Source organism: Streptomyces sp. NPDC006923, assembly GCF_040635655.1.
GTDB lineage: Bacteria > Actinomycetota > Actinomycetes > Streptomycetales > Streptomycetaceae > Streptomyces.
In genome coordinates this window covers 115,344-167,652 of sequence record NZ_JBEYIF010000013.1, presented here as the reverse complement: position 1 = coordinate 167,652, position 52,309 = coordinate 115,344, and the positions used below count along the sequence as shown (strand labels likewise).

Annotated in this window: 49 protein-coding genes and 7 tRNA genes (1 of these 56 running past the window's edge); 39 read left to right on the top strand and 17 right to left on the bottom strand. The window is 70.9% G+C overall.

What is annotated here, in order from left to right; genetic code table 11:
• The 3 genes from cobT to ABZ707_RS25120 form a co-directional block, all read left to right on the top strand.
• Nucleotides 1-2,983: nicotinate-nucleotide--dimethylbenzimidazole phosphoribosyltransferase (gene cobT, locus ABZ707_RS25130; protein ID WP_360179089.1), on the top strand; the 2,983-nt coding region annotated here is incomplete at its 5' end.
• A gap of 245 nt (nucleotides 2,984-3,228) precedes the next feature.
• Nucleotides 3,229-4,452: a uroporphyrinogen-III C-methyltransferase gene (gene cobA / locus ABZ707_RS25125; RefSeq protein WP_360179087.1), complete on the top strand. Its 1,224-nt coding sequence runs from the start codon at nucleotides 3,229-3,231 to the stop codon at nucleotides 4,450-4,452.
• 55 nt (nucleotides 4,453-4,507) lie between these two features.
• Nucleotides 4,508-5,326, top strand: coding sequence for an RNA methyltransferase (locus tag ABZ707_RS25120; RefSeq protein WP_360179085.1), 819 nt, complete (start codon nucleotides 4,508-4,510; stop codon nucleotides 5,324-5,326).
• A 72-nt stretch (nucleotides 5,327-5,398) separates the two neighbouring features.
• Here ABZ707_RS25120 and ABZ707_RS25115 read toward each other — a convergent pair whose 3' ends face one another.
• Nucleotides 5,399-6,673 (bottom strand): serine/threonine-protein kinase, encoded by a 1,275-nt coding sequence (locus ABZ707_RS25115; RefSeq protein ID WP_360179099.1) that lies wholly within the window; start codon nucleotides 6,671-6,673, stop codon nucleotides 5,399-5,401.
• A 199-nt stretch (nucleotides 6,674-6,872) separates the two neighbouring features.
• Between ABZ707_RS25115 and ABZ707_RS25110 the strand changes: the two genes are divergently transcribed.
• The 4 genes from ABZ707_RS25110 (at nucleotide 6,873) to ABZ707_RS25095 (ending at nucleotide 9,197) form a co-directional block, all read left to right on the top strand.
• Entirely contained in the window at nucleotides 6,873-7,142 is a 270-nt protein-coding gene (locus ABZ707_RS25110) for a hypothetical protein (RefSeq protein WP_360179083.1), read from the top strand.
• A gap of 245 nt (nucleotides 7,143-7,387) precedes the next feature.
• Nucleotides 7,388-7,594 carry a hypothetical protein gene (locus ABZ707_RS25105; protein ID WP_360179081.1) on the top strand — a complete coding sequence of 69 codons (207 nt, stop codon included), beginning with the start codon at nucleotides 7,388-7,390 and terminating at the stop codon, nucleotides 7,592-7,594.
• A gap of 269 nt (nucleotides 7,595-7,863) precedes the next feature.
• Entirely contained in the window at nucleotides 7,864-8,826 is a 963-nt protein-coding gene (locus ABZ707_RS25100) for an aminoglycoside phosphotransferase family protein (protein ID WP_360179079.1), read from the top strand.
• A 68-nt stretch (nucleotides 8,827-8,894) separates the two neighbouring features.
• Complete coding sequence (locus tag ABZ707_RS25095) at nucleotides 8,895-9,197, top strand: zf-TFIIB domain-containing protein (RefSeq protein ID WP_360179077.1); 303 nt, start codon at nucleotides 8,895-8,897, stop codon at nucleotides 9,195-9,197.
• 61 nt (nucleotides 9,198-9,258) lie between these two features.
• Here ABZ707_RS25095 and ABZ707_RS25090 read toward each other — a convergent pair.
• The 5 genes from ABZ707_RS25090 to ABZ707_RS25070 form a co-directional block, all read right to left on the bottom strand.
• Nucleotides 9,259-9,330 (bottom strand) — tRNA-Val (locus ABZ707_RS25090).
• A gap of 47 nt (nucleotides 9,331-9,377) precedes the next feature.
• Nucleotides 9,378-9,449, bottom strand: a tRNA-Val gene (locus tag ABZ707_RS25085).
• A gap of 20 nt (nucleotides 9,450-9,469) precedes the next feature.
• Nucleotides 9,470-9,541 (bottom strand) — tRNA-Val (locus tag ABZ707_RS25080).
• A gap of 1 nt (nucleotide 9,542) precedes the next feature.
• Nucleotides 9,543-9,616: transfer RNA gene (locus ABZ707_RS25075), tRNA-Cys, on the bottom strand.
• Nucleotides 9,617-9,652: 36 nt separating this feature from the next.
• Nucleotides 9,653-9,725 (bottom strand) — tRNA-Gly (locus ABZ707_RS25070).
• Between the two features lie 362 nt (nucleotides 9,726-10,087).
• Here ABZ707_RS25070 and ABZ707_RS25065 point away from each other — a divergent pair.
• The 3 genes from ABZ707_RS25065 to ABZ707_RS25055 are packed head-to-tail and all read left to right on the top strand — an operon-like array spanning nucleotide 10,088 to nucleotide 12,847.
• Nucleotides 10,088-11,143 carry a chorismate-binding protein gene (locus ABZ707_RS25065; RefSeq protein ID WP_360179075.1) on the top strand — a complete coding sequence of 352 codons (1,056 nt, stop codon included), beginning with the start codon at nucleotides 10,088-10,090 and terminating at the stop codon, nucleotides 11,141-11,143.
• Entirely contained in the window at nucleotides 11,144-11,965 is an 822-nt protein-coding gene (locus ABZ707_RS25060; protein WP_360179073.1) for an aminodeoxychorismate lyase, read from the top strand.
• A 42-nt stretch (nucleotides 11,966-12,007) separates the two neighbouring features.
• Complete coding sequence (locus tag ABZ707_RS25055; protein WP_360179071.1) at nucleotides 12,008-12,847, top strand: GNAT family N-acetyltransferase; 840 nt, start codon at nucleotides 12,008-12,010, stop codon at nucleotides 12,845-12,847.
• 54 nt (nucleotides 12,848-12,901) lie between these two features.
• Here ABZ707_RS25055 and ABZ707_RS25050 read toward each other — a convergent pair whose 3' ends face one another.
• The gene (locus ABZ707_RS25050; RefSeq protein ID WP_360179069.1) at nucleotides 12,902-13,432 is read right to left on the bottom strand and encodes a DsbA family protein; all 531 of its coding nucleotides are present in this window, start codon (nucleotides 13,430-13,432) and stop codon (nucleotides 12,902-12,904) included.
• Between the two features lie 170 nt (nucleotides 13,433-13,602).
• On the opposite strand from ABZ707_RS25050, the gene ABZ707_RS25045 reads away from it, so the two are divergent.
• A complete protein-coding gene (locus tag ABZ707_RS25045; protein WP_360179067.1) occupies nucleotides 13,603-14,034 on the top strand; it encodes a hypothetical protein in 432 nt (143 codons plus the stop codon).
• Between the two features lie 153 nt (nucleotides 14,035-14,187).
• Nucleotides 14,188-14,340, top strand: a complete 153-nt coding sequence (locus tag ABZ707_RS25040) for a hypothetical protein (RefSeq protein ID WP_360179065.1) — start codon at nucleotides 14,188-14,190, stop codon at nucleotides 14,338-14,340.
• A gap of 3 nt (nucleotides 14,341-14,343) precedes the next feature.
• On the opposite strand, the gene ABZ707_RS25035 is transcribed toward ABZ707_RS25040, so the two are convergent.
• Both ABZ707_RS25035 and ABZ707_RS25030 read right to left on the bottom strand, forming a co-directional pair.
• The gene (locus tag ABZ707_RS25035; protein ID WP_360179063.1) at nucleotides 14,344-14,913 is read right to left on the bottom strand and encodes a CGNR zinc finger domain-containing protein; all 570 of its coding nucleotides are present in this window, start codon (nucleotides 14,911-14,913) and stop codon (nucleotides 14,344-14,346) included.
• Between the two features lie 209 nt (nucleotides 14,914-15,122).
• The gene (locus ABZ707_RS25030; protein ID WP_003959770.1) at nucleotides 15,123-15,536 is read right to left on the bottom strand and encodes an SsgA family sporulation/cell division regulator; all 414 of its coding nucleotides are present in this window, start codon (nucleotides 15,534-15,536) and stop codon (nucleotides 15,123-15,125) included.
• Nucleotides 15,537-15,726: 190 nt separating this feature from the next.
• On the opposite strand from ABZ707_RS25030, the gene ABZ707_RS25025 reads away from it, so the two are divergent.
• The 3 genes from ABZ707_RS25025 to ABZ707_RS25015 all read left to right on the top strand — a co-directional run bounded on the left by ABZ707_RS25025 (nucleotide 15,727) and on the right by ABZ707_RS25015 (nucleotide 16,519).
• Complete coding sequence (locus ABZ707_RS25025) at nucleotides 15,727-16,179, top strand: TIGR02611 family protein (protein ID WP_360179061.1); 453 nt, start codon at nucleotides 15,727-15,729, stop codon at nucleotides 16,177-16,179.
• 54 nt (nucleotides 16,180-16,233) lie between these two features.
• Nucleotides 16,234-16,305, top strand: a tRNA-Val gene (locus ABZ707_RS25020).
• Between the two features lie 142 nt (nucleotides 16,306-16,447).
• Nucleotides 16,448-16,519: transfer RNA gene (locus tag ABZ707_RS25015), tRNA-Val, on the top strand.
• Nucleotides 16,520-16,760: 241 nt separating this feature from the next.
• Here ABZ707_RS25015 and ABZ707_RS25010 read toward each other — a convergent pair.
• Entirely contained in the window at nucleotides 16,761-17,183 is a 423-nt protein-coding gene (locus ABZ707_RS25010) for an ATP-binding protein (RefSeq protein ID WP_360179059.1), read from the bottom strand.
• 191 nt (nucleotides 17,184-17,374) lie between these two features.
• Here ABZ707_RS25010 and ABZ707_RS25005 point away from each other — a divergent pair, with 191 nt between their 5' ends.
• A complete protein-coding gene (locus ABZ707_RS25005) occupies nucleotides 17,375-19,030 on the top strand; it encodes an XRE family transcriptional regulator (protein ID WP_360179057.1) in 1,656 nt (551 codons plus the stop codon).
• On the opposite strand, the gene ABZ707_RS25000 is transcribed toward ABZ707_RS25005, so the two are convergent.
• Together ABZ707_RS25000 and ABZ707_RS24995 are read right to left on the bottom strand one after the other, a co-directional pair.
• On the bottom strand, nucleotides 18,976-19,797 hold the full coding sequence (locus tag ABZ707_RS25000; RefSeq protein WP_360179055.1) for an alpha/beta fold hydrolase: 822 nt from the start codon (nucleotides 19,795-19,797) through the stop codon (nucleotides 18,976-18,978). The genes ABZ707_RS25005 and ABZ707_RS25000 overlap by 55 nt on opposite strands.
• Nucleotides 19,798-20,248: 451 nt before the next feature.
• Complete coding sequence (locus ABZ707_RS24995; RefSeq protein WP_360179053.1) at nucleotides 20,249-20,974, bottom strand: 3'-5' exonuclease; 726 nt, start codon at nucleotides 20,972-20,974, stop codon at nucleotides 20,249-20,251.
• A gap of 185 nt (nucleotides 20,975-21,159) precedes the next feature.
• Here ABZ707_RS24995 and ABZ707_RS24990 point away from each other — a divergent pair, with 185 nt between their 5' ends.
• The 4 genes from ABZ707_RS24990 to ABZ707_RS24975 all read left to right on the top strand — a co-directional run bounded on the left by ABZ707_RS24990 (nucleotide 21,160) and on the right by ABZ707_RS24975 (nucleotide 25,796).
• Nucleotides 21,160-21,726 carry a DUF4365 domain-containing protein gene (locus tag ABZ707_RS24990; RefSeq protein ID WP_360179051.1) on the top strand — a complete coding sequence of 189 codons (567 nt, stop codon included), beginning with the start codon at nucleotides 21,160-21,162 and terminating at the stop codon, nucleotides 21,724-21,726.
• On the top strand, nucleotides 21,726-22,991 hold the full coding sequence (locus tag ABZ707_RS24985) for a hypothetical protein (protein ID WP_360179049.1): 1,266 nt from the start codon (nucleotides 21,726-21,728) through the stop codon (nucleotides 22,989-22,991). The genes ABZ707_RS24990 and ABZ707_RS24985 overlap by 1 nt, the downstream gene beginning before the upstream one ends.
• 115 nt (nucleotides 22,992-23,106) lie before the next feature.
• Complete coding sequence (thrS, locus tag ABZ707_RS24980) at nucleotides 23,107-25,083, top strand: threonine--tRNA ligase (RefSeq protein WP_360179047.1); 1,977 nt, start codon at nucleotides 23,107-23,109, stop codon at nucleotides 25,081-25,083.
• A 140-nt stretch (nucleotides 25,084-25,223) separates the two neighbouring features.
• A complete protein-coding gene (locus ABZ707_RS24975; RefSeq protein ID WP_360179045.1) occupies nucleotides 25,224-25,796 on the top strand; it encodes an HIT domain-containing protein in 573 nt (190 codons plus the stop codon).
• Between the two features lie 57 nt (nucleotides 25,797-25,853).
• Here the strand turns inward: ABZ707_RS24975 and ABZ707_RS24970 are convergent, their stop codons facing one another.
• Together ABZ707_RS24970 and ABZ707_RS24965 are read right to left on the bottom strand one after the other, a co-directional pair.
• Complete coding sequence (locus ABZ707_RS24970) at nucleotides 25,854-27,509, bottom strand: hypothetical protein (protein WP_360179043.1); 1,656 nt, start codon at nucleotides 27,507-27,509, stop codon at nucleotides 25,854-25,856.
• A 199-nt stretch (nucleotides 27,510-27,708) separates the two neighbouring features.
• A complete protein-coding gene (locus ABZ707_RS24965; protein ID WP_360179097.1) occupies nucleotides 27,709-29,916 on the bottom strand; it encodes an elongation factor G-like protein EF-G2 in 2,208 nt (735 codons plus the stop codon).
• Between the two features lie 243 nt (nucleotides 29,917-30,159).
• On the opposite strand from ABZ707_RS24965, the gene pgsA reads away from it, so the two are divergent.
• From pgsA to ABZ707_RS24890, 15 genes are all read left to right on the top strand, one after another.
• Nucleotides 30,160-30,849, top strand: coding sequence for a phosphatidylinositol phosphate synthase (gene pgsA / locus ABZ707_RS24960; protein WP_360179041.1), 690 nt, complete (start codon nucleotides 30,160-30,162; stop codon nucleotides 30,847-30,849).
• Nucleotides 30,846-31,772: a phosphatidylinositol mannoside acyltransferase gene (locus tag ABZ707_RS24955; RefSeq protein ID WP_360179039.1), complete on the top strand. Its 927-nt coding sequence runs from the start codon at nucleotides 30,846-30,848 to the stop codon at nucleotides 31,770-31,772. The genes pgsA and ABZ707_RS24955 overlap by 4 nt, the downstream gene beginning before the upstream one ends.
• On the top strand, nucleotides 31,769-32,929 hold the full coding sequence (locus ABZ707_RS24950) for a glycosyltransferase family 4 protein (protein ID WP_360179037.1): 1,161 nt from the start codon (nucleotides 31,769-31,771) through the stop codon (nucleotides 32,927-32,929). Before ABZ707_RS24955 ends, ABZ707_RS24950 begins: the two co-directional genes overlap by 4 nt.
• A 94-nt stretch (nucleotides 32,930-33,023) precedes the next feature.
• A complete protein-coding gene (locus ABZ707_RS24945; protein WP_360179035.1) occupies nucleotides 33,024-33,569 on the top strand; it encodes a hypothetical protein in 546 nt (181 codons plus the stop codon).
• 131 nt (nucleotides 33,570-33,700) lie between these two features.
• Nucleotides 33,701-34,615: a pyridoxal 5'-phosphate synthase lyase subunit PdxS gene (pdxS, locus tag ABZ707_RS24940; protein WP_360179033.1), complete on the top strand. Its 915-nt coding sequence runs from the start codon at nucleotides 33,701-33,703 to the stop codon at nucleotides 34,613-34,615.
• A gap of 6 nt (nucleotides 34,616-34,621) precedes the next feature.
• Entirely contained in the window at nucleotides 34,622-35,212 is a 591-nt protein-coding gene (gene pdxT / locus ABZ707_RS24935; protein ID WP_360179031.1) for a pyridoxal 5'-phosphate synthase glutaminase subunit PdxT, read from the top strand.
• 62 nt (nucleotides 35,213-35,274) lie between these two features.
• Nucleotides 35,275-36,027 carry a YebC/PmpR family DNA-binding transcriptional regulator gene (locus ABZ707_RS24930; protein ID WP_360179029.1) on the top strand — a complete coding sequence of 251 codons (753 nt, stop codon included), beginning with the start codon at nucleotides 35,275-35,277 and terminating at the stop codon, nucleotides 36,025-36,027.
• Nucleotides 36,028-36,183: 156 nt separating this feature from the next.
• Entirely contained in the window at nucleotides 36,184-36,741 is a 558-nt protein-coding gene (gene ruvC, locus ABZ707_RS24925; protein ID WP_360179095.1) for a crossover junction endodeoxyribonuclease RuvC, read from the top strand.
• Nucleotides 36,738-37,355, top strand: coding sequence for a Holliday junction branch migration protein RuvA (ruvA, locus tag ABZ707_RS24920; protein ID WP_360179027.1), 618 nt, complete (start codon nucleotides 36,738-36,740; stop codon nucleotides 37,353-37,355). Before ruvC ends, ruvA begins: the two co-directional genes overlap by 4 nt.
• A 70-nt stretch (nucleotides 37,356-37,425) precedes the next feature.
• Complete coding sequence (gene ruvB, locus ABZ707_RS24915) at nucleotides 37,426-38,511, top strand: Holliday junction branch migration DNA helicase RuvB (RefSeq protein WP_360179025.1); 1,086 nt, start codon at nucleotides 37,426-37,428, stop codon at nucleotides 38,509-38,511.
• Nucleotides 38,512-38,675: 164 nt separating this feature from the next.
• Nucleotides 38,676-39,131: a preprotein translocase subunit YajC gene (yajC, locus tag ABZ707_RS24910; protein WP_360179023.1), complete on the top strand. Its 456-nt coding sequence runs from the start codon at nucleotides 38,676-38,678 to the stop codon at nucleotides 39,129-39,131.
• 142 nt (nucleotides 39,132-39,273) lie between these two features.
• Nucleotides 39,274-41,043: a protein translocase subunit SecD gene (gene secD / locus ABZ707_RS24905; protein WP_360179021.1), complete on the top strand. Its 1,770-nt coding sequence runs from the start codon at nucleotides 39,274-39,276 to the stop codon at nucleotides 41,041-41,043.
• Between the two features lies 1 nt (nucleotide 41,044).
• Complete coding sequence (gene secF, locus ABZ707_RS24900; RefSeq protein ID WP_360179019.1) at nucleotides 41,045-42,172, top strand: protein translocase subunit SecF; 1,128 nt, start codon at nucleotides 41,045-41,047, stop codon at nucleotides 42,170-42,172.
• A complete protein-coding gene (locus ABZ707_RS24895; protein WP_360179017.1) occupies nucleotides 42,169-42,714 on the top strand; it encodes an adenine phosphoribosyltransferase in 546 nt (181 codons plus the stop codon). The genes secF and ABZ707_RS24895 overlap by 4 nt, the downstream gene beginning before the upstream one ends.
• A gap of 159 nt (nucleotides 42,715-42,873) precedes the next feature.
• Complete coding sequence (locus ABZ707_RS24890; RefSeq protein ID WP_360179015.1) at nucleotides 42,874-45,423, top strand: RelA/SpoT family protein; 2,550 nt, start codon at nucleotides 42,874-42,876, stop codon at nucleotides 45,421-45,423.
• A 142-nt stretch (nucleotides 45,424-45,565) separates the two neighbouring features.
• On the opposite strand, the gene ABZ707_RS24885 is transcribed toward ABZ707_RS24890, so the two are convergent.
• Both ABZ707_RS24885 and ABZ707_RS24880 read right to left on the bottom strand, forming a co-directional pair.
• Nucleotides 45,566-46,795, bottom strand: coding sequence for a DUF349 domain-containing protein (locus ABZ707_RS24885; protein ID WP_360179013.1), 1,230 nt, complete (start codon nucleotides 46,793-46,795; stop codon nucleotides 45,566-45,568).
• Between the two features lie 149 nt (nucleotides 46,796-46,944).
• Entirely contained in the window at nucleotides 46,945-47,745 is an 801-nt protein-coding gene (locus ABZ707_RS24880; RefSeq protein ID WP_360179011.1) for a peptidylprolyl isomerase, read from the bottom strand.
• A gap of 180 nt (nucleotides 47,746-47,925) precedes the next feature.
• Here ABZ707_RS24880 and ABZ707_RS24875 point away from each other — a divergent pair, with 180 nt between their 5' ends.
• From ABZ707_RS24875 to ABZ707_RS24860, 4 genes are all read left to right on the top strand, one after another.
• Entirely contained in the window at nucleotides 47,926-48,678 is a 753-nt protein-coding gene (locus ABZ707_RS24875; protein ID WP_360179009.1) for an MBL fold metallo-hydrolase, read from the top strand.
• Between the two features lie 13 nt (nucleotides 48,679-48,691).
• Nucleotides 48,692-49,954 (top strand): histidine--tRNA ligase, encoded by a 1,263-nt coding sequence (gene hisS / locus ABZ707_RS24870; protein ID WP_360179007.1) that lies wholly within the window; start codon nucleotides 48,692-48,694, stop codon nucleotides 49,952-49,954.
• Between the two features lie 138 nt (nucleotides 49,955-50,092).
• A complete protein-coding gene (locus tag ABZ707_RS24865) occupies nucleotides 50,093-50,728 on the top strand; it encodes a vitamin K epoxide reductase family protein (protein ID WP_360179005.1) in 636 nt (211 codons plus the stop codon).
• A gap of 97 nt (nucleotides 50,729-50,825) precedes the next feature.
• On the top strand, nucleotides 50,826-52,181 hold the full coding sequence (locus tag ABZ707_RS24860; protein WP_360179003.1) for a replication-associated recombination protein A: 1,356 nt from the start codon (nucleotides 50,826-50,828) through the stop codon (nucleotides 52,179-52,181).
• An 18-nt stretch (nucleotides 52,182-52,199) separates the two neighbouring features.
• On the opposite strand, the gene ABZ707_RS24855 is transcribed toward ABZ707_RS24860, so the two are convergent.
• A protein-coding gene (locus ABZ707_RS24855) for a DUF2470 domain-containing protein (protein ID WP_360179001.1) crosses the window boundary here: on the bottom strand, nucleotides 52,200-52,309 show its final stretch. It continues 583 nt past the right edge of the window; 110 of the gene's 693 nt are visible here — the last part of the coding sequence; its start codon lies off the right edge, out of view — the gene reads right to left on this strand; the stop codon is at nucleotides 52,200-52,202.

The window sequence follows — 52,309 nt, the reverse complement described above, 5'->3', positions numbered from 1 at the left end:
CTCCATGGCGTCGGATGCCATGGTCTCGGATGCCACGCCGCTGGATTCCAACGGTCAGGAGGCCGGCGGTCAGGAGACGGCGGGCCCCGGCTCCACCGGTCAGGGTCCCACGGGCCGGAGTTCCACCGGCCAGGGCTCCATCGGGCGGGGGCAGAATCTGCACCGGCCGGGTGCCCATGAGGCCGGTGGCCGGAATTCCGGTTCGGTGGACCTCAATGGCGTACGTATCCCGCCACCCGCCGCCGCCCCGACGCCGCCGCGCCGGCCGCTGCACCTGGGCCCGCCGGTGCCCGACCCGACGGGCGGGGTGGTGCGCTCGCTCGCCGACCGCGGACCGGCGGGCGCGCCGACCCAGGCCGTCCGGGTCCGGGCGCGCGCCCAGGCCCAGACCCAGGTGCAGGACCGGAGCCAGATGGCCACGGTCGCGGGCCCGGAGTATCTGGACGTCCCGCGTGAGGAGCCGTCCGCCCAGCCGGCGTCGCCCGCCTCGGCGTTCACCGAGACTCCGCCGGGGGCCGGAGCCCCCTGGTCGTCCGAGCCGGCGGCGCCGGCGGCGCCGGCGGAACCGGTGGCGGCGGCAGAAACGGTCGTCCCGGAGCAGGCGCCGGCGGTACCGGCCCCCGAGATCCCGGAAGCGGCCGAGCTCGCGCCCGCTGCCACTCAGGCCCCGGCCGCCGCCGAGTTCGTACCGGCGGAGCCGCCGCCGGCGCCGCTGGACGATCCGGCGCAGGAGGCCGCCGCTGTTCCGCCTGTCGAGCCCGTCGAGGCTGTTCCGGCCGCCGAGCCCGTCGAGGCTGTTGTCGCCGAGGCGTCCCCGGTGCGGGCCGGGGAGCCCGAGCCCGTCCTGCCCGACGCGGTCGCCACCGGGTTCCCGCAGCCGGAGCCCATGCCGCAACCGGTGCCGGTGGCCGAGGTCCCGGTCCCGGCGGAACCGGTGGTCACGGAGGAGACACTCGCTCCCGCCGGGGAGCCGCTCGTGGCCGAGGAGCCTTTCGCCCCCCAGGAGTCGCACCCGGACCCGGTGGCGGCGGAGCCGACCGCGCCCGAGGCGGAGTTCGTCCCCGAGGCGGAGTTCGTCCCTGAGCCGGAGTTTGTTGCTGAACCGGAGGTCCCCGCCCAGGAGGTCCCCGGGCCGGAGGTCCTTGAGCGGGAGCCCGTGCTCGTACCGGAGCCCGCGCCCGCGGCGGAACCCGACACCGCGCCGGAGGCCGGGTCCGAGCCCGGGACCGGTCCCGTCCCCCAGGAGGGCACCGCCGCGGCGTCCGGTTACGACGACGCCGAGCGCGAGGCCGTACTCCGGGTGATGCGCGAGCGCCGCGACATCCGCAACGGCTTCCGCTCCGACCCCATCCCGCACGAGGTGCTGCTGCGCGTGCTGGAAGCCGCGCACACCGCGCCCAGCGTCGGTCACTCGCAGCCCTGGGACTTCGTCGTCATCCGCTCCGCCGAGACCCGGCGGTCCATGCACGAGCTGGCGCAGCGTCAGCGTGACGCGTACGCCAAGTCGCTGCCCAAGGGCCGGGCGAAGCAGTTCAAGGAACTCAAGATCGAGGCCATCCTCGAAACGCCGGTGAATATCGTCGTCACCGCGGATCCGACGCGCGGCGGCCGGCACACCCTCGGCCGTCACACACAGCCGCAGATGGCCCCGTACTCCTCGGCGCTCGCCGTTGAGAACCTCTGGCTCGCCGCTCGCGCCGAGGGCCTCGGGGTCGGCTGGGTCAGCTTCTTCGACGAGCGCGAGATGGTCCGCGCGCTGGGCCTGCCCGAACACCTCGAAGTCGTGGCCTACCTGTGTGTCGGATACGTCGACGAGTTCCCGGAGGAGCCCGAGCTGATGCAGGCGGGCTGGTCCAAGCGCCGGCCGCTGTCCTGGGTGGTCCACGAGGAGACGTACGGCCGCCGGGCCCTGCCGGGCGAGGAGCCGCACGATCTGCTTCAGGAGACCATCGCCGGTATCCGCCCGCTCGACGCCAAGGCGCTGGGCGAGGCGTGGGAGCGGCAGAAGCGGATGACGAAGCCGGCGGGCGCCCTCGGCATGCTGGAGATCATCTCCGCGCAGCTCAGCGGGTTGTCGCGGCAGTGCCCGCCGCCGATTCCGGAGCCGGCGGCGGTGGCGATCTTCGCGGGGGACCACGGGGTGCACGCCCAGGGTGTGACGCCCTGGCCCCAGGAGGTCACCGGTCAGATGGTCGCCAACTTCCTGGGCGGTGGCGCGGTCTGCAACGCCTTCGCCACCCAGGTGGGAGCGGAGGTCTGTGTCGTCGATGTGGGCGTCGCGAGCGAACTCCCGGCCACATCGGGTCTGCTGCCCCGCAAGGTCCGGGCCGGCACGGCCGATTTCACAACGGGCCCCGCGCTGAGCCGCGAGGAGGTGCTCTCGGCGATCGAGGTGGGCATCGAGACGGCGCGTGATCTGGTGGCGGCGGGCAACAAGGCGCTGCTCACCGGTGAGATGGGTATCGCCAATACGACGGTCTCGGCGGCCCTGATCTGCGTCTACACCGGGCAGGACCCGGCGGAGGTCACCGGACGCGGCACGGGCATCAACGACGAGATGCACGCCCGCAAGGTCGATGTGGTCCGCCGGGGACTGGAGCTGCACCAGCCGGATCCCGCCGACCCGGTCGGTGTGCTGGCGGCGGTCGGCGGTCTGGAGCACGCGGCGCTGGTGGGATTCCTGCTGGGCGGTGCGTCCCTGCGTACGCCGGTGATCCTGGACGGGGTGAGCGCGGGCGCGGCGGCGCTGGTCGCACGGGCGATCGCGCCGGAGGCGCTGGCGGCGTGCATCGCGGGCCACCGCAGCGCGGAGCCCGGCCATGTCGCGGCCCTGAACAAACTGGGTCTGCGTCCGCTGGTCGATCTGGATCTGCGACTGGGTGAGGGCACGGGCGCGCTGCTGGCCCTGCCGGTGGTCCAGAGCGCGGCCCGCGCGATGCACGAGGTGGCGACGTTCGACTCGGCGGGAGTGACGGAGAAGTAGCACGCGGGCGCGCCGCGGCGGCCCGTGCGCGGCGCCCACCGGGCACTCGCCCGGTGGGCGCCGTACGTCCGCGCCCGGCGCGGGGGCCCGTCCGGCGTGGGCCGCCGCCCGGGGCCTCCCGCCGACCGTGACCCCCGCGTCCCCTCCCCGTAAGCTGGTCGCCGAGACCGCACCCCGCCCCACCAGCCGCTTCATCGTCGCAGCGGCCCCGCACCACCCCGCCATCCCGAGGAGCCGCTACCGACATGGCCCAGCACGCCGAGCACCCCGCCTACCCCGTCGGACTCCGCCTGTCGGGGCGGCGCGTTGTTGTCGTCGGCGGTGGCCAGGTCGCCCAGCGCAGGCTTCCCGCGCTGATCGCGGCCGGCGCCGACATCGTGCTCGTGTCGCCGTCCGCGAAGCCCTCCGTCGAGGCGATGGCGGAAGCCGGCGAGATCCGCTGGGAGCGCCGGCGGTACGCCGAGGGCGATCTCACCGGCGCCTGGTACGCGCTCATCGCGTCCAGCGACCCCGCCGCCAACCGCACGGCGTCCGCCGAGGCCGAGCGCGCCCGGATCTGGTGTGTACGCAGCGACGACGCCGAGGCCGCGACCGCCTGGACCCCCGCCACCGGCCGCAGTGAGGGCGTCACCGTCGCCGTGCTCACCGGGCACGACCCGAGGCGGTCCGCCGCCGTGCGGGACGCCATCGTCGAGGGCCTGCGGGACGGCACCCTCGCCGCGCCGCACCACCGCAGCCGTACACCGGGCGTCGCTCTCGTCGGCGGCGGCCCCGGCGATCCGGATCTGATCACGGTGCGCGGCCGCCGGCTCCTCGCCGAGGCCGATGTCGTGATCGCCGACCGCCTCGGCCCGCGCGATCTGCTCGACGAACTGGGACCGCATGTCGAGGTGATCGACGCCGCGAAGATCCCGTACGGCCGCGCCATGGCCCAAGAGGCCATCAACGACGCGCTGATCGAGCACGCCAAGGCGGGCAAGGCCGTCGTCCGTCTCAAGGGCGGCGACCCCTTTGTCTTCGGACGGGGCATGGAAGAGGCCCACGCGCTCGCCGAGGCGGGCATCCCGTGCACCGTCGTGCCCGGCATCTCCAGCTCCATCAGCGTGCCGGGCGCCGCCGGAATCCCCGTCACCCACCGGGGGGTCGCCCATGAGTTCACCGTCGTCAGCGGTCATGTCGCGCCCGACGACAACCGCTCACTGGTCGACTGGGCCGCGCTCGCCCGGCTTCGCGGCACCCTCGTCCTGCTGATGGCCGTCGACAAGATCGGCGCCATCGCGGAGGCCCTCGTCGAGCACGGCAAGGCCCCCGACACCCCTGTCGCCCTGGTCCAGGAAGGCACCACCGCGACCCAGCGGCGGGTCGACGCCACGCTCGCCACGGTCGGGGAGACCGTGAGGGCCGAGGGGATACGGCCGCCGGCCGTCATCGTCATCGGTGAGGTCGTCGCTCTCGGTGACGGGCAGTAACCACCCACAGGCTCCCGCGCGTGGGTGCCCGATCCCGGACAAGGCAGTGTCACCCGTGGCTGAACTCATCACCGTCGACGACCCCGACGACCCGCGCCTGCACGACTACACGGGCCTGACGGATGTCGAGCTCCGCCGCAGGCGTGAACCCGCCGAGGGGCTGTTCATCGCCGAGGGCGAGAAGGTCATCCGCCGGGCCGCACAGGCCGGTTACCCGATGCGGTCGATGCTGCTCTCCGCCAAATGGGTCGACACCATGCGGGACGTCATCGACGGGGCCGAGGCCCCGGTGTACTCGGTCAGCCCCGGTCTCGCCGAGCGTGTCACCGGCTATCACGTGCACCGCGGCGCCCTCGCCTCGATGGGACGCAAGCCGCTGCCGACGGCCGCCGAGGTGCTCCGTACGGCGCGCCGGGTCGCCGTCATGGAGGCGGTCAACGACCACACCAACATCGGTGCGATCTTCCGCAGCGCGGCCGCTCTCGGCATGGACGCCGTACTGCTCTCCCCGGACTGCGCGGACCCGCTGTACCGCCGCTCCGTGAAGGTCTCGATGGGCGCGGTGTTCTCGGTGCCGTATGCCCGGCTGGACGGCTGGCCCAGGGCGCTGGACACCGTACGGGAGGCGGGCTTCAGGCTGTTGGCCCTCACACCGGACGAGAAGGCGTCCGCCATGGACGAGGCGGCTCCGCACCGGCTGGAACGGGTCGCGCTGATGCTCGGCGCCGAGGGCGACGGACTGTCGGGACGGGCGCTGGCCGCGGCCGACGAGTGGGTGCGCATCCCCATGGCCCACGGCGTGGACTCGCTGAATGTCGGCGCCGCCGCGGCGGTCGCGTTCTACGCGGTCACCACGGGACGCCCCGAGAGCTGAACCCGGCTCTCTTTCCGGGCGCCGTACGGGGCCGGGGGACCTGAACACCGCGAACGGCCCTGCGCCGCCCGCTCAGAGCTGCTGGGCCGCAGCGATCCCCAGGGCGACGATCAGGGTCACGACGACAAAGACGGTCAGCCGCTGCCGCAGCAGCCGGGGATTGGCGGGGCGCAGCCGGGACGAGGTCGTTCGCGGGCCGGACGTGGGGCGGCTTCCCGGACGCGACGCGCCCTGCGAGCGGGAGGGCCGGGAGGGCCGTGAGCCGCCCGAGCGCGAGGAAGAGCCCGTGCCCCGGGGCGCGCCGCTCCTGGACGACCCCGAGGTGCCGGACCGTGACGAAGAGCCCCCCGAGCGCGACGAGGAACCGGCCGTACCGGGCCGCGACGAGGAACCGCCGGACATCCGGCTCTGCGGACCGCGCTCGGTGTTGCGCTCCGTGTACCGCTCCGTCAGCCGGCCCGTCGGCAGTTCCAGCTCACGGCGCTCCCGCTGGAGCGGCGGCCGGCCCTCGGTGAACCCCTGGGCCTCCCGGGCGGCGATCTCCTTGAGCCGCATCGACAGTTGCAGCGTGCTGGGGCGCTCGTCCGGATCCTTGGCGAGACAGGCCCGGACCAGCGGCGCGAGGGCGTCGGGCACCCCGTACAGGTGCGCCTCCTCATGGACCACCCGGTAGAGCATGACCTCCGAACTGCCGTGCCCGAAGGGGGAATCGGCGGTCGCCGCGTACGCCAGCGTGGCACCCAGCGAGAACACGTCGGTGGCCGGCGTCACCGCCGCGCCGCGCACCTGCTCGGGCGCGAGGAAGCCGGGCGAGCCGACCGCCGTGCCCACATGGGTCAGCGTGCTCGCCCCGGTCGCCCAGGCGATCCCGAAGTCGATGATGCGGGGCCCCTTGGGGGACAGAAGAATGTTCGAGGGCTTGAGATCGCGATGGACGACCCCGGCCTCGTGCACGGCCACCAGGCCCTCGGACAGCGCCGCGCCCACCGAGGCCACCTCGGCCGCCGAGAGCGGACCCTCCTCGTTGACCTTGTCGTGCAGCGACGGGCCCGGCACATACTGGGTGGCGAACCACGGACGGTCCGCGTCCAGGTCGGCGGCCACCAGCCGTGCCGTACAGCCGCCCCGGATCCGCCGGGCCGCGGAGACCTCACGGGCGAACCGCGACCGGAACTCCTGATCCTCTGCCAGATCGGGCCGGATCACCTTCAGCGCGACACGCTGGCCGCGCCGGTCCGAACCCAGATAGACCACACCCATGCCGCCCGCGCCGAGCCGCCGGTGAAGCCTGAACGAACCGACGACACGCGGGTCCTCGCGCCGGAGCCGCATCATCGCCATGTCCATCCCCGCTGCCCGGTCGTCCGTATGACGTGGCACAGCTTACGTACCCGCGCCCCGGCGTGCTCATAGGCCGCGCCCTCACGGTCCGAACGATTGTCAGTGCCGGGTGGGAAACTCGAAGAGTGGTCGGGGGACGGCGGATCCCAGGTCTTCCGGCCCCGTGCGAGATCTCAATGGTCGGTCGCAGAAGGGGGATTGGATCGTGAAGGGTGACCGTGTGGAGATAGTCGTGGACGCGGGTGACACGACTCGGACGTACGAGGTGGTGGCGAGCCGGGCGGGCCGCCGGGTGGAGACGGCGGTGCGCCGGGGCGTGGTGGAAGTGAGCGAAGTCACCCGCAATGGGTCGGTGGTCCGGACGGCCAGGTTCATGGCCACCCGGGTGCTCGCGCTGGTCGAGCAGCCGGTGCCCCGGGAGGACTCCTCGGAGCGCCCGCGGCGGGAGGACCGCCGGGAAGATCCCCACTCCTAGGATCCTTCGTTTCGATCGTGCCGGGCCCGCGTGCCCCGGTCCGGCCGACAGACCCCGAGACCGCTCTCCACCCAGGGGAGTAGGCGAGTGGTGCGCGACTCATCCTCCGGGAGGCCCGGCAATCGGTACGCGGGCATGACGCCCGGGTCCGGCAGCGTCCCTAATCTTGAAATCAAGCGGCGGGTGCGACTCTCGTCCCCCGAGGTACGACACTCGCCGCCGTCGGACATGACAGGAGAGGGACCATGGCGGAGACGGCATCGCGGGCGATGATGCGCGCACAGGGACGCAAGGCGTTCGCCGCGTTCGGTGGGCGCCGGTCCGGGACACGTCATCCGCTGGTGGCCACGGCCATGGTCCTTCCTCTGGCGACTCTGCTCGTGGTCGTCTTCGGCGGCTGGGACGCGGTGGTCACACAGGCGTCGTCCGTGGGCGTGATGCTGGGGCGCTGAGCGGCGCTCCAGACCCGGGTGAGCGGCCCGGGTCGGGGACATCCGGCCAACAACCCCGTGGGGACGGGGGTGCGGCGGACGGCAGCGTTTGGCCGGTCAGCTGGGGAGCTGACCGGCCATCGCGCTGTCCGCGCCCGGCCACCCGCGCGGGGGCCGGGCCCGCCGGGGCCGTCTATCGGGCCCCCGGCGTCGCGCCGTAGCCTCTCCGCACAGTCCGCAGGACGCAGCCGTACGGACTCCGCACGGAACACATCGCACCGGGGGCCACCGTGACCGCATCCGTTGTCAGCGCGCTCCGGCGCGTCGCTCGGGACGCCGCTCATTCCGCCGCGGGGCCGGGCTGCTGCCGGGCCTGTGAGCGGGGCGAAGCCGTGCTGGCGGACCGGGCCGACGGCGTTGTCGTACGGCACGGAGACGCCGTCGCCAAGGCCCACGCCGACGGTACGGACCCGGCCGGACACCGCGCCCGGCTGGCCGTCGCCGCGCATCCCCGGCTCGCCGGGATCCTGCTGCCGCCGCTCCCGGCGGCCGTCGACGGAGTGCACGGACGGCCCGTCACCGCCTGGCCCTACGGCACCCCGGTCGACCCCGGTGACCCCGACGCCGCTCCCTGGGCGGAGGCCGGGACGCTGCTGGCCCGGCTGCACACGGTGCCGCTCACGGCCCTTTCCGGGGCCCTGCCGCCGATGCGGGGGCCCGCCAAGGCCGCGCTCGCCCTCGGGCGGATGCGCGCGGCCGGACACCACCCCGCCGCCCTCCCCGTACGGCGCGCCTGGGAGCGGCTGCCCGCCTGGGCCCGCGGCGAGGACCGCCCGCCGGGACCGGTGGCCCTCTGCCACGGCGATCTCCACCTCGGCCAGCTCGTACGCCATCCGGCACCCGACGGCCCCTGGCAGCTCATCGACGTGGACGACCTCGGGACGGGCGACCCGGCCTGGGACCTGGCCCGTCCCGCCGCCTGGTACGCCGCCGGGCTCCTGGACCCCGGGCTCTGGCAGCGCTTTCTCGGCGCGTACCGCTCCGCACACGGCCCGGCCGTGCCCGCTGTGGGCGATCCCTGGCCCCGGCTGGACGTCGCCGCCCGGGCCCTCACCGTCCAGACCGCCGCGCTGGCCGTGGCCAAGTCCGCCGGTGCGGGGCGGGGCCTCGACGAGGTCGAACAGCTCATGGTCGACGCCTGCGCGCGGATCGGAGCGCTGGCAACCGAGTCGGGGCCCGGGGCGTCGTCGTAGGGTGAACAGACTGTCGCCGGGCGCCCGTTCCGGCGACGCCGGCCCAACAGCGAGGAGCTGAGCCGAACATGCAGTGTCCCAAGTGCCACGCGGCGATGCACACGTACAACCGCAATGGCGTCCAGATCGAACAGTGCAGCGGCTGCCGGGGAATCTTCCTCGACTACGGCGAGCTGGAGTCCCTGACCCGTCTGGAGTCGCAGTGGGGGCAGCAGGCTCCGCCCGTCCCGCCCGCCCCGGGCGGCTACCCGCCCGCGCCCGCCTGGGGCGCGCCGCAGCACCATGGTGGCCACGGCGGACACGGCGGCCATGGCGGGCACCACGGCGGTCACGGCCGCCAGAGCTTCGGACGGATGCTCTTCTCTTCCTGAGGTCCCGCGAGCCGCAACGGCGAAGCCCCCGGTCGATGGGACGACCGGGGGCTTCGGACGGTGCGCGATACTGGGATTGAACCAGTGACCTCTTCCGTGTCAGGGAAGCGCTCTCCCGCTGAGCTAATCGCGCGGGTGGCTCCCGCGTGTACTGCTGCTGCCGCTCATGCCGCAACCGCGTGCGCGATACTGGGATTGAACCAGTGACCTCTTCCGTGTCAGGGAAGCGCTCTCCCGCTGAGCTAATCGCGCGGGAATCCTTACGGATCCAGTGGACGATACTGGGATTGAACCAGTGACCTCTTCCGTGTCAGGGAAGCGCTCTCCCGCTGAGCTAATCGTCCTTGGAGGTGGAGACGGGATTTGAACCCGTGTAGACGGCTTTGCAGGCCGTTGCCTCGCCTCTCGGCCACTCCACCAGGAGCACGGGGGCCGGGAAAGATCCCCCACTTTCGAGCGGACGACGAGATTCGAACTCGCGACCCTCACCTTGGCAAGGTGATGCTCTACCAACTGAGCCACGTCCGCCTGTCGTTTCCCGGACCCGCGTGCACGGCCCGGCGACGTGTTGAACTCTAGCGGATTCCAGAGCCAGTACAAAAACGCGTTTCCGCAGCGTGCTGCGGTGCGTTTGCCGTACGTTCAGGCCGCGGCGGCCCAACAGGCCCTGCTCCGGTGCCCCTCCCGGGCGGCCGTGCCCCCTCACCGCCACCGGCGCCGCGCCCGGTCCGCCGGCCAAAAGCGCAGGTGGTCCGTCGCGGCGGAGCACGGCCGCGGCCTGGCCGCCCGCCCCGTACCGAGGGCCCCGTCCGGCCCGCGCCCCGGTGCCGTGCCGCAGCCGCCGTCGCGGGCCCGCCGGGGATGACGGGCCAGCCCTTAGACTCACCACCGTGCACGACCTCGCTCCTCTGGCCCGCTTCGGCGGCCTCGTCGCCTCCGACCTGCGGGACGTCACCCATGATCCCGAGGCTCTCGACTCCAGCGGCTTCTGGGTCGTCGCCGCGGATTTCGAGGGCCGTCTCACCTGCGCCCGATTCGGTGACATCCGGACCGAACCGGTACCCGTACCGGCGGCGGGGCGGTGGCGTGGTCCCGGGCCCGGGGACTGGACGTCCTCGCTCGGCCGCGCCGCCTACACCGAGGGCGTACGCCGCATCCGTGAGCACATCGCGGCGGGCGACGTCTACCAGGTCAACCTCTGCCGGGTACTCTCCGCGCCGCTGCCCGACCCCGCGACGGCCGACGTCGACGCGCTGACGGCGCTGCTCGCGCGGGACAATCCGGCGCCGTACGCCGGGACGATCCGGCTGCCCGCGCACGGCGTGGAGATCGCCACCGCCTCGCCCGAGCTGTATCTACGGCGGGCCGGCCGCACCGTCGAGTCCGGCCCCATCAAGGGCACCGGCCGCACCGCCGGAGACCTGCTGGAGAAGGACCACGCCGAGAACGTGATGATCGTGGACCTCGTACGCAACGATCTGGGCCGGGTCTGTGCCACCGGCTCCGTGACGGTCCCGGCGCTCTGCGCGGTGGAGCCCCATCCCGGACTGGTCCATCTCGTGTCGACCGTGCGCGGCGAGCTCGCCGCGCACACGGGCTGGTCCGAGCTGCTGTCCGCCACCTTTCCGCCCGGCTCGGTCAGCGGCGCTCCCAAGTCCAGCGCTCTCACGATCATCGAGGAGCTGGAGACGGCCCCGCGCGGTCCCTACTGCGGCGGTATCGGCTGGGTCGACGCCGACCGGGGCACGGCCGCGCTGGCCGTCGGGATCAGGACCTTCTGGATCGACCGGGCGGCGGCTCCCGGCCCGGTGCTCCGCTTCGGCGCGGGCGCCGGCATCACCTGGGGCTCCGAACCCGAACGTGAGTGGGAGGAGACCGAACTGAAGGCATCCCGGCTGCTCGCGATAGCGTCGGGTGCGTACGAGGCGAGCGAGAGGAGCGCGTAGATGCGGATCTGGGTCAATGGCGGGCTGGAGACGGCCGAATCCGCCCGGGTGTCCGTGCTCGACCACGGAATGACCGTCGGCGACGGGATCTTCGAGACGCTCAAGACGGTCCAGGGACGGCCCTTCGCCCTCAGTCGCCATCTCGACCGGCTGGCGCGCTCGGCGCGCGGCCTCGGGCTGCCCGAGCCCGACCTGGACGAGGTGCGCCGCGCCTGTACGGCCGTCCTCGACGCCAACCCGATGGAACTGGGCCGGCTGCGCGTCACCTACACCGGGGGGCTCGCTCCTCTCAGCTCCGACCGGGGCGACCAGGGCCCGACCCTTGTCGTGGCGGTCGGGGAGCGGAACCGCCGTCCCGACACCACCGCCGTCATCACCGTCCCCTGGACCCGGAACGAACGCGGCGCGCTGGCCGGGCTCAAGACCACGTCGTACGCGGAGAACGTCGTCGCGCTCGCCCGCGCGCACGAGCGGGGCGCGTCCGAGGCGCTCTTCGCCAACACCGTCGGACAGCTCTGCGAGGGCACGGGCTCCAATGTCTTCGTCGTCCTCGACGGCGAGCTGCACACCCCGCCTCTCGCCTCCGGCTGCCTGGCGGGCATCACCCGCGCCCTGGCCGTCGAATGGACCGGTGCCCGCGAGACCGAGCTGCCGCTGGACGTCCTGGAGCGCGCGGACGAGATCTTCCTGACCTCGTCACTGCGTGACGTGCAGGCGGTCCACCGCGTGGACGGCCGTGAGCTGCGCGGCGCCCCGGGCCCGGTGACCAGTAAGGCCATGCGCGTCTTCGACGAGCGGTCGGCTGCCGATCTCGATCCGTAAACGGGATGACGAGGCGGCTCACGCCGGGGTAGAAATCGCCTGATGACCACCACCCTGCGGCCGACCGGGCCGCTCCAGCACACCGACGACGGGGGCAGGTCCCGCGCCTACGACGTCTGTGTCAACAGCCGTCCCGTCGGGGCGATCGAGATCCGTACGGACCCGGGCTTCGGCCACCGGGCCGGGGTCGTGGACTCGCTGCGGATCGACGAACCGGACCGGCGGCGCGGCCGGGGCACGGTCGCCGCGCTCGCCGCCGAAGAGGTCCTGCGCGGCTGGGGATGCGGCCAGGTGCTGGCCTCCGTGCCGGCCGGCGCCGCTCCGGCGCTGGGTCTGCTGGAATCCCTCGGCTACACCGAGCGCAGCCGGAACATGCTCAAGGACCTGCCGGGTGAGCCGCCCGCGCTCCCGGCGGGCCTGGCGGGCCGTCCCATGAACGACGCCGAGTACCGCACCTGGCTCGCCCAGGCGGTCGAGGGCTTCGCCCAGAACTGGATGGACCGGGGCGTACCGCCGGAGCAGGCCCGCGCGAAGTCCGAGGCGAGCCACCGCCAGTTCCTGCCGCAGGGCCTCGGCACGCCCGGCGTCTCGATGAACGTGCTGGTCCACGAGGACGCCGTCGTCGGTCATGTCTGGGTGGCGCGCCACGAGGTCCGGCCGGGGGAGTGGGGGTCGTACGTGTTCGACGTGGCCGTGACCGAGAGCCTGCGCGGCAAGGGCTTCGGCCGTGCGCTGATGCTGCTCGCCGAGGGCGTGGCCCTGGGATCCGGGTCGTCGCTGCTGGGACTCCATGTCTTCGCGAGCAACACCCCGGCGGTCCGGCTGTACGAGTCCCTCGGATACGTGATTACGCACCGGAACTTCTACAAGCAGCTCGTCTGAGCGCCGGTGCGGGCGCGGCCGGGGCGGGCGGCGGTCCGCCCCGGGGCGCGGCGCTCAGCCCCGTTCCAGGGTGCTTTCCTCCGCGAGCAGCCGGTCGGCGATCGCCTCGACGCGCTCGCGCAGCCCCTCCTGGCCGTTGCCGCCGTCGAGACGCTCGCCGCCGATGACATAGGTGGGCGTGCCGGTCACCCCGATCGCCTTCCCCTCGGCCTGGTCGGCGTCGACGATCAGCAGATGCCGGCCGTCGATCAGGGCCGTGTCGAATTCCTCGGCGTCCAGGCCCAGCTCCCGCGCGATCTCCAGCAGGACGGGCTCGCCCCTGGCCGCCAGCTCGCCGGTGCGGGCCAGCACGGCTTCCGCGTAAGGCCGGCCCTGTCCCTGTTCGACGGCCTCCTCGGCGGCCTGGGCGGCGGCGTAGGCGTGCTTGTGCTTCTCCAGCGGGAAGTGCCGCAGCCGTACGTCGAGCCTGCTCCCGTAGCGGGCGCGCAGTGCGCGCAGGTCCTCCTGCGCGCTGTGGCAGTCGGGGCACTGGAGGTCGCACCAGACGTCGAGGACGGCCGGGCGGGCGGTGGTGGAGTCGCTCATGGAGGTCAGTCTCCCAGCACGGCGGACGCCTCCCGACCGGGACCTGGGGAGGACGGCGTCCCCGAGATCTCCCTGAGGGCGGCCCGGGACCGTGGCCCCCGGCGGTCGCCAGGTGCAGGATGGAAGCAGGACGACGCCCGACACATGACGTGCTCTGCCTGGAGGACCGGATGATTGCCGAGACCATTTGTTCCGCCGTGTCGGCGGCGGGCCTGGGCATCGCCGCGATCACGGCGTACCGCAGGCGGTTCCTCGCGGCGGCCCGGATCGTGGCGTACGCGCTGATCCCGGTGGCGCTGGTGATGACCGGCCTCGTCCAATGGGCCGCCGACACCGCCTTCAGCCCGGTCGCCTGGGCGGGCTTCGGTGTGCTCGCGGTCTCCTGGCTGCTGTTCATGACGACCCGCGCCGTGGAGCGCCGCGGCGGCGGCACCCGCAGGGAACGCAGGGCGGCGAAGCGCGACGCGGTCGAACCGGCGGCGTCGGCGCCCTCGCTCCCCGGCGGCGGAGGGGCCGCGCAGCCCGGCGCGAAGCCGCGCGCGACGGGATCCGGTGACGACTTCAGCGATATCGAGGCCATCCTCAAGAAGCACGGCATCTGAGCGGTCCCGCCCCTGGTGTCCGGCGCACTGTCGCAGGTGAGGCGGGTTCCGGAGGGAATTCCGTGACTTCTTCCACGGGATAGGATGAACTCCCGGTCCGTCGGCGCGTGTTGGTCATGGGCGCCCTTCCGGGTAGGTCATGATCGCCCCGAGATGCTCGATACCTCCCGGGGTGAACCCCCCGCCCCCACCGATGAGCAGCGCGGTTGTCTTTTCGCGCTCTCCCAGCCGCCGTTGATGATCTTTCTGACGGTGATCGGTGCGCTCCTGCTGATGGCAGCGGTGCACGATCTGTTTCTGCTGTGACGGTCAGCCGGCCGCTTCCCTGCGGCGTGCCCGGTACGCGGCCACATGCAGTCGGTTGCCGCATGTGCGGCTGTCGCAGTAACGCCGGGAGCGATTGCGCGACAGGTCGACGAACGCGCGCCCGCAGTCCGGGGCCTCGCAGCGCCGCAGCCGCTCCTGCTCGCCCGCCACGACCATGAAGGCCAGTGCCATGCCGCAGTCGGCGGCGAGGTGATCGGCGACCGAGGCGCCCGGCGCGAAGTAGTGGACATGCCAGTCGTAGCCGTCATGATCGGTGAGCTGCGGCGTCGTCCCCGCGGCGGCCACGAGCTGGTTGATCAGATCGGCCGCGACGCGGGCAGCCGGGGCCGCGAACACCTCCGCGAAGCGCGTCCGTACGTCATGTACGGCCCGGAGATCCCGGGCGCCGAGGTCACCCACCCCGCTGATGTCGTGGCTCCGTACGAAGTCGTACAGCGCCCCCACATCCGCGAGCCCGTCGGCCGTCCCGTGGGCCGGATCGTCGTCCGGTGCGGTGTTCAGCAGATCGACGACTGTGTCGAGGGCGATCCGGGTGTCGTGGGGAATCAGCACGATCCGCTCCCTGGCCTGCTGCGGGCCGGTGCCCGCCGAATCCCGCAGACTCTAGCGGCTGTGTCCGGCGGCCGAGGCGGGGAACGCACCGGCGCCGTCGCCGCGGTGGAGCCGCGGCGGCGGCGTCGGTGTCCTCCGTATGCGGTTGTGGTTGTCCGCGCGGCGCCGTCTCCCCGAGTCGGACGGCGCCGAGCAGCTCTCGGCCTGGCTCAGCTCTCGGCCAGGATGTGAGAGAGCTCCGTATCGAGATCGAAGTGACGATGCTCGGTGCCGGGTGGCACCGCGGCGTCGGTCCGCTTGAGGAACGACTCCAGGGCCCGCGCCGGGGCCTCTAGTAGGGCTTCGCCCTCCGGGGAGCTCAAAGCAATGCAGACGACGCCCTGACCGTGACTGCGGGACGGCCAGACTCTGACGTCGCCGGTGCCGGTGGGCCGGTGCAGCCCCTCGGCGAGAAGATCGCGGGCGAAGACCCACTCGACCGTCTCTTCGGCTCCGGTGTGGAAGGTGGCGTGCACGGCATAAGGATCGGCCGTGTCATACCGCAGGCCCGCGGGTACAGGCAGTGAGGACTCGCTCGATACAACGAGGCGCAGGTGCAGCTCGCAGCTGACCGTGGTGTTCATAAGCGCCAGGGCCTTTCGCTCAGTGTGCGCTCGGGGATTCGCACGTCGGCGAAATCGACATGCCACCTACGGTGCCGTTGTAAACCCCTCTGTCTGTTTTGTGCTCCTTCAGGTACCTCGTACGGCGGTGTGCGACTTCGGGTCATACGGCCATTCCGGTGATGTGGCCCATTCCGGTAGGTTGGGCCTTATGCATGCGGAGAGTGACGACCGTGGCCGCACCGTGGTGCCGACGGCCGTGGAGCCCGAGGTGGAGCACGGGACGGCGGAGCGGGAGCTGGGCTCGCGCGCGCCGCGTTTCATCAGGGCGTCGAGAATGCTCCATCTGAGTTGGCAGGTCGGCGTCTTTGTCGTCGGTCTCGCCGTGGTCGGAGCGGGCATTGTCATGCTCCCGCTGCCGGGCCCGGGCTGGCTGGTGATCTTCGGCGGGATGGCCATCTGGGCGACCGAGTTCGTCTGGGCCCAGCTCGTGCTCCGCTGGACCAGGCACAAGGTCACGGAAGCGGCCCGCAAGGCCCTCGATCCCCGGGTGCGGCGGCGCAACATCATCCTCACCACCGTCGGCCTCGCGATGGTCGCCGTGCTGGTCTGGATCTACCTCTGGACGTTCGGGTTCGTCGTGCCCTGGAAGATCGACCAGTGACCCGGTACGCGGCGGGAAGCACCGGTGACATGGGGTAATGTATGCGGTGCGTCCGGGCGATTAGCTCAGTGGGAGAGCGCTTCGTTCACACCGAAGAGGTCACTGGTTCGAACCCAGTATCGCCCACCCGGAGCCGAGGCCCCGAAGACCGGTCAGGTCTTCGGGGCCTCGGTCGTACCGGCCGTCGGCGCCCGGGTCGTTCCGGGTGCGGCCACCGGATCCGGTTTGAAGGAAACCCGCCGGGGCCTGTATGGTTCAGTCCGTTCCCGGGCGATTAGCTCAGTGGGAGAGCGCTTCGTTCACACCGAAGAGGTCACTGGTTCGAACCCAGTATCGCCCACCGGGAGAGGCCGGTCCGTCGTCGACGGACCGGCCTTCGCGCGTTCCGGCCCACGCCGCGCGCGACGAACGGCTCAGGCGGCGGCCGGCAGGACGGCCCGGAGGCCGGGCGGGGCCTCCGGTGGCCCCGTGGAGGCTTGGTGTTGGCCCTGGGCCATGCGCAGAGTCGTGAACCGCGCCCTGGGCGGGTGGTGCGCTCGCACATCACCCGTAGGCAGGTTCTCATTCCTGGCGAGGCACTGCTACTCCCCGACCAGTGCGAGCATGCACCACACGACTTTGCCGCCGGTCGGTGGAAAGTAGTATCCCCACTCTTTCGAGACACTTTCCACGATGAACAGGCCGCGCCCGCTTTCTGCGCTCGGCGCTGAAAGCCCTTGATGCACAGGCGGCCGGACATCTGGGTCAGCAACCTCGACGATCAGGTGGGTACCGCGGTGCCGAAGGATCAATGCCAACCGAACAGGTCCGGTGGCCGGCGTGGCCGCGCTGACGTGCCGCACCGAGTTCGTCACCAGTTCGGAGACGACGAGGGTGGCCGTCTCGATGTGGTCGGACGGAACGCGCCAAATGCTCAGCACGTCACGTGCGTGTCGCCTCGCCCAACGCACCGCGTCTTTCTGGGCGGCGAGTTCCAATCGGCTGACAAAGTGTTGTGGGGTCACGTCGGCACTTCCTTGCGGTGTGCTGTTGGGGGTAAGTACCGCTAGGAGCTTGGAGGTTAAGACTGCCGGGATGTCATGGCGCCACCACATAAAGGGGTATGCATGGCATGCATGGACAGGGCCACTCTGGCGGCCTAGGGTCCGTAGGCTTGGCACGGGCGTACCGGCAAGGCCCTTACGGGGAGCAGCACATGGCACAGCAACAAGTCCGATACTGCGGCTGTGGCACGAGGCTCGCTCGCGACAACCAGGGCGATCAGTGCACGACCTGTCAACGCAAGGCCGCTGCTTCGGCTGTCGCCAACTCGCCAAGCGTTCCGTTTAAGTTCTGGCAACACGAACGTATGCGCGACGCGCTCGTCAGTTGGCATATGGGCCAGGTGTTCTACGCCTACCGCATACATCCGTGGCACGACCGTGTGGTGTCGCAGGAAGCCATGGCTACATGGCTCGACCTCAACCAGGCTCAGCTCAGCCGGATCGAGAGCGGCAAGCCACCACAAGACCTGGCCAAACTCATGAGGTGGGCGCATAGCCTGAAGATCCCGGCAGACCTCCTGTGGTTCAAGTTGCCCGAAGCCAAGCAGACCACCGCTACCGCAGTTGTTGCTCGGCCTCCCACGGAACTGCCGGCCACGAAGCCGGAGGCTTCACAAGGCGGCGGTTTGTTGCCGGTCGTGATCAACGGTCGGTCGGTGCTCGTGCCGGTAGATGCCGAGACCATCGCAGCGAGCGGGTTGGGCAGCTTGTTGTCTGGTCACCTGGCGGATGAGTCCGCCGCACGAGCCACAGAGCGGGACCCCATGAGCCCCTTGAATCGCCGTGCCCTCCTCAAAGGCGGGATCGCTGCGGTAGCACTGCCTGGTCTTGGGTTGGAAGAGCTTCAGCACGTTGCTCACGCCCTTGACGACGCACACAGCTACCTTGACGGTCCGGTCGTCGACTACTTCCGCCGTGTACTCGAAAAGGCCAAGCGTGACGATGGCGCGCTTGGCCCCAAAAAGACCCTGCCGGTCATGCTCGCACTGCTTGGTGCGATTGAGAGCCATGCTCGGGATGTGAAGCCGGACGTACGGCGCGAGCTGCTCGCCGTTGGCGCTGACGGGGCCGAGTTCGCTGGATGGCTGTACCGAGATATCCAGAAGCCGCAAGCGGCCGTGTTCTGGTACGACCGCGCGATGGAGTGGGCACAAGAAGCCGACAATGCGGCTATGCAGGGGTATCTGCTGCTCAAGAAGTCGCAGATGGCGTATGACGAACGTGATGCGCTGCGGATGCTGACGCTCGCCCAGGCGGCAGGGCACGATCGCTGGCGGCTGCCGACGCGGGTGCGAGCCGAGGTGACGCAGCAAGAAGCGCTCGGCCGGGCCATGCTCGGCGATCCGCTCGACGCGGTGCGCAGCCAACTTGCCCACGCAGAAACGTTGTTGACCAACGCATCCGATGACGGCGCAGATGCACTCGGGGCGTACTTCACCGGGCCCACCCGCTTGCTACGAGACGCCATCACGCTCACGGAAGCCGGAAAGCCGGGCCTCGCGGCCGACCTGTTCAGCGATGTACTCAACGCCGGAACGCTGTCCCGCCGCGACACCGGGTTCTTCAATGCCCGGCGGGCGGCGGCCCTGGCGCTCAGCGGCGAGCCAGACGAGGCCGCGAAGGTCGGCAAGGCGTCCGCAGCAGTCGGCACAGGAGGTGACGTCGGAGCGCACAGTGCATGTCCTCGGCGAAGTCCTACTGACCCTCGATCGGTGGCGCAGCCGGCCCGGCGTCCGAGAATTCCGCGAAACGCTTACGGCGCAGCGGTGAGCCAGTCCGCCACTGTACGGATGACGAACGCCTGGTAATCCTGACTCTTGGGGTCGAGGTACTGCGGGTCATCGTGGACGGCAAAACCGTGCTGCGACCCTTCCACGGGGACGAGTTGTACCGGGGCCGTGAAGCGGGCAACAGCGTTTCGCGACGACTCGAACGGCACCAACGTGTCAGCCGTGCCGTGCACGATGAGCGTCGGTGCCCGCACCTCACCCAGTGCCTCGTGGGGCTTGAGCCAGAACACCTCGTTCAACATCGGGCGGCCGTGGCGGAGTGTGGGAGTGAACTGGATGGCGCCGCGCTCGGTCAGCTCCGCCGCAGCCTCGTCACTGATGACGTCATCGGCCCAGTACCGGCGGCTATCGATGGTGCGTTTCTTGTAGTTGAGCTGCGGGTTGAACAGGACGAGGCGCGAGATCTCCTCGGGCCGCTTGGCGGTGTAGTAGGCGCATAGGCCGCCGCCGAAACTTGCGCCGAGCAGTGTGATGTCCTCGGCTCCTGTTGCTTCGCGGGCGTACGCCAGCACGACGCGGATGTCGTTGAGGATGCTGGAGAGCGTGAGCTCCTCCTGCCGGCCATCGCTCTGCCCGTGGCCGCGGAGATCGAAGCGCAGTGAAGCCACACCAGTCTCAGCCAGATCAGTCGCCAACCGGGTGAAGAAGCCACCCTCTTCGCGGGTCACTCCACCGCCATGGACGAGCACTACGGCACTCGTGGCCCGCTGGTCTGGTGTGACCAGCGTGCCCGCCAGATGGAGGCCGTCGAGGGTGCGGACGCTCGCGTCTGAAGTTGTCGGCATGGGGCCAGAGTAGTTTGAGAGGGACATGGCTGACAGGGCGTCTGGACATGCAGGGAGAGACACCGCCCGGAGGGGTGACGTATTCCCAGGCTTGACCTGTCGAAAGTCGCTTTACGAAACAGGGACGTAAGGGTATAGGTGAGATCATGATTGATCTCACTCCCGCTGTTAAGCTTGAATTGGCCCGTTGATGAGGTTGCGCTACACAGCTCCGTTCTGCCGCGCAGACCTTCAATCTGCTCTCGTGAAAGCGGATCAATACGCACGGCGACCCCACTGGCTTGCGCTCCTCCTCGGCTGCTGTTTGTCCTTGTGCGTCTGGCGCTTGTAGGCCGGTCCGTCATCGACGGACCGGCCTACGCGCGTTCCGGCCCACGCCGCGCGCAGGCCGGTCCGTCATCGACGGACCGGCCTACGCGCGTTCCGGCCCACGCCGCGCGCGACGGACGGCTCAGGCGGCGGCCGGCAGCTCCGGCCGCAGCGGCCATGCCGTGTCCACCGCCTCCTCCGCGCCGTTGCGGGCGAACCACGCCTGTAGACCCCGTGCCTGCGCCGCGTGCCAGACCGCCTGGAGCGTGTGCAGCTCCGCGGCGGTGAGCCGTTCCATCCGGGCCGCGAAACGCCGCCCCACCGCGCGTACCACCTCCAGCGCCGCCACCGCGTCGACGGCCGCGTCATGCGCCCCGTCCAGTTCGATCCCGTAATGGGCACAGAGATCGGTGAGCGTCCTGCGGCCCTTGCGGTAGCGGTCGAGATGCTTGTCGAGGACCCGGGGATCCAGCACGCACAGCGGGACGCTCTCCAGCGACCGGGCGAGTGAGGAGGCCCGGTGGCGGCGCAGTTCACGGTCGAGGATCGTCAGATCGAACGGCGCGTTCATCACGACGAGCGGCCGGCCCGCCGCGCACTGGTCGGCGAGCGCTCTGGCCATCTCCTCCACCGCCGGCGCCGGCCAGCGGCCGTTGCGGTGCAGGAAGTCGTCGGTGAGTCCGTGTATCTCGGTGGCCGCGGCCGGCACGGGCACCCCGGGATCTATCAACCACCGCGTCACGCGCGGCCGTACACCCGCCATGTCCTGGACGACCAGCGCGGCCGACACGATCCGGTCCTCCTCGACGTCCACCCCCGTCGTCTCGGTGTCGAATGCGGCCAACGGCCCCTCGTACCAACACGTCATGCCGAACTCCTCGCGCATACACGGCAGATGGCGTTCATCCACTGCCCGAACCGGTGATACCCGGACAGGTCACGCGGTACGCGCCGTTTAGGGCGAGTGCGGCGGGGCGACAACACAGGGGACGGGAAAGGAAGTTGACGGCCCGTCTCCGTCACTGATCGGTACGGCCCGGAAGGCCCTGAGCCATGGCGCTCGCTCAGCCCGAACCGGGCGGGCTGTTGCCGGAGCGGACAGCACCGCTGCGCGGAGCACTCGCCACCACCGCCTGCATGGAGACACTCCAGGTGGGCTACCTTCACGCAGTCGCGGCCGCCGCCGGCTGCTCCCTCAGCCAGCCGTTCCCGGACAACGGCATCGACTGGCACGTCAGTCACAGCGCGCCCGGACACACCGTCGACGACGAAGTCACCATCAAGGTGCAGCTCAAGTGCACCTACCAGATCCCACCGCGGCCGCAGGGACCGGCCTTCTCCTTCACCCTCGACAACGCGCACCTGGTGAAGCTCGCCCGGACTCCGGTCTCGGTGCACAAGATCCTGGTGGTGATGCTGGTGCCGAGGAGTCAGGACGACTGGCTGCGGGCCGGGCACGACCGGCTCGACCTCAGACACTGCTGCTACTGGACCAATCTGGCCGGCCATCCGGTCACCGGCCGGTACCGGACGACCGTGCGCGTCCCCACCGCGCGGATCTTCGACGACCGGGCGCTCTGCGAAATCATGACCCGCGTCGGGTCGGGAGGGAGACCGTGATGCACCGGCCGTCCGACGAGCCCGCCAACGAAGTGACGCCCTCCGACACCCGCCCCCGGCCGGACCACCCGGCGACGGACCCGGCGGGAGCCTGGGCCCCGGGAGCGGCGCCCGGCCCGGATCCCGCCGGGACCGATCCCGCCGTCCTCGGCGCCCTGCTCGCCCGGCACGGCTGGCGGCGGCGCGGCGGAGCCGCGGGCCGCTACGCCCGCTGGACACCACCGGGACCGGGCGGCGGCGGGACCAGCCTGATAGTGCCGGAGAACCGGGCCTTCCCCGACTGCGACGACCTGCTCGCCGAGGCCCTGACCGCGCTCGCGCGCAGCGCCGCCCCGTCCGCGCGTGAGGTGCTGGTCGGGCTCACCGTGCCCAGTGACGAGATCCGCTGGTGGCGCGACATACCGCCGGGCCCCTCGGGCGCGACGGCCTGGACCCTGGAGGAACAGCTCAGGTCGGCCGCCCGGCAGCTCCTGCTGGCCGGGGCGCTGGCGGTGCGCGGCCGGGCCGGGTATTACGGCGCACGCCACCGCAGGCAGGCCCAGGCGTCCCTCGAAGGGGTGCTGACCGGCCCCGGCGGCGCCGGTGGACGCGAGCTGACGGCCTTCCTGCCCGTGACGACCGGGCGGGCCGTCGCCGTACGGCTCCATCACGCGCTGTCCGCCGCCCGTGAGGCGACCGACTACCAGCGGGCCACCGGCGGTATGGAGGCATTCGACGCGGCGGTGGCCGCGGGGGTGAGCCGGGAGCTCACGGACGCCGTCGTGGCGCTCGTACGGGGTGCCGAGGGCGCCAGGATCGCCCTGGCGTGGGCGCCCGGCGCGGGGGTGCCCGAGGGATGCGCGGCCCGGCCGGAACCGGTGGAGTTCTCGCCCGGCGACCTGCCCGCCCTGCGCGAGGCGGGCAGACGCTATCTGCGGGACGAGCCGTCCATGCCGGTGCGGATCACCGGGGCGGTGATACGGATGCGGCGGGCGGGGCCGCGCGGCGAGGGGACCGTACGGCTGCGCGTCCTGGCCGGAGCGGAGATCCCGCACGTACGCGTGGCGCTCGACGAGGAGGCGTACCGCATCGCCGGGCACGCGCATCTGGTCGGCCTGCCGATCCGGGTGGCCGGCCGGCTGGAGAGCCGGGGCGGATTCCGCAGGCTCACCGACGCGAGCGGAGTGGTGCCCGTCCAGGTCGACGAGGCGGAGCGGGACCGGCTGATGAAGTCGCTCCAGGAGAATCTGGACTTCTTCGAGGAGGCGTGCGGCGGGGGCGACTGACGGCGGACACCCGCCAAACCGGTAAACCGTTTCGCGAGCGGTCCTCCCGGCTCGGTACGATTCGTAGTGCGCACGCGCCACGAATCGTGCGCACCCCTTCAGTCAGGAGAGACCGGTGTCAGACGTCCGTGTGGTCATCCAACGCGATTCCGAGCGGGAAGAGCGCGTGGTGACGACGGGCACTACGGCAGCCGAGCTTTTCCCCGGCGAGCGCGCCGTGATCGCCGCGCGCGTGGGCGGCGAGCTGAGAGATCTCGCCTATGTGATCGGTGACGGCGAGGTCGTCGAGCCCGTGGAGATCTCCTCCGAGGACGGTCTCAACATCCTCCGCCACTCCACCGCGCATGTCATGGCGCAGGCCGTGCAGGAGCTGTTCCCGGAGGCCAAGCTGGGCATCGGCCCGCCGGTCAAGGACGGCTTCTACTACGACTTCGACGTGGCGACCCCCTTCCAGCCCGATGACCTCAAGGCCATCGAGAAGAAGATGCAGGAGATCCAGAAGCGGGGCCAGCGGTTCTCCCGGCGCGTCGTCACCGACGAGGCGGCCCGCGAGGAGCTGGCCGACGAGCCCTACAAGCTGGAGCTCATCGGTATCAAGGGAGCCGCGTCGGCCGACGACGGCGCCGATGTCGAGGTGGGCGGCGGCGAGCTGACCATCTACGACAATCTGGACGCCAAGACGGGCGAGCTGTGCTGGAAGGACCTCTGCCGGGGTCCCCACCTGCCCAGCACCCGCAACATCCCGGCGTTCAAGCTGATGCGCAACGCCGCCGCGTACTGGCGGGGCAGCGAGAAGAACCCGATGCTCCAGCGCATCTACGGCACCGCGTGGCCGACGAAGGAAGAGCTCAAGGCGCATCTGGACTTCCTCGCCGAGGCCGAGAAGCGCGACCACCGCAAGCTCGGCAACGAGCTGGACCTCTTCTCCTTCCCGGAGGAGGTCGGCTCCGGCCTCGCGGTCTTCCACCCCAAGGGCGGCATCATCCGCCGCGCCATGGAGGACTACTCGCGCCGGCGGCACGAGGAGGAGGGGTACGAGTTCGTCTACACGCCGCACGCGACCAAGGGCGCCCTCTTCGAGAAGAGCGGGCACCTGGACTGGTACGCGGACGGCATGTACCCGCCCATGCAGCTCGACGAGGGCGTGGACTACTACCTCAAGCCCATGAACTGCCCCATGCACAACCTGGTCTTCGACGCGCGGGGCCGGTCCTACCGCGAACTGCCGCTGCGGCTCTTCGAGTTCGGGACCGTGTACCGGTATGAGAAGTCCGGCGTCGTGCACGGTCTGACCAGGGCCCGCGGCTTCACGCAGGACGACGCGCACATCTACTGCAGCCGCGAGCAGATGGCGGACGAGCTGGACTCGACGCTGACCTTCGTGCTGAACCTGCTGCGTGACTACGGCCTGACCGACTTCTATCTGGAGCTGTCCACCAAGGACCCCGAGAAGTTCGTCGGATCGGACGAGGCGTGGGAGGAAGCCACCGAGACGCTGCGCAAGGTGGCCGAGAAGCAGGGTCTGCCGCTGACCCCGGACCCGGGCGGCGCCGCGTTCTACGGGCCCAAGATCTCCGTGCAGGCACGGGACGCCATCGGCCGTACCTGGCAGATGTCGACCGTGCAGCTCGACTTCAACCTGCCGGAGCGCTTCAACCTGGAATACACCGCTCCCGACGGCTCCAAGCAGCGGCCGGTCATGATCCACCGTGCGCTGTTCGGTTCGATCGAGCGGTTCTTCGCCGTGCTGCTGGAGCACTACGCGGGCGCGTTCCCGGCGTGGCTGGCCCCGGTGCAGGCGGTGGGCATCCCGATCGGGGACGCGCACATCCCGTACCTCCAGGAGTTCGCGGCGGAGGCGCGGAAGCGCGGCCTGCGGGTCGATGTGGACGCCTCCTCGGACCGGATGCAGAAGAAGATCCGTAACCAGCAGCGGCAGAAGGTGCCGTTCATGGTCATCGTCGGCGACGAGGACATGAACGCGGGCACGGTCTCCTTCCGCTACCGCGACGGCACACAGAAGAACGGCATCCCCCGCGACGAGGCGATCGCCGAGATCGCCGACGTGGTGGAGCGCCGGATCCAGAACTGAGCGCCTGAGCCGGTTCCCGTACCGGCTGCGAGCCCGGCGAAGCCTCCGGGGAGTGTGCCGCTCCCTGGAGGCTTCGCCCTGTCCCCGGCCGGGAACAGCGGGGGCAGGCCCGGCGGCATCCTTCCCCGGGACGAAGTCATATGCTGCACAACATGACGAGTGAGCCGGAGCAGCAGATCGGAGTGGGGACCCAGGACGCGTTCCAGCGCCTGTGGACGCCCCATCGGATGGCCTACATCCAGGGCGAGAACAAGCCCACCGGGCCGGGCGCCGAGGACGGCTGCCCCTTCTGCTCCATCCCGTCGAAGTCGGACGAGGACGGCCTTGTCATCGCCCGTGGCGAGCGGGTCTACGCCGTCCTGAACCTGTATCCGTACAACGGCGGGCACCTGATGGTGGTGCCCTTCCGGCATGTCGCCGACTACACCGAGCTGGACGAGGCCGAGACCGCCGAGCTCGGCCTGTTCACCAAGCGGGCGATGACCGCGCTCCGGTCGGCGTCCGGAGCACACGGCTTCAATATCGGGATGAACCAGGGCGTGGCCGCCGGGGCCGGTATCGCGGCCCACCTGCACCAGCATGTGGTGCCGCGCTGGGGTGGCGACACCAACTTCATGCCCGTCGTCGGCCATACGAAGGTGCTGCCGCAGCTTCTCGCCGACACCAGGGTGATGCTCGCGGACGCCTGGCCCGAGGCCCCGTCCGGCGCATGACGCGGGGCCGCCCGGGCGGGCGGGTCCACGCCCGGCACGCCCGCCCGGAGGGCTTCGCTACGCGTCGTACGCGTCGACCTTCTTCGGCGACGGGTCCTGCACCGCGCCGATGAGGGACGACGAGCGGCTGCCGAAGCCTCCGGTGTCCACGCCGTGTTCGTCCAGCACCCGCATCGCCGCGCTGTGCGCCACACGCAGGACGGGGGTGGCGGCGCGCATCGCGTCGTCGGCCATGAAGCGGTGCCGCCAGGGCTGATCCGACCAGGCGTGGCGCAGTCCGAAGGGCTCGGGCAGGGTGAGCTTGCCGCCCAGGTGGTCGAGGATCGGCGGATACCAGGTGAACGGCGCGCGCACCGCGAGGCGCACCGCCTCGCGCGGCTCGACCAGCGGCAGTTGCCGCGAGGTGGTCTCCCAGAAGCGGACGGTCTTGGCGACCGTGACGGTCTTGGGCGAGGGCTTGGAGCTGAACAGGGAGTGCACCGGGCCCAGGGCGTAGCCGGAGACCTCGATACGCAGCGTCTCGTGCAGAACGGTGACCGTGATCATCATGGTGATCACCAACTGGCCGTCCCAGAGGGTGAACTGGACCCCGAGATAGTGGCGGTTGCCGCTGCCGAACTGCTGGTGATTGCAGATGCGCTGTATCTCGTGGCTCTTGACCTGGAAGGCGTCCACGTCCTGGCCCTCGGGCCTGGACACCGATCCGGCACCCTCACCGACCGCGGACACGATCCAGTGCTTGACCGAAGGGGTCGGGAAACCACCGGAGTTGAGCGGGCCGCGCTCCAGCAGCTTCATCTGGTCGTGGATCGCGCGTATCACGTCATAGCTGCGGAACTGGTGGATCTCCTTGCCGGCTTCCTTGGGCACCAACTGCTCGGCGAGCTGCCAGCTCCCCCAGCGGGTGCCCATGCCCAGGATGCCCTTGGGGCCGGCGTAGAAGACCACATTGGACCGCTGCTCGGCGGTGAGCTTCTCCAGATTCTGGCGCAGCGCCTCCCGGGAGGCGTCGCCCGGATTCCCGGGGACGGCCTCGGGGATCTTCGCGGCCGCGTTGCCGCCCGACAGCAGCGCGTCCCAGCGGGCGCGCAGGTCCTTGGCCGTCGCCTCGCAGATCCGCTTGGCCAGCCACCAGCCGACGACCGGAGCGACGATCATGCCGCGCAGGTACCAGCCCAGGACACCGGTGAACGGCAGCCGGATCAGGAAGATCACTGCCAGCACGGCCACGGCCAGCAGAAGGCCGGTGCCCAGCGCCCCGGAACGCCGGTCCTTCGCGCCGGCCAGGGTGCGGCGGAGCTGGAACACGCCCAGCCAGATCAGCAGGCCGGGCAGGAAGAGCACACCGGTCAGCGCGGTCACCGCGGTCAGCTTCTTGTCCCGCTCCTTGCGGATACGTGTCGCGGCCAGGCAGTGCTCGACCACGGAGCGGGGCTCCATACCGAAGGACTGGATGAGCGCGCCGCGGCCGCCGCCCAGCGTCCGGAGCTGCACGGCCCGGGAGAACGCCTCGCCGAGATTGGGTTCGAAGAGCGAGAATCTGCCCTTGGTCACCTTGGACTTGTGCCACTCGTTGTCGGCCTTGAGGATGTCCTCGACCGGACTGTCCCGGTATGCCGCCGAGGCAAGCGCCTGGGTGGCCGCGGTCTGCCCGTCCGAACCCTGGAGCGGGACCTGCGCCCCCAGGCTGAAGTCGAATCCGTCGTCCGCCACTGCCGTCCCCTCGCCGCAAGGACCCGCCGCCGCGATCCATTCCCGGTCCGCGGGCCCCGCACACTCGCTGGGCTGGGCACCACAGCGTAACCGGGGTGCCCGGTCCGCGTCATGGGAGATGGCGCTCTTTCGCCACCCCTGCCCGACGGAACCTCAGGAACCGCCCGGGCCACGGCGACCGGGCGGGCACCGCCGTCAACTACGCCATCACCTGGTCCTGTTCGCGGATCCGCTCCGCCGGCGCCGGCGGCATGGGTTCGTGGCGCGCGTACGAGCGGCTGAATCGGCCCGTGCCGTGCGAGACGGACCGCAGATCCACCGCGTACCGTCCGATCTCCAGCTCCGGGGCCTCGGCCCGGACCAGGGTCCGTCCCGGGCCCGCCGGTTCGGTGCCGACGACCCGGCCGCGCCGCCCCGACAGATCGCTCATCACCGGCCCCACGTACTCGTCCGGGACCAGCACCAGCACCTCGGCGACCGGCTCCAGCAGATGGACGGGCGCCTCGCCGGCCGCTTCGCGCAGCGCCAGCGCGCCCGCCGTCTGGAACGCGGCGTCGGAGGAGTCCACCGAGTGGGCCTTCCCGTCGAGCAGGGTGACCCGGATGTCCACGAGCGGACGGCCCGCCGCGACACCGCGCGCCGCCTGGGCCCTGACGCCCTTCTCGACGGAGGCGACGAACTGCCTCGGCACCGCGCCGCCCACCACCTTGTCGACGAACTCCACACCGGAGCCGGGCGGCAGCGGATCCACCTCGATCTCGCAGATCGCGAACTGGCCGTGGCCGCCCGACTGCTTCACATGACGGCCGCGCCCCGCCCCGCTCGCACCGAAGGTCTCCCGCAGCGCCACCCGGTACGGCACGGCGTCGACCTGGACGCCGTACCGGTTGCGCAGCCGGTCCAGCGCCACATCCCGGTGGGCCTCGCCCAGGCACCAGAGCACGATCTGGCCGGTGTCGGGATTCTGCTCCAGACGCATGGTCGGGTCCTCGGCCACCAGCCGCGCCAGCCCCTGGGACAGCCGGTCCTCGTCCGCCTTGCTGTGGGCCTCGACCGCGAGCGGCAGCAGCGGATCGGGCTGGGGCCAGGGAGCCATCAGCAGCGGATCGTCCCTGGCGGACAGGGTGTCTCCGGTCTCGGCGCGGGACAGCTTCCCGACGCAGGCGAGATCCCCGGCGGTACAGTGCGGAAGGACCCGCTGCTGTTTGCCGAACGGCGAGGACAGCGTGCCGATCCGTTCCTCGACGTCATGGTCCTCGTGTCCCCGGTCCGTGAGACCGTGCCCGGACACATGGACCGTGTCGTCCGGTCGCAGGGTGCCGGAGAAGACCCGTACGAGGGACATCCGTCCGACGTAGGGATCGGAAGCGGTCTTGACCACCTCGGCCACGAGCGGGCCGTCCGGATCGCAGTGGACCGCCGGGCGCGGGACGCCCTCCGGGGTGGTGACCGCCGGGGCCGGGCGCTCCAGCGGTGTGGGGAAACCGCTGGTGATCAGCTCCAGCAGCTCGACGGTGCCCAGTCCGTGCCGGCCGCCGGGCGGCGCGGGCGCCGCCGCGAGCACCGGATGGAAGACCCCGCGCGCCACCGCCTTCTCCAGGTCCTCGGTCAGCGCCTCGGGACCGAGCTCGCCGCCACCGAGATAGCGGTCCATGAGGGTCTCGTCCTCGCTCTCCGAGACGATCCCCTCGATCAGCCGGTTGCGGGCCTCCTCCAGCAGGGCTGCCTGACGCGGGTCCGGAGCGGTCTCCCGGCGCTCCCCGGAGGAGTAGTCGAAGACCTTCCGGGGCAGCAGGCCGACCAGCCCGGTGGCCGGAGCGTGTCCGTCCGGCCCCTCCGCGCCGTGCACCGGGAGGCAGAGCGGCAGTACGGCGTCGGGATCCTCGCCGCCGAAGATCCGCGCGCAGACCCGGGTCATCTCGTCGAAGCCGGTGCGCGCCGTGTCGAGATGGGTCACGACGATCGCGCGCGGCAGGCCGGCCGCCGCGCACTCCTCCCACACGGTGCGGTTCGCGCCCGCCAGGGCCTCCGCCTCCTGGGCGGCCGACACCACGAAAAGAGCCGCGTCCGCCGCTCGCAGACCGGCTCTCAGTTCCCCGGTGAAGTCGGCGTAGCCGGGGGTGTCCAGCAGGTTGATCTTGCATCCGTCCCATTCCACCGGGACGAGGGAGAGCTGTACGGAACGCCGGCGGCGGTGCTCCATCTCGTCGTAGTCGGAGACCGTCGTACCGTCCTCGACCCGTCCCGCCCGGTTGACCGCTCCCGCCGTGAGCGCGAGGGCCTCGACGAGGGTGGTCTTGCCCGAGCCGCTGTGGCCGACCAGCGCCACGTTCCGCAGGGACGCGGGCCGGTCGGCCGTCGGAGCCCTGCCGGCGGCCCCGGGATGTGTGTGCGCCTTGTCGCCCATGGTCCTTGCCTCCCGATCGGTCACACGGTGAGGAGATGAGCCAGGCGCGGGCGCGAAGCCACGGGGCAGCTCCGGTGGTGCCCGCGGTGGTCCTTCGAGCTTCGCACTCCCGTCACGGTGCGTCCATCCGTCGTACCGGGGGGCCTGCCCAGGGTGCGCGGCGGTGCGCCGTGGCCGTCCTGGCTACGATGGGCCCGCCGACGGCCGCAGGGGCCACTCGGCCCACCGAACCTCGGGAAGGCCATGCTGAACAAGTACGCGCGTGCATTCTTCACGCGTGTCCTCACGCCGTTCGCCGCATTTCTGCTCCGTCGCGGAGTCAGCCCTGATGCGGTCACGCTCATCGGTACGGCCGGAGTGATGGCGGGGGCGCTGGTCTTCTTCCCTCGCGGGGAGTTCTTCTGGGGCACCATCGTGATCACCCTCTTCGTCTTCTCCGATCTCGTCGACGGCAATATGGCGCGGCAGGCGGGCATCTCCAGCCGCTGGGGCGCGTTCCTGGACTCGACGCTGGACCGGGTCGCGGACGGCGCGATCTTCGGTGGCTTCGCGCTCTGGTACGCGGGCAGCGGCGACAACAATGTGCTGTGCGCCGTCGCGATCTTCTGTCTGGCCAGCGGCCAGGTCGTCTCGTACACGAAGGCGCGCGGTGAGTCGATCGGGCTGCCAGTCGCCGTGAACGGACTGGTCGAGCGCGCGGAGCGGCTGGTCATCTCGCTCGTCGCGGCCGGTCTCGCCGGGCTGGGCGCCTTCGGTGTCCCCGGGATCGGGATCCTGCTGCCGATCGCGCTGTGGATCGTGGCCGTCGGCAGTGCGGTGACACTCGGCCAGCGGGTCGTCACGGTGCGGCGGGAATCGGCCGAGGCCGATGCCGCGGCCGGCCGCGCGCCGACGCCGGGCGGTACCTCGCGGGGGAGCGGGACCACGTCATGAGCGGCGCGCGGGACCGGATGACCGACACCCTGTACGGGCTCGGCTGGAGCACGGTCAAGAAGCTGCCCGAGCCGGCGGCGGCCGCCCTCGGCCGTACCGTCGCGGACACCGCGTGGCGCCGGCGCGGCACGAGCGTGCTGCGCCTGGAGTCCAATCTGGCACGGGTCGTGCCCGATGCCGGGCCCGAGCGGCTGGCCGCTCTGTCCAGGGCGGGGATGCGTTCGTACATGCGCTACTGGATGGAGTCGTTCCGGCTGCCCACCTGGAGCGCGGAGCGTGTGCGCGACGGGGTCGAGGTCAAGGAGCTCGACCTGCTGAAGGACGGTCTGGCGTCCGGCCGGGGCGTCGTGCTGGCGCTGCCGCACCTGGCCAACTGGGACCTGGCCGGTGTCTGGGTCACCCGGGCGCTGGGAGTGCCGTTCACGACGGTCGCCGAGCGGCTGAAGCCCGAGACGCTGTTCGACCGTTTTGTCGCCTATCGCGAGGGCCTGGGCATGGAGGTGCTGCCGCACACCGGCGGCTCCGCCTTCGGCACCCTCGCGCGGCGGCTGCGGGAGGGCGGCCTGGTCTGTCTGGTCGCCGACCGTGATCTCTCGTCCTCCGGGGTCGAGGTCGGCTTCTTCGGGGAGAGGGCCAGGATGCCGGGCGGTCCCGCGCTGCTGGCCCAGCACACCGGGGCGCTGCTGCTGCCGGTGACGCTGTGGTACGACGATTCGCCGGTGATGCGGTGCCGAGTGCATCCGCCGGTCGATGTCCCCGGGACAGGCAGCCGCGCCGAGAAGACGTCTGTCATGGCACAGGCGGTGGCCGACGTCTTCGCCACCGGCATCGCCGAACATCCGGAGGACTGGCACATGCTGCAGCGACTGTGGCTCGCGGATCTCGAACCCGGGCGGACGCGCCCCGGCGGGAGCCCTCAGTGAAGATCGGCATCGTCTGCCCCTACTCGTGGGACGTGCCGGGTGGCGTCCAGTTCCACATCAGGGATCTGGCGGAGCATCTGATCCGGCAGGGGCACTCGGTGTCCGTGCTGGCGCCGGCCGACGACGAGACACCGCTGCCACCCTATGTCGTCTCGGCCGGCCGGGCCGTGCCCGTCCCGTACAACGGCTCCGTCGCGAGGCTGAACTTCGGCTTTCTGTCGGCGGCGCGGGTGCGGCGCTGGCTGCACGACGGCACCTTCGACGTGATCCACATCCATGAGCCGACCTCCCCGTCGCTGGGGCTGCTCGCCTGCTGGGCCGCGCAGGGGCCGATCGTCGCGACCTTCCACACCTCCAACCCGCGGTCGCGGGCGATGATCGCCGCGTATCCGATCCTGCAGCCGGCGCTGGAGAAGATCAGCGCGCGGATCGCCGTGAGCGAGTACGCGCGGCGCACGCTGGTCGAGCACCTCGGGGGCGACGCGGTCGTGATCCCCAACGGGGTCGATGTCGAGTTCTTCGCCAAGGCCGAGATCAATCCGGCCTGGCAGGGCGGCACGATCGGCTTCATAGGGCGGATCGACGAGCCCCGCAAGGGGCTGCCGGTGCTGATGAGGGCTCTGCCGAAGATCCTCGCCGCCCGGCCGGAGACCCGGCTGCTGGTGGCGGGGCGCGGGGACGAGGTGGAGGCGGTCGAGTCGCTGCCCCGGCAGATGCGGTCGCGGGTCGAATTTCTCGGGATGGTGAGCGACGAGGAGAAGGCGCGGCTGCTGCGCAGCGTGGACCTGTATGTCGCGCCGAACACCGGCGGGGAGAGCTTCGGCATCATCCTGGTCGAGGCGATGTCGGCGGGCGCGGCGGTACTGGCCAGCGATCTGGACGCGTTCGCACAGGTCCTGGACCAGGGTGCGGCGGGCGAACTGTTCACGAACGAGGACGCGGACGCGCTGGCGGGCGCGGCGGTACGGCTGCTGGGCGACCCCGCGCGGCGGGCCGGGCTGCGCGAGCGGGGGAGCGCGCATGTGCGGCGCTTCGACTGGTCGACGGTGGGGGCGGACATCCTGGCGGTGTACGAGACGGTGACGGACGGGGCGGCCTCGGTGGCCACGGACGAACGGTCCGGGCTGCGGGCCAGGTTCGGGCTGGCGCGGGACTGAACCATGTGGCCGCGCCGCTCGGACACGGGGTGCGCGGCGGTCCGGTGAAGACATCCACCCGGTGCGTCCGCGCCGCCCCGGTAGCCTGCCGTCCGTGATCGAAACCATCATCTGGATCGTCCTCGGCGTCATCGCGATCGGGCTCTATCTGAGCTGGACCGCCGGCCGTCTCGACCGGCTGCACGCGCGGATCGACGCCGCCCGGGCCGCGCTCGACGCGCAGTTGCTGCGCCGCGCGTCGGTCACCCAGGAGCTGGCCACGTCCGGTGTCCTCGACCCCGCCGCGTCCATCGTGCTGTATCAGGCGGCGCACGCGGCCCGGCAGGCGGAGGAGGAGCAGCGGGAGGTCGCGGAGAGCGAACTGAGCCAGGCGCTGCGGGCCGTGTTCGGTGAGACCGCGCAGGTCGAAGCCGTACAGGCCGCTCCGGGAGGCGAGGAGGCGGCGGGTGAACTCGCCGCCGCGGTACGGCGCGTGCCGATGGCCCGGCGCTTCCACAACGACGCCGTACGCGCGGCACGCGCCCTGCGGCGGCACCGCACGGTGCGCTGGTTCCGGCTGGCCGGGCACGCGCCGTTCCCGCTCGCCTTCGAGATGGACGACGGGCCGCCGGTCGCGCTGGCAGACCGGCCCGGCACCTGAGCCCGTCCGGCGGCCCGACGGGCTCTGGGCGCGCAGAACGATCCACCGGCTGTTCATTGGCCCTTGCTGTGGACCGGTGCGCGGCGTTTGCTGGGGGGATATTCATCGTTTTCCCCCTGTGAGGTCGCTCAGTGTCCACCACGCTTCCCACCACCCCCCAGACCCCTGAGACCGGCACCGCGCGCGTCAAGCGCGGAATGGCCGAGCAGCTCAAGGGCGGCGTGATCATGGACGTCGTCACCCCGGACCAGGCGAAGATCGCCGAGGACGCCGGCGCGGTGGCCGTGATGGCCCTGGAGCGGGTCCCGGCCGACATCCGCAAGGACGGCGGCGTCGCCCGGATGTCCGACCCGGACATGATCGAGGGCATCATCGAGGCCGTCTCGATCCCGGTCATGGCCAAGTCCCGGATCGGGCACTTCGTCGAGGCCCAGGTCCTCCAGTCGCTCGGAGTGGACTACATCGACGAGTCCGAGGTGCTGACCCCGGCCGACGAGGTCAACCACTCGGACAAGTGGGCCTTCACCACCCCCTTCGTCTGTGGCGCCACCAATCTCGGCGAGGCCCTGCGGCGCATCGCCGAGGGCGCCGCCATGATCCGCTCCAAGGGCGAGGCCGGCACCGGCAATGTCGTCGAGGCGGTCCGTCATCTGCGCCAGATCAAGAATGAGATCGCCCGGCTGCGCGGCTTCGACAACAACGAGCTGTACGCCGCCGCCAAGGAGCTGCGGGCTCCGTACGAGATCGTCAAGGAGGTGGCCGCGCTCGGGAAGCTGCCGGTGGTGCTCTTCTCCGCGGGCGGTGTCGCCACCCCCGCCGACGCCGCGCTGATGCGCCAGCTCGGCGCCGAGGGAGTCTTCGTGGGCTCGGGCATCTTCAAGTCGGGCGACCCGGCCAAGCGCGCCGCGGCGATCGTGAAGGCCACCACCTTCTACGACGACCCGAAGATCATCGCGGACGCCTCCCGGAACCTGGGTGAGGCCATGGTCGGCATCAACATCGACACCCTGCCCGAGGCCGAGCACTACGCGAAGCGCGGCTGGTAAGCACCGATGAGCGACCCTGTGATCGGAGTCCTGGCCCTCCAGGGCGACGTCCGGGAACATCTGGCGGCCCTGGCCGCGGCGGGCGCCGTGGCCAGGACCGTCCGGCGCCCCGAGGAACTCGCCGAGGCCGACGGGCTGGTGATCCCCGGCGGCGAGTCCACCACGATGTCCAAACTGGCCGCGCTGTTCGGCATGCTGGAACCGCTGCGGTCGCGGGTGCGGGCCGGAATGCCGGTGTACGGCACCTGCGCCGGGCTGATCATGCTGGCCGAGAAGATCATCGACCCGCGGTCCGGCCAGGAGACGATCGGCGGGATCGACATGATCGTCCGCCGGAACGCCTTCGGCCGGCAGAACGAGTCCTTCGAGGCGGCCGTCGAGGTCGCCGGGGTCGGCGGCGGCCCCGTCGAAGGGGTCTTCATCCGGGCCCCGTGGGTCGAGTCGGTCGGTGCCGAGGTCCAGGTGCTCGCCGAGTACGGGGGCCATGTCGTCGCCGTACGGCAGGGCAACGCCCTCGCGACCTCGTTCCACCCGGAACTCACCGGGGACCACCGTCTGCACCGGTTCTTCACCGACATGGTGCGCGCCGCCGGGTGACCGTGTCCCGGTAGGATCTCTGCCGAACGGAGCAGAACCGGTTACGCGAAGGAGACAGGCAGATGTCCGGCCACTCTAAATGGGCTACGACGAAGCACAAGAAGGCCGTGATCGATGCCAAGCGCGGCAAGCTCTTCGCGAAGCTGATCAAGAATATCGAGGTCGCGGCCCGCACCGGTGGCGCTGACATCGACGGCAACCCGACCCTCTTCGACGCCATCCAGAAGGCGAAGAAGAGTTCGGTGCCGAACAAGAACATCGACTCGGCGGTCAAGCGCGGCGCCGGCCTGGAGGCCGGTGGCGCCGACTACGAGACGATCATGTACGAGGGCTACGGCCCGAACGGCGTCGCGGTGCTCATCGAGTGCCTCACCGACAACCGCAACCGCGCGGCTTCCGACGTCCGCGTCGCGATGACCCGCAACGGCGGCTCGATGGCCGACCCGGGCTCCGTCTCGTACCTGTTCAACCGCAAGGGCGTCGTGATCGTCCCCAAGGGTGAACTGGGCGAGGACGATGTCCTGGGCGCCGTCCTGGACGCGGGCGCCGAGGAGGTCAACGACATCGGCGAGTCCTACGAGGTGCTCAGCGAGGCCACCGACCTGGTCGCGGTGCGCACCGCGCTCCAGGAGGCCGGCATCGACTACGACTCCGCGGACGCCAACTTCGTGCCGACCATGCAGGTCGAGCTGGACGAGGAGGGCGCACGCAAGATCTTCAAGCTGATCGACGCCCTGGAGGACAGCGACGACGTCCAGAACGTCTTCGCCAACTTCGACGTCTCGGACGAAGTGATGGAGAAGGTCGACGCCTGAGCGTCCGGATCTGAGGCGCCTTCATCTGACGGGCCGACGGGGACACACCCGTCGGCCCGCGGCGTTGTCAGTGGCTACAGATACTGTGCTGATCAGGCGTTCTGCCCGGCGGCAGGACCGATGACCGAGAGTGCGTGGCCGGAGAGTGGGGGCGCGATGCGGGTGCTGGGTGTCGACCCCGGGCTGACCCGGTGCGGCGTGGGCGTTGTCGAGGGCACGGCGGGGCGCCCGCTGCGGATGCTCGGGGTCGGTGTGGTCCGTACGCCGGCGGACGCGGAGGTCGGCATGCGGCTGGTCGAGATCGAGCGGGGCATAGACGCCTGGCTCGACGAACACCAGCCCGAACTCGTCGCCGTGGAGCGGGTGTTCAGCCAGCACAATGTGCGTACGGTGATGGGCACCGCCCAGGCCAGCGCGGTCGCCATGCTCTGCGCCTCGCGCCGGGGCATCCCCGTCGCCCTGCACACCCCCAGTGAGGTCAAGGCCGCCGTCACCGGCAGCGGCCGGGCGGACAAGGCCCAGGTCGGCGCGATGGTGACCAGGCTGCTGCGGCTGGACGCCCCGCCGAAGCCGGCCGACGCCGCGGACGCCCTCGCGCTCGCCATCTGCCACATCTGGCGTGCCCCCGCCATGAACCGCCTCCAGCAGGCGCAGGCGGCGGCCCGCTCGTCCCGTATCCCCACCACCGCACCTGTCCGGAAGGTTCCCCGATGATCGCCTTCGTCAGCGGCCCGGTCGCCGCCCTCGCCCCGACCACGGCCGTGATCGAGGTCGGAGGCATCGGCATGGCCGTCCAGTGCACCCCGGGCACCCTCGCCGGGCTGCGCGTCGGCCAGGACGCCAGGCTCGCCACCTCCCTCGTCGTGCGGGAGGACTCGCTCACCCTGTACGGCTTCGCGGACGACGACGAACGCCAGGTGTTCGAGCTGTTGCAGACCGCGAGCGGGGTCGGCCCCCGGCTGGCCCAGGCGATGCTCGCCGTCCACGCCCCGGACACGCTGCGGACGGCGGTGTCCACCGGCGACGAGAAGGCGCTGACGGCGGTCCCCGGCATCGGCAAGAAGGGCGCCCAGAAGCTTCTGCTGGAGCTCAAGGACCGGCTCGGCGAGCCGGTCCGCGCCGGAGTGGTCCGGCAGGCCACCGGCCCCGCCTCCTGGAGCGACCAGCTCCACGCGGCCCTGATCGGCCTCGGTTACGCGACCCGGGAGGCCGAGGAGGCGGTCGCCCTGGTCACGCCCCAGGCCGAGGCCGCGCTGGCCGGAGGGACGCAGCCGCCCGTGCCGCAGCTCCTGCGCGCGGCGCTCCAGAGCCTGAACAGAACACGTTGAGCGGCCACCGGCCGAGCCGTACTTCCATGGGGCCGTCCTGGGACGCGCCGACTCCCCGAGGTGAGACTGAGTGAACTGGGACGACACCAGCAGCGAGACGCACACGGCCGCCGACGCCGCCGAGCGGCTCGTGGGCGCGTCCGCGGACGGCGAGGACCAGGCCGTCGAAGCCGCGCTGCGCCCCAAGTCGCTGCACGAGTTCGTGGGACAGGAGCGGGTCCGCGAGCAGCTCGACCTGGTGCTCAAGGCGGCCCTGGCGCGCGGGGCCAGCGCCGATCATGTGCTGCTCTCCGGGGCGCCCGGCCTCGGCAAGACCACTCTCTCCATGATCATCGCGGCCGAGATGAACGCCCCGATCCGCATCACCTCGGGCCCCGCCATCCAGCACGCGGGTGATCTCGCGGCCATCCTCTCCTCCCTCCAGGAGGGTGAAGTCCTCTTTCTCGACGAGATCCACCGGATGTCCCGGCCCGCCGAGGAAATGCTCTACATGGCCATGGAGGACTTCCGGGTCGACGTGATCGTGGGCAAGGGCCCGGGCGCCACCGCCATCCCGCTGGAACTGCCTCCGTTCACCCTGGTCGGCGCGACCACCCGGGCCGGACTGCTGCCGCCCCCGCTGCGCGACCGCTTCGGTTTCACCGGCCACATGGAGTTCTACGAGAGCGCCGAGCTGGAGCGTGTCATCCACCGTTCGGCCCAGCTCCTCGATCTGGAAATCGACGCCGAGGGCGCCGCCGAGATCGCCGGCCGGTCCCGGGGCACGCCCCGGATCGCCAACCGGCTGCTACGCCGAGTGCGTGATTATGCCCAGGTCAAGGCGGACGGGCGGATCAACCGCGAGGTGGCGGCGGTCGCCCTCGCGGTGTACGAGGTCGACGCCCGGGGGCTCGACCGCCTCGACCGTGCCGTGCTCCAAGCGCTGCTCAAGCTGTTCGGCGGCGGTCCGGTGGGCCTGTCGACCCTGGCCGTGGCCGTGGGCGAGGAGCGCGAGACGGTCGAGGAAGTGGCGGAGCCGTTCCTGGTGCGGGAGGGGCTTCTCGCCCGTACTCCGCGTGGCCGAGTGGCCACACCCGCGGCCTGGACACACCTCGGACTCGTGCCCCCGCAGCAGGCGCCGGGGACGGGCGGACAACAGGGCATGTTCGGGATGTGACGGCAAGCACGTCGCCCCCTCAGGAACCCCGGTGCGATGCTGGGCGTTGTTCCAACGATGCGGACTCGCTTAGACTCCGCCGATGCCACCCTTCCGGGTCGGCGTACCCACCCCCGTATATCAGGCCGTTCCCCATCGCGGTCGTGCGAAGGAAGTTCCCTCCCGTGAGTCTCGTGACCCTCCTCCCCTTCATCGTGCTCATCGGGGCCATGTTCCTGATGACCCGGTCCGCCAAGAAGAAGCAGCAGGCGGCGGCGCAGATGCGCAGCGACATGCAGCCCGGCACCGGCGTCCGGACGATCGGGGGCATGTACGCCACCGTCAAGGAGGTGCACGACGACATGGTCCTCCTGGAGGTCGCGCCCGGCGTTCACGCCGTCTACGCGAAGAACGCCATCGGCGCCGTGCTGGACGACGACGAGTACAACCGCATCGTGCACGGTGACGACGCCCTCAAGGCGGACGACCCGATCGTGCCGGACGACGCCTCCTCGCTGACCGGTACGGCCGACGCCGCGGACTCCCCGGCCGACGCCAAGATCGACCTGGGCAAGAAGCCCGAGGCCGACGGCGCCGAGCCCAAGGACGGCAAGGCCGACGGCGACACCGGCGCGAAGTAGTCAGTCTGTGTCGGCGGTCCGTCCAGCGGCCCTCCGCGGCTGATGGCCCGTTCCGATTTCTTCGGGGGCAGGTCCCCACAACACTTCGTGGCCGCTCCGGGCACACCCGGCGTGGGGCGGTTGGACAGGGAGAAACGAGAAGGTGGCAGCACCTAATAAGGGCCGCAGGCAAGCGGGGTCCCCAGGCAGGCCGGGGCGCACCCTGGCACTGTTCCTGATTGCCATGGTCGCCCTCACCGGCGGGATGTTCTGGTCCGGTCATGTCACGCCACGTCTGGGGATCGACCTCGCGGGCGGCACGAGCATCACGCTCCAGGCGAAGAACACGCCGGGCAAGCCGAACGCGATCAACAAGACCAATATGGACACCGCCGTCAGCATCATGGAACGGCGTGTCAACGGTCTGGGCGTCTCCGAGGCCGAGGTCCAGACCCAGGGCCCCGAGAACATCATCGTCAACATCCCCCGGGGCACCAACGAGAAGCAGGCCAGGGACCAGGTCGGCACAACCGCCCAGCTCTACTTCCGGCCGGTGCTGACCGTCGCGCCCGGCACTCCGACCGCTCCGCAGCCCGCGCCCAGCGGCTCTCCCAGCCCGTCGGCGAGCGCCGACAAGGCCGAGAGCCCGGACAAGGCCGGGGAGCCCTCCGGGTCCTCGGAGCCCTCCGCGAGCGCGACCACTCAGGGCCGGGCCGTCACGGACGCCCTGAAGGAGGACGCGACACCCACTCCGGGCGCCTCCGCCTCGGGCAAGCCCGCCGACCCGCCGAACCCGCAGCCGTCCGGCCAGCCGACTCCCGACCCGGCCTCCGCCGCTCTGGAGAAGAAGTTCATGGACCTGGACTGCACCAAGCAGTCCTCGCGCACCGCGGTCAACCAGGACGCCGCGCCCAAGGACACCATCGCGGCCTGTGGCCAGGACGGCTCGGGCCAGTGGCAGAAGTACATCCTCGGCCCGGCCGAGCTGGAGGGCACGGACGTCGACGACGCCAAGGGTGTCCTCGATCCGCAGCGCAACATGTGGATCGTCACGATGGACTTCACCGGTGGCGGCACGAAGAAGTTCCAGTCGATCACGGGCAAGCTCTCGCAGCAGCAGGCGCCGATGAACCAGTTCGCCATCGTGCTGGACGGCAATGTCGTCTCGGCGCCCTCGGTGAGCCAGACCCTCGGCGGCAGCGCCGAGATCTCCGGCAGCTTCAATCAGCAGTCCGCCCAGGACCTGGGCAACATCCTGTCCTACGGCGCGCTGCCCCTGAGCTTCGACGTGGCGAGCGCCACCACCGTCACCGCAGCGCTCGGCGGTGAGCAGCTCCACGCCGGTCTGATCGCCGGTGCGATCGGTCTCGCCCTGGTCATCATCTACCTGGTGACGTACTACCGCGGCCTCTCGCTGATCGCCATCCTCAGCCTCGGCGCCTCCGCGATCATGACGTACACGATCATGGCTCTGCTCGGCCCCGGTATCGGGTTCGCGCTGAACCTGCCCGCGGTCTGCGGCGCGATCGTCGCCATCGGTATCACCGCGGACTCCTTCATCGTGTACTTCGAAAGGATCCGGGACGAGATCCGGGAGGGCCGTACGCTCCGTCCGGCCGTCGAGCGCGCCTGGCCGCGTGCCCGGCGCACCATCCTGGTCTCCGACTTCGTGTCGTTCCTCGCCGCCGCCGTGCTCTTCGTCGTCACGGTCGGCAAGGTCCAGGGCTTCGCCTTCACCCTCGGTCTGACGACCGTCCTCGACGTGGTCGTGGTGTTCTTCTTCACCAAGCCGGTGATGACGATCCTCGCCCGCAAGAAGTTCTTCGCCAGCGGTCATTCCTGGTCCGGACTGGACCCGAAGCGGCTCGGCGCCAAGCCGCCGCTGCGCCGCGCCCGCCGTGTCAGCGCCCCCACCGACCCGAAGGAGGCGTGAGATGTCGCGACTCGGCGCACTCGGCGCCCGGCTCTACCGCGGCGAAGTCGGCTACGACTTCGTGGGCAAGCGGAAGATCTGGTACGGAATCTCGATCCTGATCACCATCACCGCCATCGTCGGACTGGCGGTGCGTGGCCTCAACATGGGCATCGAGTTCAAGGGCGGTGCGGTCTTCACCACCCCGAGCACGAGCGTCTCCGTGTCCCAGGCCCAGACGGACGCCGAGGAGGCGTCCGGACACGACGCGATCGTCCAGAGACTCGGCGACGGCAAGCTGCGGATCCAGGTCACCGAGCTGGACACCAAGCAGGCCGACGTCGTGAAGACCAAGCTCGCCGAGGAGCTGAAGGTCAAAGAGGCGGACATCAACGCCGACCTGGTCGGGCCGAGCTGGGGCGAGACCATCGCCAACAAGGCGTGGACCGGTCTCGCGATCTTCATGATCCTGGTGGTGATCTATCTCGCGATCGCCTTCGAATGGCGGATGGCGATCGCCGCGCTGATCGCCCTGATCCACGACCTCACCATCACCGTCGGGGTGTACGCCCTGGTCGGCTTCGAGGTCACCCCGGGCACGGTGATCGGTCTGCTCACCATCCTCGGTTACTCCCTCTACGACACCGTCGTCGTCTTCGACAGTCTCAAGGAGGGGTCGAAGGGCATCACCAAGCAGACCCGGTGGACATACAGCGAGATCGCCAACCGCTCCATCAACGGGACCCTGGTGCGCTCGATCAACACCACCGTGGTCGCGCTGCTGCCGGTCGCCGGTCTGCTCTTCATCGGCGGCGGTTTCCTCGGCGCCGGCATGCTGAACGACATCTCGCTCTCGCTCTTCGTCGGCCTCGCCGCCGGTGCGTACTCCTCGATCTTCATCGCCACTCCGCTCGTCGCCGACCTGAAGGAACGCGACCCGCAGATGAAGGCGCTGAAGAAGCGGGTGCTCGCCAAGCGGAACGCCGCCCTGGCCAGGGGCGAGTCGGTTGACGACGCCCAGGACGGCGAGGACGGCTTCGAGGACGACCCGGCCGCCGGGCTTCCCGGAGACGCCGCGCCCGCGGGGGCCGGCGCCGGCCCGCGTGACCGCGGCGACCGCGGCGGCCGCCCGTCGGGGAGGCGCCGGTGACGGACGCCAGCACACGGGAGCTGCTGCTCAGCCGTATCCGCGACGTCGCCGACTATCCCAAGCCGGGGGTCCTCTTCAAGGACATCACCCCGCTGCTGGCCGACCCGAAGGCGTTCACGGCGCTGACCGACGTGCTTGCCGGGCTGTGCGGGGAACACGGCGCGACCAAGGTCGTCGGCCTGGAGGCGCGCGGCTTCATCCTGGCCGCTCCGGTGGCGGTACGGGCGGGCCTCGGGTTCATCCCCGTACGCAAGGCGGGCAAGCTCCCCGGTGCGACGCTGTCGCAGGATTACGAGCTGGAGTACGGCTCCGCCGCCCTGGAGGTCCACGCCGAGGACCTCCAGCACGGTGACCGCGTCATCGTCATCGACGACGTCCTCGCCACCGGCGGTACGGCCGGAGCCGCGCTGGAGCTCGTCCGGCGGGCCGGGGCCGACGTGGTGGGCGTCGCGGTCCTGATGGAGCTGGGCTTCCTGGGTGGCCGCACCCGGCTGGAGCCCGCGCTGCGCGGGGCCCCGCTGGAGGCCCTGATCACGCTCTGACGGGTTTCTCGATACGCGCGGACGGGCATCCGGGAACAACCGGATGCCCGTCCCGCGTTGTCCAGCTCCTTCGGTCCCGGAGCGAGAGGTTGGCCCGAGGTCGATACCATGGAAGCTCCGGGCCTGACCGGGGGACCTGGATCCGCACGAGGAGCGCTCTTGCCAGACGAGGTCCAGCCACTGGCCGCCGCATCGCCCGATCAGCAGGCCGACCAGGCCGCGGCGGCGTCGCCCATGCCGCAGAACAAGGCCGCGGTCGCCGCTGACGAGAAGCCCGCGCGGACGGCCGCGGAGACCTCAGGCGCCCGGCCCGTGGACGCGCCCGCCGCCCGCCCGGCGGTGCCGGAGCGTCCCGCGATGCCCGTGACCGCCCCCAAACCGGGGCCCACCGCCGCGCCCCGCTCCGGCGGGTCCTCCAATCGGGTGAGAGCCCGGCTGGCCCGTCTCGGCGTGCAGCGGTCGTCGCCGTACAACCCCGTCCTGGAACCGCTGCTGCGGACCGTGCGCGGCAACGACCCCAAGATCGAGACCGCCACGCTGCGCCAGATCGAGAGCGCCTACCAGGTCGCCGAGCGCTGGCACCGAGGTCAGAAGCGCAAGAGCGGCGACCCGTACATCACGCACCCCCTCGCGGTGACAACCATCCTCGCCGAGCTGGGCATGGACCCGGCCACGCTGATGGCGGGACTGCTGCACGACACGGTCGAGGACACTGAGTACGGCCTGGACACCCTGCGCCGCGACTTCGGCGACCAGGTGGCGCTCCTGGTCGACGGCGTCACCAAGCTGGACAAGGTCAAGTTCGGTGAGGCCGCGCAGGCCGAGACCGTACGCAAGATGGTCGTCGCCATGGCCAAGGACCCGCGCGTCCTGGTCATCAAGCTCGCCGACCGGCTGCACAACATGCGCACCATGCGCTACCTCAAGCGGGACAAGCAGGAGAAGAAGGCCCGCGAGACGCTGGAGATCTACGCGCCGCTGGCCCACCGGCTGGGCATGAACACCATCAAGTGGGAGCTGGAGGATCTCGCCTTCGCGATCCTCTACCCGAAGATGTACGACGAGATCGTCCGTCTCGTCGCCGAGCGGGCGCCCAAGCGCGACGAGTACCTGGCCATAGTGACCGACGAGGTCCAGTCGGATCTGCGCGCGGCCCGGATCAAGGCGACCGTCACCGGCCGGCCGAAGCACTACTACAGCGTCTACCAGAAGATGATCGTCCGCGGCCGTGACTTCGCGGAGATCTACGACCTGGTGGGCATCCGCGTCCTCGTCGACACCGTCCGCGACTGCTACGCGGCGCTCGGCACCGTCCACGCCCGGTGGAATCCGGTCCCCGGACGGTTCAAGGACTACATCGCGATGCCCAAGTTCAACATGTACCAGTCGCTCCACACGACGGTCATCGGACCCAACGGCAAGCCGGTCGAGCTGCAGATCCGCACCTTCGACATGCACCGCCGCGCCGAGTACGGCATCGCCGCGCACTGGAAGTACAAGCAGGAGGCCGTCGCCGGTGCCTCCAAGGTGCGCACGGACGTGCCGAGGAACGCGGGCAAGGGCGCCGGCCAGGACACCGTCAATGACATGGCGTGGCTGCGCCAGCTCCTGGACTGGCAGAAGGAGACCGAGGACCCCAGCGAGTTCCTGGAGTCGCTCCGCTTCGACCTGTCCCGCAACGAGGTCTTCGTCTTCACTCCCAAGGGCGATGTCATAGCGCTGCCCGCGGGCGCCACCCCGGTGGACTTCGCGTACGCCGTCCACACGGAGGTCGGCCACCGCACCATAGGGGCCCGGGTCAACGGACGGCTCGTGCCGCTCGAATCGACCCTCGACAACGGTGATCTGGTGGAGGTCTTCACCTCCAAGGCGTCCGGCGCCGGCCCGTCCCGCGACTGGCTGGGCTTCGTCAAGTCGCCCCGGGCCAGAAACAAGATCCGCGCGTGGTTCTCCAAGGAGCGCCGCGACGAGGCGATCGAGCAGGGCAAGGACTCCATCGCGCGCGCCATGCGCAAGCAGAACCTGCCGATCCAGCGCATCCTCACCGGGGACTCACTGGTCACGCTGGCACACGAGATGCGCTATCCCGACATCTCGTCCCTGTACGCGGCGATCGGCGAGGGCCATGTGGCCGCGCAGGGCGTCGTGCAGAAGCTGGTGCAGGCCCTCGGCGGCGAGGAGGCCGCCAACGAGGACATCGCGGAGAGCGCCCCGCCGTCGCACGGCCGCAGCAAACGCCGCTCCAGTGCCGACCCCGGTGTGGTCGTCAAGGGTGTCGACGATGTGTGGGTGAAGCTCGCCCGCTGCTGTACGCCGGTCCCCGGAGACCCGATCATCGGCTTTGTCACCCGGGGCAGCGGTGTGTCGGTGCACCGCGCCGACTGCGTCAACGTGGACTCGCTGTCGCAACAGCCCGAACGCATCCTCGACGTCGAGTGGGCCCCCACCCAGTCCTCGGTCTTCCTGGTCGCCATCCAGGTCGAGGCGCTGGACCGGTCACGGCTTCTGTCGGACGTCACGCGCGTGCTGTCCGACCAGCACGTCAACATCCTGTCCGCGGCGGTCCAGACCTCCCGCGACCGGGTGGCCACGTCGCGCTTCACCTTCGAGATGGGCGACCCGAAGCACCTGGGCCACGTACTGAAGGCCGTACGGGGCGTGGAGGGCGTCTACGACGTCTACCGGGTCACCTCGGCGCGCAGGCCCTGACGGCGCGCCGGGGCCATGAGCCGCCGGGACCATAAACGGAGGGGCCACAAACGGAGGGGCTCCCCGTACCTGCGTGGTACGGGGAGCCCCTCCGTGGGGCGACGCGTGCGCGGCCGCGCGTGCCGCCCTGTGTTCAGCCGGTTCAGCCGCCGAACTCCTGGAGACCCTTCAGCGCCTGGTCCAGCAGCGCCTGGCGGCCCTCCAGCTCCTTGGCGAGCTTGTCGGCCCTGGCGTTGTTGCCCGCCGCGCGCGCCGTGTCGATCTGCGTGCGCAGCTTGTCCACGGCCGCCTGGAGCTGACCCGTCAGACCCTCGGCGCGCGCCCGCGCCTCCGGGTTCGTACGGCGCCACTCGTTCTCCTCGGACTCCTGGAGAGCGCGCTCCACCGCGTGCATCCGGCCCTCGACCTTGGGCCTGGCGTCCCGGGGCACATGCCCGATGGCCTCCCAGCGCTCGTTGAGGGACCGGAAGGCCGCCCTGGCCGCCTTGAGGTCCGTCACCGGCACCAGCCGCTCGGCCTCGGCCGCGAGGTCCTCCTTGAGCTTGAGGTTCTCGGTCTGCTCGGCGTCCCGCTCGGCGAAGACCTCACCGCGGGCCGCGAAGAAGACGTCCTGGGCGCCGCGGAAGCGGTTCCACAGCTCGTCCTCGGCCTCGCGCTGGGCGCGGCCCGCCGCCTTCCAGTCCGTCATCAGCTCGCGGTAGCGGGCGGCCGTCGCTCCCCAGTCCGTGGATCCGGACAGCGACTCGGCCTCCGCGACCAGCCGCTCCTTGGCCTTACGGGCGTCCTCGCGCTGCGCGTCCAGCGCCGCGAAGTGAGCCTTGCGGCGCTTGGAGAAGGCCGAGCGCGCGTGCGAGAAGCGGTGCCACAGCTCGTCGTCGGACTTCCGGTCCAGCCTCGGCAGGCCCTTCCAGGTGTCCACCAGGGCCCGCAGCCGCTCGCCGGCCGACCGCCACTGGTCGCTCCCCGCCAGCTCCTCCGCCTCGACGACCAGCGCCTCCTTGGCGTGCCGCGCCTCGTCGGTCTGCTTCGCGCGCTGAGCCTTGCGCTCCTCACGACGCGAGTCGACCGTCGAGACCAGCTCGTCGAGCCGTTTGCGCAGGGCCTCGAAATCGCCCACGGCATGGTGCTCGTCGACCTGCCCGCGAAGATGCTCGATGGCCGCGGCCGCGTCCTTCGCGGACAGGTCGGTGGTCTTCACCCGCCGTTCGAGGAGGCCGATCTCGACGACCAAGCCCTCGTACTTGCGCTCGAAATAGGCCAGAGCCTCCTCCGGAGAGCCTGCCTGCCACGATCCGACGACCTGCTCGCCCTCGGCCGTCCGCACGTACACGGTGCCCGTCTCATCGACGCGGCCCCACGGGTCGCTGCTCACAGCGCCTCCTCCACCTGATGCCCGCCAGGTGATTGGCCCCCGGGCATCATCCACAGTTCCTGGGGCGGGCAGCGCCCGCCCTGCACAACGCCAATCTAGGCGACCGGCCGCCCGGCTGTCCGCACTCAGCACGGCCGAAATTCAGAGGGTCACGCCTTGTCGACCGTGCCCTTCTCCACGGTGACCGCCTTCTTGGGCGCGCCGTCACCCGCTCCGCCGGCCACTCCGCCCGCTGCCACGGCCTTCACGGCCTTCAGACCGTCGGCGTCCATCGTGCCGAAGGGGGTGTAGGTGGGGGGCAGTTTGGTGTCCTTGTAGACGAGGAAGAACTGGCTGCCACCGGTATGCGGCTGGCCGGTATTCGCCATCGCCACCGTCCCGGCCTTGAACGTGACGGTGCCGTCCCCCGCGGCCTTGCCGAGCGCGGTCAGATTCTCGTCCGGGATGGTGTAGCCGGGACCGCCGCTGCCGTCGCCCTTGGGGTCGCCGCACTGGAGCACGAAGATGCCCTCCGTGGTCAGCCGGTGGCACTTCGTGCCGTCGAAGTAGCCCTTGTCCGCGAGCGCCTTGAAGGAGTTCACGGTGTGCGGCGTCTTCGCGGCGTCCATCGCGATCGAGATGTCGCCCTCGTTCGTCTTCAGCGCCATCGTGTACTTCGCGGTCTTGTCGACCGTCATCTTCGGCTCGGGAGCGCTGCTCTCGGTCGGCGAGGGCGACGGCGAGGGCGGCGCGGAGGGGGTCGCCTCGGCCCCGGCCTCACTCTTGCTGTCGCCGTCCGACAGACCGACCGAGGCGTACGCCGCGGCGCCCGCGGCCACCACCACGGCCAGCGCGGCCGCGATGATGGCATTGCGGCGCTTCGCCTTCTTCCGGGCCGCCTCCCGGCGCTGCTGCTGCCGCTCGAACTTCTCTCGGGCGAGCTGCCGCCGCCGCTGATCGCTGTTGACCACCGGTTCCACTCCTTTTTCATTCGTCGTCGTGCGTCGTCGTGCGTCATCGCGCGTTGTCGTGCTGTCGTGCGTCGTGATCCTGTCCGGCCCCGTACGGTATCTGGGTTGGCTGTGGAATGAGCAGCGCCGGTAGGCTCTGATCTGCTGCATTCTCCCGACGGACGACAAATAAGGACGATCGTGCTCATTGCCGGGTTCCCCGCCGGTGCCTGGGCGACCAACTGCTATCTGGTCGCCCCGGCCGCGGGTGAGGAGTGCGTGATCATCGACCCGGGCCACCAGGCCGCTTTGGGGGTCGAGGAAGCCGTCAGGAAGCACCGGCTCAAGCCCGTCGCCGTCATTCTCAGCCATGGCCACACCGACCATGTCGCCTCGGTCGTCCCGGTGTGCGGCGCCCATGACGTGCCCGCGTGGATCCATCCCGCGGACCGGTACATGATGAGCGACCCGGAGAAGGCCCTCGGCCGCTCGGTCGGGATGCCGCTGCTGGGCGAGATCGCCGTGGGGGAGCCGGACGACGTCAGGGAGCTGACCGACGGCGCCCGGCTGACCCTTGCGGGTCTGGAGTTCACCGTCGCGCACGCGCCCGGCCATACCAAGGGGTCGGTGACCTTCAGGCTGCCCGAGGGCGCCGGCGGGGACGACATCCCGCCGGTCCTCTTCTCGGGCGATCTGCTGTTCGCCGGCTCCGTAGGACGCACCGATCTGCCGGGCGGCGATCCGGCCGAGATGATCGAGTCGCTGGGCCGTGTCTGCCTGCCGCTCGACGACTCGACCGTGGTGCTGTCCGGCCACGGCCCCCAGACGACCATCGGCCGGGAGCGCGCCACCAACCCGTATCTGCGGGCTGTGCTCCCCGGGGGAAACCCCGGGACCCCTGGCGCCACCGGCTTCGGCAGCGGCTCGGACGCCGCTCCGCGACGAGGAATGTGACGCAGCGATCTCCATGAACACCTTCCAGGCCCCCAAGGGCACCTACGACCTGCTTCCGCCCGACTCCGCGGTCTATCTCGCGGTGCGGGAAGCCCTCTCCGCACCCCTGCGGAACAGCGGCTACGGATACGCCGAGACACCGGGCTTCGAGAACGTCGAGCTGTTCGCCCGGGGCGTCGGCGAGTCCACCGACATCGTGTCCAAGGAGATGTACGCCTTCGAGACCAAGGGCGGCGACAAGCTGGCGCTGCGTCCCGAGGGCACCGCCTCCGTGCTGCGCGCGGCGCTGGAGGCCAATCTGCACAAGGCCGGCAATCTGCCGGTCAAGCTCTGGTACTCCGGCTCGTACTACCGCTACGAGCGTCCCCAGAAGGGCCGGTACCGGCACTTCTCGCAGGTCGGCGCCGAGGCGATCGGCGCCGAGGACCCCGCTCTGGACGCCGAGCTGATCATCCTTGCCGACCAGGCGTACCGGTCGCTGGGGCTGCGGGACTTCCGCATCCTGCTGAACTCCCTGGGCGACCAGGAGTGCCGGCCCGTCTACCGCGAGGCGCTCCAGGGCTTCCTGCGCGGTCTCGACCTGGACGAGGAGACCCGCCGCCGTATCGAGATCAACCCGCTGCGGGTCCTGGACGACAAGCGCGCCGACGTCCGGCGCCAACTGGCCGGGGCGCCGATGCTGCGCGACTACCTCTGCGACGCGTGCAAGGCGTACCACGAGGAGGTGCGCGAGCTGCTGACCGCGGCGGGCGTGGCCTACGAGGACGACGAGAAGCTCGTACGCGGCCTCGACTACTACACCAGGACCACCTTCGAGTTCGTGCACGACGGTCTCGGCGCGCAGTCCGCGGTGGGCGGCGGCGGCCGTTACGACGGGCTCTCCGAGATGATCGGCGGCCCCGCGCTGCCGTCGGTCGGCTGGGCGCTCGGTGTGGACCGTACGGTGCTGGCGCTGGAGGCGGAGGGCATCACGCTCGACCTTCCCGGGGCCACGGGCGTCTTCGCCGTGCCGCTCGGCGAGGAGGCGCGGCGGGTGCTGTTCGGTGTGGTCACCGAGCTGCGCAGGGGCGGCGTCGCCGCCGACTTCTCGTACGGCGGCAAGGGGCTCAAGGGCGCGATGAAGAACGCCAACAGGTCCGGCGCCCGGTACACGATCGTGGCGGGCGAGCGTGATCTCGCGGAGGGCGTGGCCCAGCTCAAGGACATGGAGAGCGGGGAGCAGACGCCGGTCGCGCTCGACGCGCTGGTGACAGAGCTCACGCGGCGCCTCGGCTGAGCCCGGACACGGTGAGCGGGGCCGGGACGGTCACCGTCCGGGCCCTTCTCGGTCCTTGTGCCCCGCGAACGGTGGGCCCGGCCGGGCGTGCGGCACAATGAGGCTGCCCGTTCAGCTCACCGGATGATGGACAGCGATATGACGAGTGCAGCACTTGACGAGGTCTCCTCGGAGCAGGAGGAGCGGGGCGCCGCGCGCACGGTCGGCGCGGGCCGGGCCTTCGCGCTGCTGCTGGTGATCACCGGCGCGGCCGGGCTGCTGGCCTCCTGGGTCATCACCGTCGACAAGTTCAAGCTGCTGGAGGACCCGGGCTTCACGCCGGGATGCAGCCTGAACCCGGTGGTCTCCTGCGGGAACATCATGAAGAGCGCGCAGGCGTCGGTGTTCGGGTTCCCGAACCCGATGCTCGGGCTGGCCACCTACACCGTCGTCATCGGAATCGGTCTCGGCCTGCTGGCCGGGGCGCGCCACCGGGCCTGGTACTGGCTCGGACTCAACGCGGGCACGCTCTTCGGCGTGGGGTTCTGCACCTGGCTCCAGTACCAGTCGCTGTACAACATCAGCTCGCTCTGCCTGTGGTGCTGCCTGGCCTGGGTCGCCACGATCGCGATGTTCTGGTACGTGACGTCCCACAACGTCCGCAACCGGATCCTGCCGGCGCCCGCCTGGCTGCGCGGTTTCCTGGGCGAGTTCACCTGGGTGCTGCCGGTGCTGCACATCGGCGTCATCGGGATGCTCATCCTGACCCGCTGGTGGGACTTCTGGACCGGCTGACCGGCCCCCGCTTCTCCGGGACCGGCCGACCGGCCATGGGCGTCCGGCGGGCGTCCGCCGGGACGGCGTTGTCAGTGCGCTGGCATAGGCTTCACGCGTGGAGCCCGACCTCTTTACCGCAGCCGCCGAAGAGCGCCAGGAGAAGGACCCGTCCAGCAGCCCCCTGGCCGTCCGGATGCGCCCGCGCGTCCTCGACGAAGTCGTCGGCCAGCAGCATCTGCTGAAGCCGGGCTCGCCGCTGCGCCGGCTCGTCGGTGAGGGCAGCGGCGGCCCCGCGGGCCCGTCGTCCGTGATCCTCTGGGGCCCGCCGGGCACCGGCAAGACGACTCTGGCGTACGTGGTGTCCAAGGCCACCAACAAACGCTTCGTGGAGCTGTCCGCGATCACCGCGGGGGTCAAGGAGGTACGGGCCGTCATCGACGGCGCGCGCCGCGCCTCCGGCGGCTTCGGCAAGGACACCGTCCTCTTCCTCGACGAGATCCACCGCTTCAGCAAGGCCCAGCAGGACTCCCTGCTGCCGGCCGTGGAGAACCGCTGGGTCACGCTCATCGCGGCCACCACCGAGAATCCGTACTTCTCGGTGATCTCCCCGCTGCTCTCCCGCTCCCTGCTGCTCACGCTGGAGCCGCTCACCGACGAGGACCTGCGCAGTCTGCTGCGGCGGGCGCTCGGGGAGGAGCGCGGGCTCGGTGGCGCCGTCACCCTTCCCGGGGACGCGGAGGCGCATCTGCTGCGGATCGCGGGCGGAGACGCCCGCCGCGCGCTGACCGCGCTGGAGGCGGCGGCCGGCGCGGCGCTGGCCAAGCACGAGAAGGAGATCAGTCTCCAGACGGTCGAGGAGACCGTCGACCGGGCGGCGGTGACCTACGACCGGGACGGCGATCAGCACTACGACGTGGCGAGCGCGCTCATCAAGTCGATCCGCGGGTCCGACGTCGACGCGGCGCTGCACTATCTGGCGCGGATGATCGACGCGGGGGAGGACCCGCGGTTCATCGCCCGGCGGCTGATGATCTCGGCGAGCGAGGACATTGGTCTCGCCGATCCGACAGCCCTGCCGATCGCGGTCGCCGCCGCCCAGGCCGTGGCCATGATCGGTTTTCCGGAGGCCGCGCTCACGCTGAGCCACGCCACCATCGCGCTGGCCCTCGCTCCCAAGTCCAACGCGGCCACGACGGCGATCTCGGCCGCGCTGGAGGATGTGAAGAGGGGGCTGGCGGGACCGGTCCCGGCCCATCTGCGGGACGGCCACTACAAGGGCGCGGCCAAGCTCGGTCATGCCCAGGGCTATGTCTATCCGCACGATGTGCCGGGCGCGATCGCCGCCCAGCAGTACGCCCCTGACGCGGTGAGCGGGAAGCACTACTACGAGCCGACGCGGTACGGAGCGGAAGCGCGCTACGCGGACGTGGTCGACAGGGTGCGCGAGCGGCTGCGCGGCGACGGCGCCTGAGACGTCCCGGCGAGGCCGCTACGACGCGGCCGCGTCGAAGAGCGTGTGCATGGCCCGGCGCAGCTCGTGCACAGTGCGCACCGGCTCCGGAAAGTCGAAGCGGGCGTCGAAGCACTGGACACCGGTGA

Excerpts from the sequence above, each read along its gene's own strand:
- ABZ707_RS25045 (WP_360179067.1), top strand. The coding sequence starts at position 13,603 with ATGATTGCCGAGACCATTTGTTCCGCCGTGTCGGCGGCGGGCCTGGGC.
- ABZ707_RS25000 (WP_360179055.1), bottom strand. The coding sequence starts at position 19,797 with ATGCCGACAACTTCAGACGCGAGCGTCCGCACCCTCGACGGCCTCCAT.
- ruvA (WP_360179027.1), top strand. The coding sequence starts at position 36,738 with ATGATCGCCTTCGTCAGCGGCCCGGTCGCCGCCCTCGCCCCGACCACG.
- ABZ707_RS24995 (WP_360179053.1), bottom strand. The coding sequence starts at position 20,974 with ATGACGTGTTGGTACGAGGGGCCGTTGGCCGCATTCGACACCGAGACG.
- ABZ707_RS25115 (WP_360179099.1), bottom strand. The coding sequence starts at position 6,673 with ATGGACATGGCGATGATGCGGCTCCGGCGCGAGGACCCGCGTGTCGTC.
- ABZ707_RS25055 (WP_360179071.1), top strand. The coding sequence starts at position 12,008 with ATGACCACCACCCTGCGGCCGACCGGGCCGCTCCAGCACACCGACGAC.
- ABZ707_RS25040 (WP_360179065.1), top strand. The coding sequence starts at position 14,188 with ATGCTCGATACCTCCCGGGGTGAACCCCCCGCCCCCACCGATGAGCAG.
- ruvC (WP_360179095.1), top strand. The coding sequence starts at position 36,184 with ATGCGGGTGCTGGGTGTCGACCCCGGGCTGACCCGGTGCGGCGTGGGC.
- ABZ707_RS25105 (WP_360179081.1), top strand. The coding sequence starts at position 7,388 with ATGGCGGAGACGGCATCGCGGGCGATGATGCGCGCACAGGGACGCAAG.
- ABZ707_RS24990 (WP_360179051.1), top strand. The coding sequence starts at position 21,160 with ATGGCGCTCGCTCAGCCCGAACCGGGCGGGCTGTTGCCGGAGCGGACA.
- ABZ707_RS24975 (WP_360179045.1), top strand. The coding sequence starts at position 25,224 with ATGCTGCACAACATGACGAGTGAGCCGGAGCAGCAGATCGGAGTGGGG.
- ABZ707_RS25025 (WP_360179061.1), top strand. The coding sequence starts at position 15,727 with ATGCATGCGGAGAGTGACGACCGTGGCCGCACCGTGGTGCCGACGGCC.
- ABZ707_RS24985 (WP_360179049.1), top strand. The coding sequence starts at position 21,726 with ATGCACCGGCCGTCCGACGAGCCCGCCAACGAAGTGACGCCCTCCGAC.
- ABZ707_RS24930 (WP_360179029.1), top strand. The coding sequence starts at position 35,275 with ATGTCCGGCCACTCTAAATGGGCTACGACGAAGCACAAGAAGGCCGTG.
- ABZ707_RS24955 (WP_360179039.1), top strand. The coding sequence starts at position 30,846 with ATGAGCGGCGCGCGGGACCGGATGACCGACACCCTGTACGGGCTCGGC.
- ABZ707_RS25050 (WP_360179069.1), bottom strand. The coding sequence starts at position 13,432 with ATGAGCGACTCCACCACCGCCCGCCCGGCCGTCCTCGACGTCTGGTGC.
- ABZ707_RS25060 (WP_360179073.1), top strand. The coding sequence starts at position 11,144 with ATGCGGATCTGGGTCAATGGCGGGCTGGAGACGGCCGAATCCGCCCGG.
- pdxT (WP_360179031.1), top strand. The coding sequence starts at position 34,622 with ATGAGCGACCCTGTGATCGGAGTCCTGGCCCTCCAGGGCGACGTCCGG.
- ABZ707_RS24865 (WP_360179005.1), top strand. The coding sequence starts at position 50,093 with ATGACGAGTGCAGCACTTGACGAGGTCTCCTCGGAGCAGGAGGAGCGG.
- pgsA (WP_360179041.1), top strand. The coding sequence starts at position 30,160 with ATGCTGAACAAGTACGCGCGTGCATTCTTCACGCGTGTCCTCACGCCG.
- ABZ707_RS25030 (WP_003959770.1), bottom strand. The coding sequence starts at position 15,536 with ATGAACACCACGGTCAGCTGCGAGCTGCACCTGCGCCTCGTTGTATCG.
- ABZ707_RS25005 (WP_360179057.1), top strand. The coding sequence starts at position 17,375 with ATGGCACAGCAACAAGTCCGATACTGCGGCTGTGGCACGAGGCTCGCT.
- cobA (WP_360179087.1), top strand. The coding sequence starts at position 3,229 with ATGGCCCAGCACGCCGAGCACCCCGCCTACCCCGTCGGACTCCGCCTG.
- hisS (WP_360179007.1), top strand. The coding sequence starts at position 48,692 with ATGAACACCTTCCAGGCCCCCAAGGGCACCTACGACCTGCTTCCGCCC.
- ABZ707_RS24965 (WP_360179097.1), bottom strand. The coding sequence starts at position 29,916 with ATGGGCGACAAGGCGCACACACATCCCGGGGCCGCCGGCAGGGCTCCG.
- secF (WP_360179019.1), top strand. The coding sequence starts at position 41,045 with ATGTCGCGACTCGGCGCACTCGGCGCCCGGCTCTACCGCGGCGAAGTC.
- ABZ707_RS25095 (WP_360179077.1), top strand. The coding sequence starts at position 8,895 with ATGCAGTGTCCCAAGTGCCACGCGGCGATGCACACGTACAACCGCAAT.